The sequence below is a fragment of the Paenibacillus methanolicus genome, assembly GCF_008124765.1.
Taxonomy (GTDB): domain Bacteria; phylum Bacillota; class Bacilli; order Paenibacillales; family Paenibacillaceae; genus Paenibacillus_Z; species Paenibacillus_Z methanolicus.
The window spans coordinates 402,699-460,369 of record NZ_VNHS01000005.1 but is presented as its reverse complement, the minus strand read 5'-3'; the positions used below and the strand labels follow the sequence as shown (position 1 = coordinate 460,369).

At 61.0% G+C, this 57,671-nt stretch carries 46 protein-coding genes (2 of these 46 cut by a window edge); 9 read left to right on the top strand and 37 right to left on the bottom strand.

Translation table 11 applies throughout. From position 1 onward, the window contains the following. The 6 genes from BCM02_RS15950 to BCM02_RS15925 form a co-directional block, all read right to left on the bottom strand. On the bottom strand, window positions 1-1,382 hold the 5' portion of the coding sequence (locus tag BCM02_RS15950) for a response regulator (protein ID WP_148930086.1). It extends 220 nt beyond the left edge of the window; 1,382 of the gene's 1,602 nt are visible here — the first part of the coding sequence; its start codon is at window positions 1,380-1,382; the stop codon falls past the left edge of the window. Beyond that, window positions 1,360-3,111, bottom strand: a complete 1,752-nt coding sequence (locus BCM02_RS15945) for a sensor histidine kinase (protein WP_148930085.1) — start codon at window positions 3,109-3,111, stop codon at window positions 1,360-1,362. The genes BCM02_RS15950 and BCM02_RS15945 overlap by 23 nt, the downstream gene beginning before the upstream one ends. A 194-nt stretch (window positions 3,112-3,305) precedes the next feature. Then, window positions 3,306-4,700, bottom strand: coding sequence for an ABC transporter substrate-binding protein (locus BCM02_RS15940; protein ID WP_148930084.1), 1,395 nt, complete (start codon window positions 4,698-4,700; stop codon window positions 3,306-3,308). 167 nt (window positions 4,701-4,867) lie between these two features. Continuing rightward, window positions 4,868-5,698, bottom strand: a complete 831-nt coding sequence (locus tag BCM02_RS15935) for a carbohydrate ABC transporter permease (RefSeq protein ID WP_148930083.1) — start codon at window positions 5,696-5,698, stop codon at window positions 4,868-4,870. Between the two features lie 22 nt (window positions 5,699-5,720). Next, window positions 5,721-6,653, bottom strand: a complete 933-nt coding sequence (locus tag BCM02_RS15930; protein ID WP_148930082.1) for a carbohydrate ABC transporter permease — start codon at window positions 6,651-6,653, stop codon at window positions 5,721-5,723. Window positions 6,654-6,774: 121 nt separating this feature from the next. After that, window positions 6,775-7,455, bottom strand: a complete 681-nt coding sequence (locus tag BCM02_RS15925) for a hypothetical protein (protein ID WP_148930081.1) — start codon at window positions 7,453-7,455, stop codon at window positions 6,775-6,777. 106 nt (window positions 7,456-7,561) lie between these two features. On the opposite strand from BCM02_RS15925, the gene BCM02_RS15920 reads away from it, so the two are divergent. The 3 genes from BCM02_RS15920 to thyA all read left to right on the top strand — a co-directional run bounded on the left by BCM02_RS15920 (window position 7,562) and on the right by thyA (window position 10,367). After that, entirely contained in the window at window positions 7,562-8,386 is an 825-nt protein-coding gene (locus tag BCM02_RS15920; protein WP_148930080.1) for a MerR family transcriptional regulator, read from the top strand. A 16-nt stretch (window positions 8,387-8,402) separates the two neighbouring features. Continuing rightward, window positions 8,403-9,425 (top strand): serine hydrolase domain-containing protein, encoded by a 1,023-nt coding sequence (locus BCM02_RS15915; protein WP_148930079.1) that lies wholly within the window; start codon window positions 8,403-8,405, stop codon window positions 9,423-9,425. Window positions 9,426-9,506: 81 nt separating this feature from the next. Next, complete coding sequence (gene thyA, locus BCM02_RS15910) at window positions 9,507-10,367, top strand: thymidylate synthase (RefSeq protein ID WP_148930163.1); 861 nt, start codon at window positions 9,507-9,509, stop codon at window positions 10,365-10,367. 79 nt (window positions 10,368-10,446) lie between these two features. Here the strand turns inward: thyA and BCM02_RS15905 are convergent, their stop codons facing one another. Beyond that, entirely contained in the window at window positions 10,447-10,980 is a 534-nt protein-coding gene (locus BCM02_RS15905) for a hypothetical protein (protein WP_148930078.1), read from the bottom strand. Window positions 10,981-11,148: 168 nt separating this feature from the next. Continuing rightward, window positions 11,149-15,462: a glycosyl hydrolase gene (locus BCM02_RS15900; RefSeq protein ID WP_148930077.1), complete on the bottom strand. Its 4,314-nt coding sequence runs from the start codon at window positions 15,460-15,462 to the stop codon at window positions 11,149-11,151. A 337-nt stretch (window positions 15,463-15,799) separates the two neighbouring features. Here BCM02_RS15900 and BCM02_RS15895 point away from each other — a divergent pair, with 337 nt between their 5' ends. Continuing rightward, a complete protein-coding gene (locus tag BCM02_RS15895) occupies window positions 15,800-16,189 on the top strand; it encodes a hypothetical protein (protein WP_148930076.1) in 390 nt (129 codons plus the stop codon). Between the two features lie 72 nt (window positions 16,190-16,261). On the opposite strand, the gene BCM02_RS15890 is transcribed toward BCM02_RS15895, so the two are convergent. Continuing rightward, window positions 16,262-17,056: an anti-sigma factor gene (locus tag BCM02_RS15890; protein ID WP_148930075.1), complete on the bottom strand. Its 795-nt coding sequence runs from the start codon at window positions 17,054-17,056 to the stop codon at window positions 16,262-16,264. Continuing rightward, window positions 17,053-17,646 (bottom strand): RNA polymerase sigma factor, encoded by a 594-nt coding sequence (locus tag BCM02_RS15885; RefSeq protein ID WP_148930074.1) that lies wholly within the window; start codon window positions 17,644-17,646, stop codon window positions 17,053-17,055. The genes BCM02_RS15890 and BCM02_RS15885 overlap by 4 nt, the downstream gene beginning before the upstream one ends. A gap of 268 nt (window positions 17,647-17,914) precedes the next feature. Here BCM02_RS15885 and BCM02_RS15880 point away from each other — a divergent pair, with 268 nt between their 5' ends. Genes BCM02_RS15880 through BCM02_RS15870 form a run of 3 tightly spaced genes read left to right on the top strand, consistent with a single transcriptional unit; the run spans window position 17,915 to window position 21,185 of the window. Further along, window positions 17,915-19,084 carry a COG1470 family protein gene (locus BCM02_RS15880; protein WP_246183396.1) on the top strand — a complete coding sequence of 390 codons (1,170 nt, stop codon included), beginning with the start codon at window positions 17,915-17,917 and terminating at the stop codon, window positions 19,082-19,084. A gap of 2 nt (window positions 19,085-19,086) precedes the next feature. Beyond that, entirely contained in the window at window positions 19,087-20,142 is a 1,056-nt protein-coding gene (locus BCM02_RS15875; RefSeq protein WP_148930073.1) for an ABC transporter ATP-binding protein, read from the top strand. Beyond that, window positions 20,139-21,185, top strand: coding sequence for an ABC transporter permease (locus BCM02_RS15870; protein ID WP_148930072.1), 1,047 nt, complete (start codon window positions 20,139-20,141; stop codon window positions 21,183-21,185). The genes BCM02_RS15875 and BCM02_RS15870 overlap by 4 nt, the downstream gene beginning before the upstream one ends. 69 nt (window positions 21,186-21,254) lie before the next feature. On the opposite strand, the gene BCM02_RS15865 is transcribed toward BCM02_RS15870, so the two are convergent. Then, a complete protein-coding gene (locus BCM02_RS15865; protein ID WP_148930071.1) occupies window positions 21,255-21,518 on the bottom strand; it encodes an acyl carrier protein in 264 nt (87 codons plus the stop codon). Window positions 21,519-21,807: 289 nt separating this feature from the next. Here BCM02_RS15865 and BCM02_RS15860 point away from each other — a divergent pair, with 289 nt between their 5' ends. Together BCM02_RS15860 and BCM02_RS15855 are read left to right on the top strand one after the other, a co-directional pair. After that, window positions 21,808-22,482 (top strand): Crp/Fnr family transcriptional regulator, encoded by a 675-nt coding sequence (locus BCM02_RS15860; RefSeq protein ID WP_148930070.1) that lies wholly within the window; start codon window positions 21,808-21,810, stop codon window positions 22,480-22,482. An 80-nt stretch (window positions 22,483-22,562) separates the two neighbouring features. Continuing rightward, entirely contained in the window at window positions 22,563-22,967 is a 405-nt protein-coding gene (locus BCM02_RS15855; protein WP_148930069.1) for a carboxymuconolactone decarboxylase family protein, read from the top strand. Between the two features lie 116 nt (window positions 22,968-23,083). Here BCM02_RS15855 and BCM02_RS15850 read toward each other — a convergent pair whose 3' ends face one another. The 26 genes from BCM02_RS15850 to BCM02_RS15730 all read right to left on the bottom strand — a co-directional run. Next, a complete protein-coding gene (locus BCM02_RS15850; protein WP_148930068.1) occupies window positions 23,084-26,539 on the bottom strand; it encodes an endo-alpha-N-acetylgalactosaminidase family protein in 3,456 nt (1,151 codons plus the stop codon). A 251-nt stretch (window positions 26,540-26,790) separates the two neighbouring features. Next, entirely contained in the window at window positions 26,791-28,467 is a 1,677-nt protein-coding gene (locus BCM02_RS15845) for a response regulator transcription factor (protein WP_148930067.1), read from the bottom strand. 403 nt (window positions 28,468-28,870) lie between these two features. After that, on the bottom strand, window positions 28,871-29,770 hold the full coding sequence (locus BCM02_RS15840) for a carbohydrate ABC transporter permease (RefSeq protein WP_148930066.1): 900 nt from the start codon (window positions 29,768-29,770) through the stop codon (window positions 28,871-28,873). After that, a complete protein-coding gene (locus BCM02_RS15835; RefSeq protein ID WP_148930065.1) occupies window positions 29,767-30,657 on the bottom strand; it encodes a carbohydrate ABC transporter permease in 891 nt (296 codons plus the stop codon). The genes BCM02_RS15840 and BCM02_RS15835 overlap by 4 nt, the downstream gene beginning before the upstream one ends. Beyond that, entirely contained in the window at window positions 30,654-32,012 is a 1,359-nt protein-coding gene (locus BCM02_RS15830) for an ABC transporter substrate-binding protein (protein WP_187434241.1), read from the bottom strand. Before BCM02_RS15830 ends, BCM02_RS15835 begins: the two co-directional genes overlap by 4 nt. A gap of 75 nt (window positions 32,013-32,087) precedes the next feature. Beyond that, window positions 32,088-34,043 (bottom strand): sensor histidine kinase, encoded by a 1,956-nt coding sequence (locus BCM02_RS15825; protein WP_187434240.1) that lies wholly within the window; start codon window positions 34,041-34,043, stop codon window positions 32,088-32,090. A 674-nt stretch (window positions 34,044-34,717) separates the two neighbouring features. Next, entirely contained in the window at window positions 34,718-35,833 is a 1,116-nt protein-coding gene (locus tag BCM02_RS15820; protein ID WP_148930062.1) for a glycoside hydrolase family 88 protein, read from the bottom strand. 35 nt (window positions 35,834-35,868) lie between these two features. Beyond that, a complete protein-coding gene (locus tag BCM02_RS15815) occupies window positions 35,869-38,082 on the bottom strand; it encodes an alginate lyase family protein (protein ID WP_148930061.1) in 2,214 nt (737 codons plus the stop codon). 76 nt (window positions 38,083-38,158) lie between these two features. Continuing rightward, on the bottom strand, window positions 38,159-39,475 hold the full coding sequence (locus BCM02_RS15810) for an alpha-L-fucosidase (RefSeq protein ID WP_148930060.1): 1,317 nt from the start codon (window positions 39,473-39,475) through the stop codon (window positions 38,159-38,161). Window positions 39,476-39,688: 213 nt separating this feature from the next. Continuing rightward, complete coding sequence (locus BCM02_RS15805) at window positions 39,689-41,686, bottom strand: hypothetical protein (protein ID WP_148930059.1); 1,998 nt, start codon at window positions 41,684-41,686, stop codon at window positions 39,689-39,691. Window positions 41,687-41,774: 88 nt separating this feature from the next. Further along, entirely contained in the window at window positions 41,775-42,638 is an 864-nt protein-coding gene (locus BCM02_RS15800) for a hypothetical protein (RefSeq protein ID WP_148930058.1), read from the bottom strand. 214 nt (window positions 42,639-42,852) lie between these two features. Then, complete coding sequence (locus BCM02_RS15795) at window positions 42,853-44,319, bottom strand: arylsulfatase (protein ID WP_148930057.1); 1,467 nt, start codon at window positions 44,317-44,319, stop codon at window positions 42,853-42,855. Window positions 44,320-44,561: 242 nt separating this feature from the next. Then, a complete protein-coding gene (locus BCM02_RS15790) occupies window positions 44,562-44,879 on the bottom strand; it encodes a cupin domain-containing protein (RefSeq protein ID WP_148930056.1) in 318 nt (105 codons plus the stop codon). Window positions 44,880-44,952: 73 nt separating this feature from the next. Continuing rightward, a complete protein-coding gene (locus tag BCM02_RS15785; RefSeq protein WP_148930055.1) occupies window positions 44,953-47,088 on the bottom strand; it encodes a heparinase II/III domain-containing protein in 2,136 nt (711 codons plus the stop codon). 21 nt (window positions 47,089-47,109) lie between these two features. After that, complete coding sequence (locus BCM02_RS15780; RefSeq protein WP_187434239.1) at window positions 47,110-48,732, bottom strand: response regulator; 1,623 nt, start codon at window positions 48,730-48,732, stop codon at window positions 47,110-47,112. Next, a complete protein-coding gene (locus BCM02_RS15775) occupies window positions 48,729-50,489 on the bottom strand; it encodes a cache domain-containing sensor histidine kinase (RefSeq protein WP_148930053.1) in 1,761 nt (586 codons plus the stop codon). The genes BCM02_RS15780 and BCM02_RS15775 overlap by 4 nt, the downstream gene beginning before the upstream one ends. A gap of 60 nt (window positions 50,490-50,549) precedes the next feature. Further along, entirely contained in the window at window positions 50,550-51,380 is an 831-nt protein-coding gene (locus tag BCM02_RS15770; protein ID WP_187434238.1) for a carbohydrate ABC transporter permease, read from the bottom strand. 18 nt (window positions 51,381-51,398) lie between these two features. After that, a complete protein-coding gene (locus BCM02_RS15765) occupies window positions 51,399-52,295 on the bottom strand; it encodes a carbohydrate ABC transporter permease (RefSeq protein ID WP_148930052.1) in 897 nt (298 codons plus the stop codon). A gap of 34 nt (window positions 52,296-52,329) precedes the next feature. After that, entirely contained in the window at window positions 52,330-53,736 is a 1,407-nt protein-coding gene (locus BCM02_RS15760) for an ABC transporter substrate-binding protein (protein ID WP_148930051.1), read from the bottom strand. Between the two features lie 148 nt (window positions 53,737-53,884). Continuing rightward, window positions 53,885-55,210 (bottom strand): BNR-4 repeat-containing protein, encoded by a 1,326-nt coding sequence (locus tag BCM02_RS15755; protein WP_148930050.1) that lies wholly within the window; start codon window positions 55,208-55,210, stop codon window positions 53,885-53,887. Window positions 55,211-55,552: 342 nt separating this feature from the next. Then, entirely contained in the window at window positions 55,553-55,933 is a 381-nt protein-coding gene (locus tag BCM02_RS15750) for an iron chaperone (RefSeq protein ID WP_148930049.1), read from the bottom strand. Between the two features lie 37 nt (window positions 55,934-55,970). Continuing rightward, the gene (locus BCM02_RS36345; protein WP_281288193.1) at window positions 55,971-56,093 is read right to left on the bottom strand and encodes a hypothetical protein; all 123 of its coding nucleotides are present in this window, start codon (window positions 56,091-56,093) and stop codon (window positions 55,971-55,973) included. Between the two features lie 26 nt (window positions 56,094-56,119). After that, a complete protein-coding gene (locus BCM02_RS15745; protein WP_148930048.1) occupies window positions 56,120-56,398 on the bottom strand; it encodes a hypothetical protein in 279 nt (92 codons plus the stop codon). Between the two features lie 255 nt (window positions 56,399-56,653). Continuing rightward, window positions 56,654-57,073 carry a hypothetical protein gene (locus BCM02_RS15740; protein WP_148930047.1) on the bottom strand — a complete coding sequence of 140 codons (420 nt, stop codon included), beginning with the start codon at window positions 57,071-57,073 and terminating at the stop codon, window positions 56,654-56,656. 102 nt (window positions 57,074-57,175) lie between these two features. Continuing rightward, a complete protein-coding gene (locus BCM02_RS15735; RefSeq protein ID WP_148930046.1) occupies window positions 57,176-57,514 on the bottom strand; it encodes a DUF3450 domain-containing protein in 339 nt (112 codons plus the stop codon). Window positions 57,515-57,535: 21 nt separating this feature from the next. Further along, a protein-coding gene (locus BCM02_RS15730; RefSeq protein ID WP_148930045.1) for a hypothetical protein crosses the window boundary here: on the bottom strand, window positions 57,536-57,671 show its end. Its footprint extends 182 nt past the window's final position; only the last 136 of its 318 coding nucleotides appear in the window; its start codon lies off the right edge, out of view; the stop codon is at window positions 57,536-57,538.

Here is a 57,671-nt window from a genome sequence, read left to right as displayed (position 1 = left end):
GAGAAGTAGCTCGGGTTCATGTACAAATGGTTCGCCATCGTCACGAGCGACACGTTCTCGGACAAGTGCTCCATAATATAGCGGTCGATCTGCTTCGGCTTCGGATCGACCGCGTAGGCCCCCGTCTCCGTCGGCATCGCGTGCATGATGCCCGCAAGTCTCGTCTTCACGCTGTGCGCCGTTTCCACCAGGCGTATCGTATGTTGAAGCTCGGTAAGGAAGGCGGCGTTGTCCCTGTCATAACCGGCCTCCGCTTCGATGAGCCTTACCCACTGCGCGAGTATGGCGATGACCCGCGCGCGAGCCGCCCGGGCTTGCTCGGCCTTGGCCGCGAGTTCGTCCACGATGGCCAGCATGTCCGCCGCATCCCGGACGCGGAACGACTGAAGCAGCCGTTCCTTCTCCCGCTCCCCCTCGAACGCGGACGCCTGAGGCGCTAGACCTTCCGGCTGGCGATGGATCGCCGCGATGCCGCTCCGTTCGTAGTAGAGCCGGGTTCGGCTGAACTGCCGCAGCTCCCGAATCGCGCTCGCGAGACCGCCGAGTCCCTGCGTCTCTCCGCCGTGGCAAATCGTCAGCGCAATGCGCAAATAGTCCGCGGCCTTCGCGGCCAGCTCTTCCGCGAACCGGCGGAACAGCGCTTCCGTGTTGACCGCCAAATTCCGCTCGTAGTTGAGCAGCAGGACCAGCTCGCGGCCATCTTCCGCGAATACCGTCATGCCGCGGAGGTCGCGCGCCATCTCCTGCGCGATATTGTACAGCGCGTAATGGAGCAGCGGCGCGTCTTTCAGCCCATAGCTGCCCAGCATGGAATCGAAGTCGATATGAACCAGTCCCAGCATGAAATGCGACGCTCCCCAGTCAATGCCGAGCCTTCGGCCGGAAGCGAGCGTCACCTCCGAACGATCCCCGCCGGACACCTGCTTCCAGAACGCCTGCTTCAGCACGTCGCGGTTGCGCTCCACCTCGTCGCGGTAAGACAGCTGCGAGGCGCGCTCGTGCTGCGCCTGGATGAGCCGGATGCTCTTCTCGACGCTGTGCCGGAGCGCATCCGCCGTCAGCTCGTCCTTGATCAGGTAATCGTCCGCGTCGAGCTGCACCGCCTTGCGCGCATACTGGAAGTCTTCGTGGCAAGTAAGGAAAATAATCCGCACGTCCGGACGGATCGCCCTCAGCTCGGCCGCAAGTTCCAAACCATCCATGTGGGGCATTCCGATATCGGTTATGACCAGCTGCGGCGTCTCTTCCTTGAACCGCTCCAACGCCTTCGCGCCCGACTGCGCCGTTGCGGCGACCGTCACGCCCATCTCCTTCCAGGGCAGCAGCTTGTTCAAGTACTTGAGCATTGGCGCGTCGTCGTCAACCAGCATCGCTCTGTACATAACCGGCCTCCCCTCTCCCCGCGGGCATCTTGCCCGGTATCGTCATCGTGAACGCCATGCCGCCCCGCCCGCTCCGCTCGATCGCCATGCCGGATGCCGGTCCGTACGTCAGCTTGACGCGGCTCCATACGTTGGCCAGCCCGATGCGCTTATCCGTCGCCTGCGGCTCGTTCTCGTCCCGCAGCGTCCGCCGCAGCCGCTCCAGGTCGGTCTCGCTCATGCCCCGCCCGTTGTCGCTGACCGCGATGACGCAGTCGCCGCCTTCGCGTCTGGCGCTCAGCCAGATCGCCGCATCCTCGCGGCCGTCCTCGAACCCGTGCACGATCGCGTTCTCCACGAGCGGCTGCAGCATGAGGCGCGGCACCTCCAACTCCGCCACCGTCTCGTCCAGCTCGACATGCAGCGCGATCGGCATGTCGCTGCGCATCTGCATAATGTCCGCGTAATCCTGCAGCAGCTTGCACTCCTGCCGCAACGTGCACGGTTCGTTCACCCGCATATAGGCGCGCAGCAGGCTCATGAGCGCGTCGATCTGGCGGCTGTGCACGGGGTCCCCCTCGAGGACGAGATTGCATTTGATCGAATTAAGCGTATTAAGCAGAAAATGCGGGCGGATCTGCGAGAACAGCGCGTGCAGCTCGATCTCCCGCTTCTCCTCCTGCTCCTGCTCCACTTCGGCGATGAGGCGGTTGATCTGGTCGAGCATATGGTTGAACGCCGTCCCGAGCACCGCCACCTCGTCCTTGCCCCGCACGGGGAATCGAAGCATCCGGTTGCCCCCGCCGAACTGCTCGGCCGTCCGCCGGAGCTTGTGGAGCGGCCGGTGCAGCGTCCGCGCGATGAACACCGAAATGACGAGGAACGCCGCGACGCATGCCGACAGCGTAATCGCGTAGAACTTGTACACCTGGGAGATCTCAGCCGTGATCGACTTCGAATCGTACCGAAAGAGTAGCTTCCAGCCCGGCCGGCCGACCTTCGCCTGGACCTCCTTGGCATGCGCCAGACCGGACAGGTCCGCTCCTTTCGCATAGCCGTAAATCAGCCCGCCGTCCGCGGCCAGCAGGCGGAACGCGCCATCGCCGCCCTTGGCGAACGTCCGCTCGAAATATTCGCTCGGAATGCCGACGTACAGCGTGCCGAGTTTCGAGCCGTTATCCGGCGTCCGGATCGATTTCACGGCGAAATAGTACGACTCGGTCCGTTTGCCCGAAATTTGCAGCAATCCCTCCGCCTTCTCCCACCGCATCCGGTTGCCAGCCGCGGGCTCGGTCCGCTGCCGCAGCCACCGGTTCAGCGAAGGATAATCCAGCACGTTGTTCGCCGCGTAGATCACGAAGTCGCTGTTGTTGACGAAGAATACCTGCGCGTTCAGACCGGACGTCTTCGAGTACGCCAAATCCATGAACTCCGCGATTCGCCGATGCGTGAAATAATCCTTCGACGACGACAGATTGCGCACGTCCTTGAAGGCGATCAATTCCTCCAGCGTGTTGCTGTCGCTCGCGCCGAACAGGTTGGAGGCGTAGATCATATCCTCCACGTTCTTGTCCAGATCGGACGCCATGACGTTCACCATGTTCTGGTTCGACGCGTTCACCTTCTCCACGACGACGTCCTTGATCAAGTAATACGACGCGACCGAGACGAAAGCGAGCGGCAGCAGAATGAAGACGATGAGCGAAAGCTGGATTCGCCGGTAAAATGAAAATTTGAGCAGCCACTGCACCTTCCGATTCCTCCCTTGCCGCCCGCTATGCAAGGTGAAACGGCTATCGCCGTCTTATGCTGCGATAGCCGTTTCATTCCGGAGAAATACAAGATGATGGAGAGGCGCGCAGCTTATCCATGCTTGTATTTGGAAAAAGGCAACCTCGCGGTTACCTCTTGCCTGATCGCCCCGAACCTGTGACTAGCGGGCGGTTATTTTTTGTTCTTGGCGATAATCGCGTTCGCTTCGTCCGTCATCTGCTTCTGCGCTTCCTCGGCCGTCAGGTCGTCGAGCAGGAAGGCGCTCAGCCCGTTCTCGAGCACCGTCTTCAGCTCGCCGGAGTAGCTCGTCGAGTAGCTCGGCTCGTAGACGGTCTTAATGCGCGAATCGAACGCGGTCGCCCCGAGCGATTCCAGATCGACGAGGTTCGTCTTGTCGCCGACGAGCGCGGTCATGACTTTGTTCTTGTCCGCGGCCTTGGAACCCGGGAAGTCGACGACGACGTCGGTCTGCGTCGCCATGTATTTGATGAACGCGTACGCTTCCGCCTTGTGCTCGGACGATTCGCCGACGCTCAGGTAATGTCCGCCGATGTAGCTCGTGCCGACCGGCACGTCATTCGAGGAAGCCGGCAGCGGCGCGAACACCGTCTGGAAGTCGTGCGGGAAATTCGTCGTGTCTAGAATTTTGTTCACGATGAACGTCGCGATCGGGATCATCGCCGCCTTGCCGTTCAGGAACTCGGTGTCGTAGCGCAGCTTCGCGCCTACCGTATCGGACAGCGACTTCGCCGACTGGTCTTCCTTCTCCATCGCGCGGCGAAGGTTGAAGAAATCCGCGAACGACTTGTCGCCGAATGCCGGCGTCTGGTCCTTCGTCAAGTACGGATGCGGCAGCTCGGAGTAGGCGACCGGGTTCGCGTATTCGCCCCACGTATGGAAGAACGCCCCGTATTGCTTGGCATCGCCTTCGCCCGTGGTCATCTTCTTCGCGTAATCGCGGAAGTCGTCCCATGTCCACCCCCACGTCGGCACCGGCAGCCCCGCCGCATCGAGCGCCTTCTTGTTGATCGCGACGAGCCACGGCGAGGAAATATCCTGCAAACCGTAAACTTTGCCGTCGTACTTCGGCGTCATATAGAACGCGTCGTCGACGTTGATGCTATCGGCCTTGAGAAGTTCGTCCAACGGCGCCAGCACGCCGCGCGCGGCACGCTCGCTGACGAAGTCGACGTGGGAGAACGCCATGACGTCGAGCGGATCGCCCGAAGCGGCCATCAGGTCGAGCTTCTTGTAGAAGTCGGTCGTGGAGCCGGTCGTCACGAGCGGCACGGACTCGACGTCGATCGTCGGATTCGCCTGCTCGAAGTTCGCGATGATCGTCGCCAGCTTCTCCTGGTTGGCGCCGTTGTCCCAATTGTAGTATTTGATGGTGACTTTCTCGCCGCTCGCGCCGCTGTCTTTCGCGTCTTCCGCGGCGTTCGTTTCCTTCGTGCCCCCGTTATTCGGCGTATTCGCGCCGGACTCCTTGTTATCGGCGTTGCTGCCGCAGCCGGCAAGCGCCATGGCGACTAATGCAGAGGTTAATGCGAGCTTCGTTGCTTTCATTCTCTGTTCCCCCTCAAGGATAGTGTACTCGGTTACTTCTGTAATTGTAAGCGTTTTATTCTAAACGCGGCGTGCACTCTCTTGCGTTCCTTGTGCAGTTCCTTGCGCTGTTCCGCTCGCGGATGATGCCCGGCCCGATGCGCCGATGGTCTGCGCCTGCGACGGCGTTACCCTTTGACCCCGCCGCCCGCGATGCCGTCGATGACCTGCCGCTGCAGCAGGATGAACAAGATGAGCAGCGGGATGATCGCCGATACCGCCGCCATCATGACGACCGCGTAACTGGTCGAATAGATGTCGTTGAACGACTGCATGCCAAGCGTAATCGTGAACAGCTTCGGATCCATCAGGAAGATGAGCGGCCCCTGGTAATCGTTCCACGTCCATAGGAACTTGAGGATGCCCACGGTCGCGATGATCGGCTTCGCCATCGGCAGGACGATCTGCCAGTAAATGCGGAAGATGCCCGCGCCGTCCATTTTGCCCGCTTCGATATATTCTTGGTGAATGCCCATCATGAACTGCCGCATGAGGAACGTCAACGGAATCGTGAAGGCGCCCATCAGGATAAGCGACGCATGGGTGTCATACAAGTGCAGCCACCGGATCATGATGAACCGCGGGACGAGCGTCGCCTCGTTCGGGATGAGGAAGAACGAGAGGAGCAGGATGAACGCGCCGTTCTTGAACGGGAAATTCAGCTTCGCGAACGAGAAGCCCGCCATCGAGGAGAACAGCAGCGTCAGCAGCGTCGAAATGACCGCGAGCTTGAGGGAATTGAAGTAGTGCAAGTTGAAGGGAACGTCGCCCATCCACACCGTTTTGAAATTCTCGATGAAGTTCCACTCCCGCGGAATCCACCGGATCGGGAAGGCCATGACGTCCTTCTCGAACTTGGAGGCCGCGGAGACCATCCAGATGAGCGGGGAGATGAACAAGATCGAGAAGACGGCCATAATCGCCGTGACGATCGTTTTCCCCGTTGTGCCTTGTCGCATATTGAATCGCCAACCTTCCGGGCTAAAATTGTTTCTTCTGCGCCTTCCACGTAACCGCCGTGACGACCGCGATGATCAGGAACAGCATCCACGACAGCGCCGACGCGTAGCCCATCCGGAAGTTCTGGAAGCCCTCTTCGAAAATGTAATACACGAGCACGTTCGTCGAGTTGTTCGGTCCGCCTTCGGTGAGGAACGCGACGAGGTCGAACACCTTGAACGACGCGACGATCGCCGTAATGCTGAGGAAGAACGTCGTCGGTCCGAGCATCGGCAGCGTAATGCGGTAGAACCGCTGCAGCCACGACGCCCCGTCGATCTCGGCCGCCTCGTACAGATCCTCGGGAATCGTCGTAAGTCCTGCCAGGTAAATGACGATGTTGTACCCGATCCCCTGCCAGACGGCGACGATGATAATCGCCCAGAGCGCGAAATCCGTGCTCCCCAGCCATCGCGGCGGATCGGCGATCCCGAGGCTCATGAGCAAGTTGTTCACCGGTCCGCTCGACGGATGGAACAGCGCCGAGAACACCGTCGCCACCGCCACCGTCGTCGCGATGTACGGAATGAAGAATACGACCTTGAAGTAGTCCCGCAGGTACACCTTCGAGTGAATGAGCACCGCGAAAACGAAGCCGATGAACATGCTGACCGGCACGGTGATGATCGTGTAGACCAGATTGTTCTTCAGCGAGAGGTAGAACGTCTTATCCTGGAAGAGCGCGACGTAGTTGTCCAATCCGACGAAGCGGATCGCCTTCAGTCCCCCGACCAGATTCCACTCCGTGAAGCTCAAGTAGAGCGAGAAAAATAACGGGAACACGCCCAGCAGCACGATGCCCAGAAACTCCGGCGCCGCGAACGCAATGCCGATCGCCGCCTCTTTGCGCCGGTTCGTCCAGAACGGCCGCCTGCGCGTCTCGCCTGCCCCCAGGTCTCTCGATACAGATGCCATTGCCACTCACCTCATCTTCTTTTGACCTCATTATAGGCAAACGGCAAAAACTCCCGTACGGACGATTTGTACGGGAGTGTGCACTATTTTTACTTTTTGGGATGAGGGTGGGCGCTATTGCTTACCTAACCCAGACCCGCAGCGGTCCGATTGCCGTCCAGCCCGCCTGCCGCGCGGCATCCAACGTCTCGCCATGCTCGTAGCCGACGAGCGGCAGTTCGGGAAAAAGCGCAGACGACGCACGGGCAATCGATTGCCAGAGGGTATCATGGGCGAGCGGCGGCGGCGCAAACACATTGGAAATGCCTACTGCGCCTGCGCCGACGTTCGCGATAAAGCCAGACACTTCGCCGTCGGACTCCCGCAGGAATACCTTCACATCATGTCGCTGCAGCAGCTCGGGCTTCATCAGATGCGGCATGTCGGCGGCGGCGGCCCATCGGGCGAGCTCGCGCTCGTTGGCGACGATGGTCCATGCCGGCTCATCGACAGACGCTCGGAGGTCCGCGGATGGTTCATGCATAATCCACTCCGCCTCGAACAACAGCCGGAACCCGAGCTTCGCCATGTCCAGCTTGGCATAGCTGTCTTTCAATCCGTTGATGTCCCGGGTCGTCAGCCATCGCCGTACGTCTTCGGTCGTTGCGTCGGCCGTCGCCGTAATAAGGTCCGGGTAAAATGGCGGGGCTGGCGCGAGCGTCCCCCATAACTGCTCTTCTGGGTTATGGGCAACTCCATACAGATCGCATACGGCGGCGCACCAGGCGATGTTATTTTGCACGGCGATATCGGTTCGCGTCATCTATCGTTCCTCCTCATCTAAAATTAGCTGTTGACTTTCCCCTTGGGGGAAGGCGCAAAGTAGAAGCAGACATTCGAATGCAAAACGATGAAAGCGAGGTGCCCGGTTGCTGTCGATCGGCGAATTCTCGAAGCTGTGCGAAGTATCGACCAAGACGCTTCGCTATTATGACGAAATCGGACTGATTACGCCGGATGAAATTAACCCGGACAACGGGTATCGATACTACGCCGTCCGTCAGTTGAAGACGATGCTCATGATCAGTCGTCTCAAATCCTACCATTTCTCGCTAGAGGAAATCAAAGCGATTCTGAAAGCAGAACCCGATGATGCCGATGAGCGGCTAGGCGCGGCTCTGCACCGCAAAAGGCAAGACATGCAGGTCCGGCTCGGCGCGCTCGAGCGAACGCTCCGCCAAATGAACGCCGATCTGGCGAATCTTGCGCGCGGCATTCCGCTGCTGGCGTACGTCGACCGCATCGACGTACAGCTTGCGACCGTGCCGCCAATGACGATTGCGTCGACGCGGCTGATGATTCGCGGCGAGGATTACGACGCCGGATACGGCGCGTTTTTCGCCCGGCTCTATGAACGAATCGCCGCCGAGGGACTCACGTTAGCCGGCACGCCGATGACGATCTACCACAGTTCGGAATATAACCCGTCCGGCAATGATACCGAGTTCGCCATTCCGGTCGAGGAGGCTGGCGACGGAACGCGGGAGCTGCCCGGAAGGTTATGCGCGCGGGCCGTCCTGAAAGGCGCTTATCCGGAATTACAAAGCGTGTACGCCCGGTTGCGGGAATGGATCGAGGAGGAAGGATACGTCGTTGCGGACGCGCCTTACGAGGTATACCTGACCGATCCGAAACAGGTGAACGACGCGGCGGAGAGCGTCACCGAGGTTTATTTTCCGATTCGAAAGAACTAAAAGGAGGCATGCAATCGTGCAACGTATCGACCGTACCTCTTCAAGCTGGCCAACCGCCGATTCGGAAGCCGCCGGGATGGACGCGCGCTCGCTGGCGGGGCTGGAAGCCGTCATCGCATCCGAGTATGCGAACATTAACGCCGTCGTCGTGGCCAGGAAAGGAGCCCTGGCGTATGAACGGTATTGGCGCGGCGCCGCTCCCGAACATGCGCACCATGTCGCATCCGTGACGAAAAGCGTCTTGTCCGCGCTGATCGGCCTGGCCATCGAGCATGGGCATATCCGCGATGTCGACCAGAAGGTGCTCGAGTTTTTTCCGGAACACAGGCCGGCGGCCGATAACGGGGTGATCGCGGATATTACCATTCGTCATCTGCTTGCGATGACCGCCCCCTATCCGTTCGAAGCTTGGCGCGAGCCGCTGGACCAACTGTGCATGCAGCCGGACTGGGCGGCGTATACGCTGGGTAAGCTGGGACGGGGCGGGAACATCGGCGACTTCAAATATTCCACGTCGGGGGCGCATCTGCTGTCGGTCATCCTCACCCGGAGCATCGGACGTAGCGCGCGCGAATGGGCCAATGAACGTTTGTTCCGGCCGACCGGCATGCGCGAAATTCCGGCTTATGGCATGACCGGCTACGGGTTCGACGAGCTGTTTGGACATGCCGTGCGCGGATGGGTAGAGGATCCAAGCGGCAGCTCGACCGGCGGCTGGGGACTTACGCTTACGCCTCGGGATATGGCGCGGTTCGGGCTGCTTTATTTGAACCAGGGACGGTGGGGCGATACGCAAATTCTCTCGCCGGCGTGGATCGATGCGTCCACGGCCTTGAACGCGCATGGCTACGGCTATCTGTGGTGGGTGCGCGAAGAGGACGGCAAGCGCGGCTTCATGGCGCTCGGGGATGGCGGCAACGCGATTTGCTGCCTGCCGGATTACGGTCTCGTCGTCGCGATCACGTCCGATTTCATGCCGCAGCCGCGGGACCGGTGGACGCTGATTAAGGAGCATATTTTGCCGGCCGTCGCGGACTGAACGCGGCTTGAAGAGTTTCTCCTTGCCCTCGCCTCGCCGCGTGGTATAATGACGAAAGTTATTTTTTACGAGGTGAGTACACTGGGTCAATTCGATTTGATTTATAAAGACATCGTCACCGATATTATGGCCAATGGCATCTGGGACAAGGATCAGAAGGTCCGCGCCAAATGGGCGGATGGCACGCCGGCTTACACGAAGAGCGTCATCTCCAAGCAAATCGTGCTCGACAACGCCGAGGTTCCGATTCTGACGACCAAGCGAGTCGCGTGGAAAACGGCCATCCACGAGCTGATCTGGTTCTACATCAAGCGCACGTCCGACGTCTCGTATTTGCGCGAGAACAACGTGAAGATTTGGGAAGAATGGACGCGCGAAGATGGCACGATCGGGCGGGCTTACGGGTATCAGCTGGGCAAATCGTTCCCCGAGGACGGCTCGCCGGACGGCAAACGTCAGTCTGACCGTATCACGAACCAGGTGGAGAAGCTAATTGACGGACTCAAGAACAACCCGGCGTCGCGCCGCCATATCATATCGCTGTATAACATCGACGACAATCACGACATGGCGCTCTATCCGTGCGTCTGGCACAATCAGTGGCTCGTCAAAGCGAACAAGCTGCACCTCATCGTCGGCATCCGAAGCAACGACGTCGGCCTCGGGCATCCGTTCAACGTGTTCCAATATTACGTGCTGCAGCGGATGATCGCGCAAGTGACCGGCTACGAGCTCGGCACGCTCACGTTCAATATCAACGACTGCCACATCTACGAACGCCACCTCGAGCCGCTCGCGAAGCAGATTGAGCTTGAGCCTTTCGAAGCGCCGACGTTGTGGATCAATCCCGAGGTGAAGAATTTTGATGACTTCACGATTGAGGATTTCAAGCTGCTGGATTACAAGCATCATGAGAAAGTTCCGATGGAAGTCGCGATTTAAGCGTTGCGGCTGGCAGCGGACAAACGAAAGGACGGTATGCGAGGATGCATGCCGTCCTTTGTTTCGTCTTTGGGCTGGACTAGTCTTCCGCTGGCAAGTCCTCTTTGAAATAAAGGCGATAGCCTTCCGGCGCTTGCTCCTTCAGCTCGTTGTACAACCGACGACGGAAATCCAGATACCCTCTACGGAACGATTCGTATGTCATCGGCACGCGCTGCCAGTCTTCAATGGGCTCTAAGGAATCACGATCATAGTCGCGGAAAACAGACAAAAAGAGCATCTCCCCTTCGCGTTCGAAGAGATAAACCGCGCCGCCCTGCTCCCCAGTAGACATCTTATAAGAAGTACAGCCCGCTTCAAGTCGCGTAAATAACAGCTTCAGCGTGTAGAGCCAGTCATCGATCATCATTTCTTCGGGGGCGGAGGCATTGCCGATAATCCACATCTTGCGATCATGGACATGGATCTCGAATTGCCCGCGAAGGGGAATCGTATCGGTCATTCGCAGCTCGGAAATCGGCAGCCGCACGACTCGAGGTTCAATCCCTTGATCGACTCTCTTGATCATGTCGAGAATGGAGTAGGTCCATAAATCTCCATAGATAATACGCATACGTAAGCTCCTTTATCGTCTATCCTCAGATGCAAATGGCAGGACTGCGTTGTCAATCTATACAGCCTAAGCTCTTCCATCCTAGCTTATTTTCGGATGCCATAAAAGACCTCAGGAAAAGAAAGACGGCAAGCCCAAATAGGCTGCCGTCTCTACATTTATCTCAATTTACTCCGCTAGCGCCACTTCGTCCACGTACAACGTCGCCGGTCCGGTTCCTCCGGCTGGCTCGATTTTGATGCCGATCGCGTTCACCGCTTCTCGGCCTGCGATGTTCGCAAGCGAGAGGGTCAGCGTCGTAAATCCGTCCGCGCCGAGGTCCTGAGACGCCCCGCTGTCGTACCATTTCCAATCCGATCCGACCTTGATGTAGAGACGCGCCTTGGCCGAACCGCTGGACAGCTTCACCTTCGCGCTGATCGCGGAGACGCCGGACAGGTCGACTGCTTCGACCTTCGTCAGCTCGAAGTTGCCGCTTAAGTTGAACGTCGAGGCGAGCGCGTGCGTGCCTTCCGCCGCCGCGTCTACCGATGATACTACCGCCGTGGCGCTCGCGTTGTTCTGGCTGACCGCCCAACCCTGCGTGCCGGACTCGAAGCCGTAGAGCGTGCCCGCCGGCGCCGGCATGCTGCCCGCTCCGATGCCGCCGTTCGGCACGCCGCCGGTGCCGTCGTTGATGACCCGAATATCGTCGAAGTAGAGCGACCCGCTCGTCATCGGCACGCCGTCCACCGCATTGACGTAGATCGAGAAGTCGCGTACTTCTTTCAGATTCGTCTTCGTGATCACCTTGCCCGCGTTCGCCGTATCCCACGGCGCCGGCTTGAACGCGCTGAACGGCAGCGTCACCCAGCCCGCTTCGGTCGAAGCAAGCGATGGATAAGCTTCGAACGAGATGCCGCTAATGTTGATCTGAATGACGAGTTTCTGATTCGACCCATCCGGCTTCAGATAGAACTTCAGCTTGTTGAAGGCCGACCAGTCGACGCCGCCGAGCGATTTCGTAATGCCCGCGTATTTGTTGCCGGCCAGCGTGTAATCGTATTTCATCGCATAGCTGCCTTCGACTTTGTTAGATGCGGTCAATGAGACGCTCGTCGCGTCGCCTCCCGCATGTTTGAAGCTGCCGGCCAGCTGCGCGTCGCTGCCCGAATACGATTCGAAATCGTCGACGAGCGCCGGGTCGCGCGGAGCTTCGACATAGGTGCTGTACAGCCGGATGTTGTCCACGAGAATCGCCGCATTGCCGGACAAGCCGCTGCCGATGAGCGAGATCGCCAGACTGGTAGCCGCCGCCGATTTGGCCGCGTCGTTCACGTCGATGACCGGTTGATAATGCCAGTAAGATTGGCCGCCGATCGTCACTTTCTCCAGATCGGCCAGCTTCTGCTGCGTCGTCGACATGCCGTACTTCGTATCCCAGTCCGGCGGCAGCATGACGACGCCGCGCAAGGTCGCGTCTCCGCTCTGCTGCTCCGTCACCGGCACGTAGATATCCATCGCCACGCGCTTCGCGTTCGCCAATCCGACCGTCTGAGCAGCCGCCGGAATCTCGAGCTTCAATTCCTGCCACGTGTCCGTCGCATCGAGACCGGTCACGTTCATCGCCAGCATGCCGTTGCCTTCCTCCGCCTTGTGCGTCAAGGCAAGGCCAATCCCGTCATGCGTTCCGACATTGGAGTAGGTGCCGTTGTTCTGGATCGCCGCGATATCCGTCGCTTCATTGAACGCATTTGCATGAAGCTGAATTTGCGGCACCTTCACGAATACGGTCGACTTCGACTCCAGCGCGACGGTCGTGCCGTTGTACGCCTTCACCGTAATTTCCGCCGTCTTGCCGTTGAGCGCGCCGCTCGGCGACCAGTCCGCGGCATAGAAGCCATCGCCATCCAGCGTCATCGGCACCTCCGTCCCGCCCGCTCCGATCGTATAGACGACTTTCGTCGGCGTCGCGTTCAGCACGCGCGCGCGGATCGTCGCCGTATTTGTTGCCACCGTGCCGTCATGCGACGGAGAAGCGATGTGCATGAACGGCCGCTCAGCCCTGGCTTCGACCGTTCGCGAGTAGATTGCGTCGCCTTTGATGTCCCCGGCGAACGCGGAGTACGTATCGGCATAATACGACTGGAAGTCCGGCAGCAGCTCATGATCGCCGAGATCCTTCGCGTTCTTATAAGGGACAAACAAATTGCCGTTCGTGCCGAAGTTCGCCCACGTCTGCATATAGGCGATCCGCTTCGCGTCCGGATCGGCCTTGATCGCGTTCAGCAGGCGAGTGAACCACGCCTTGTCGCCGTTGCCGCTTACCTTCATGCCCTGCGGGCTGTAGCCGAATTCGGAGAACGTCGCGATTTTGCCCTTCTTGTCCGCCAGCTTCGAGATCATGGCCAGATCGCCGACCAGTCCGCTCACGAACGACTCGGAACCCGGGGAGGCTTGATTGTCGTACTGGTCCATGCCCAGGACGTCCACGTAATCGTCGCCCGGATAGGTCGTCAAGTAGGATGCTTCGCTGCCGCCGAAGGAGCCGTTCGGGGAGTAGACGTACAGGAAGTTGTGCACGTCCTTCTTGTCCCGGAGGTACTCGACCGTATAGCGGAAAATCTCGACGTATTCGCTCGTGGACGTCGTCTTCGCGCCCCACCAGAACCAGCCGCCGTTCTGCTCGTGAAACGGACGGAACAGCAGCGGGATCGATTTGCCATTATCGTCCTTCAGCAGATGCGCGAACGCCGCGATATTATCCAAGTAAGCATTGTACGCCGCGTGCTTCGCGCCGCCCGGCAGGATGTTCGCCACGACGCTGCCCGCCGTATCGTTGAACATGCCGCCCGTCACGAAATTCGGCATATGCGCGCTAAGCGTCAAGATGCCGCCCAGCTCGTGCGCTTCCTTCATCGAATCAGCCAGATTCTCGCGGCTCTTCGCTTCGTTGCCCGCCACGCCCGGCTTCTCCTTGCCGTCGAGACTGAGCGTATCCCAGCCGAACACGGCCGGGAAGTCGCCGACGGCGTTCTTCACGTCGGACTGCGGCCCGGCGGCGCCATCGACGAACGAGAGCCCTTCGTCCGTCACGTGCTGCTGGCCGAACAGGACTTCTTGCCCCCGACGCTCGTTCAAATACGCGAACAACGATTTGGTCTCAGCCGTCGCTTCGTAGTCGACGAAGTCGGTACCGGTCGCAGGCGTCTCGCCGCCGGGATCGACGGTACCGCCTCCGCCATTCCCCGGGTTACCCGACCCGCCGCCCGAGCCTCCGGAGCCCGAACCGCCGGTTGTACCCCCGCCAGTTGATCCTGCGGGCTTCGCCGTTTTGCCGTCGATCACGAACTTGCCTTGTTCGAGCGGCTTGCCGCCGAGCTGTACGCCCGTTGCCCCGATGTCCGCGGAACCGATCGTTCCCTTCGATTCGATCTTGGTGCCGTTCGCGCCGCTTCCGATCGTCAGGTCGCCGATCTCTGATTTGTCGCCCACGCTAAGTTCAGCCGGTGCATTGACGTCTACGCTATCGGCCTTCGACTCGCCGTTCAATTCCAGCTTGGCGGCGCTATCCAGCGCTACGCGGCCGATCTGCGTCTTGCCTTCCGCCAGCACGCGAACCTTGCCATCCGGACGGTTCACCGATACTTCGCCAAGTACGGCATCGATCAGCGTTACGGTATGTTCGCCGCCGCCCTGGATGAACGTCTTGCCTTTCACGGTCACATGATCGAGCATTACATTGCCGCTTCCGATGCCTGGGGTCAAATACAGATTACCGTTGATCGTCGTATTTTTCAGAACGATATTCGCCTCGCTTACGACAACGTTGCCGTCGATCGTGCCTGCGGTTACCGTTCCCGCGCCGTGATAATAGCCTGCCACGAGCCGATCCACGAACACGATCGCTTCCGCGCGGGTGATCGGCGATCCGGGGCGGAAGGTGCCATCGCTGTACCCTTTAATCATGTCGGAGAGCGCCGATACCGCGTCTTTCGCATAGGCATGAATGGCTGCTCCGTCCGCGAACGTGATGTTAGCGTTTGCATTTTGCTTCAAGCCGAACAATCTCGCCAGCAGCGTAACCGCATCTTCGCGCGTGACCGGCGCAAGCGCTCTCGCCGTACCGTCCGGGAAACCGGTGTAATATCCGGCTTGTTTGGCAATCGCCAGCTCATTCGCATACCAGTCGTTCGCGCCGACATCCGTGAAATTCGACGCGGCTTTGGCGGTAAGACCGAATACCCGGTTGAGAATCGCGACATATTCCGCCCGCGTAATCGCCTTGTTCGGCATGAGCACGCCGTTGGCATCGCCCGTCAACACGCCGTTCTCTGCCCATCGCTCCAAACTGTTCTTCGCCCATCCGGCCGCCTCGACGTTCGCCGCCGAGTCCGCCGTCAAGCCCGGTACGCTCCCTGCCGCGCCGTACACCGGCATGCCGCTGGATAACGCGACCGCGCCGCTTAAGGCCGCCGTCAGCCATCTCTTCTTTCGCTTCATCGTTCGTTCCTCCCGTAGAATCGTTTGGTCTGCCAAACTTTTGCATGCATACGCAAATATAGATAGACATCTGAGTCTCGTGATTTGTTAGCCTAACAATATTTGTGTATGCGTTTACAAATTAGTATAAGCACTACTAACTAGTTCCTCAATGTCTTCAATTGTCATTTATAGGCTTGAATTTAACTAAGCGGTTAAATCCCCTTGTATATTTGTTATGTTTTGTTAGGTTGCTAGAAGTTTGAGTCACCACCGACAATTCGCTCCGCGGATGCAACTTCGACGTTCCAGGTAACGTTTGAGAAAGAAGAGGACCAATTCAAGAGGAGGTCACGTCATGACGCATCGCAAGAATGTCGCGCTGCTCGTAGCCGTCGCCGTAGTTATCGTCGGTCTTGTTGGATATTTGCTGCTGCATGCGTTTACCCGGGAGATCGATGAGACGGTCGTCTATGGCGTGAGCAGCGATGCCATTGAATTCGATTGTACGGACGAGATGAACAAATGGAACTCCGGCGACCGGAACGATATGGCAATTGGATGCACGGCAAGAATTAGCGAAGATACGACCTTAGAAGACTTAGCCGGAAACAAGTTGTCCATGGACGATTTTTCGCATGACGATCGCATACGCATTGTGCTAGCGAGACCCTACAACATTCGGGAGGGACTCGGCTCGGTTGAAGCGAAGAAAGTGATCCTGATGTCTCGAAGCGACAGAGACTGAATATTTGCCGTTAACTAAAACGGGAGCCCGGCTCAATGCCGAAGCTCCCGTTTTATAGTTTATTCCCGCCGGTCACTTCGCCGGCAGCCGGAACACCAAGGCATCCGGCGCCGACGGCTTGACGCTGCCCCCCGACGGCTCCACGGTCAATACGATGTGACGCGCCTGGTCGAGCGAGCGCCCGCGTACGTAGAGATGCGCCAGATTCGCCTCTTCGTGCCGGAGAACGCCGAGGTTCTCCCGTCCGCCATCGTTCTCCGCCCATGCTCGGACGTCCAGATCGTCGCTCGGCAGCAAGCCTTCGAGCAGCACGAACACCTCGCGGGAAACGCCGTTGAACCACACGTAGCCGTCGCCAAGCTCGTCGCCCGCGGCATGCACCAAGCTTGACGTCTGCGGGTTGTTCACCAGCACCATCGCGCGCGGCTCATGTTCGGCCACGTATTCGGCGCGGCGCTCCTCCGGCTCGTGCGCCATCCGGAGGAGGCTTGCCAGACTGACGAACAAGACGGCCGCCGCCGCCCCGACGGACAAGGCCTTCCTGTGGCCGTGCGCCGCGTCCGCGATCCGCTTGCGCGCCGCCGCCCGACGCACGCGCCGCGCCAGCCGGAGCCGAACGGCATCGGACGGCATCGGCGCGGTTATCCGCTCGCCTTCGCCGGCCATCCCCCCAGCAGCGCCAGGCGCTTCCTCGTCCAGCAGCTTCGTCCACTCGTCCGCCTTCGCGCGGCAAGCGGCACAGGCTGCCAAATGCCGGCGCATGATGTGCGCTTCGGCAGCCGTCTTCCGGTTCATCAGCAGGTCGACGATGTCTTCTTCCGCGTACAGCCCGGTGCAAGTTTGTCGATTTCTATCGTTCGCGCTCATCGTCTCGCCTCCTTCGCCGACGCCCTCGGCTCGCTAGTTCCGCCGCGCTTCTCCAACTGCTTGCGCAGATGATTCAGCCCGTATCTCACCCAAGACTTCACCGTGCCCAGCGGCACGTTCCACTGCGCCGACATCTCCCGCTGCGTGCTCTCGCCGAAATAACTGCCGACGACCGCCGTCCGCTGCCGATCCGGCAGCGTCCGCAGCGCCTCCAGCAGCTCCTCCTTCTGCAGCCGCGTCAGCACGACGTCCTCCGTCGGCTCGGCTTCCCCAGCCCTCTCCAGCTCCTCGGCCTCCGCCTGGACGAGCCGCTGCCTGCGCCTCATCCGGTCCAAACTCCGGCTGCGGGCCATGACGGCCAGCCACGCGGCGATCGATCCCCTTGCCGGATCGTAGGCGCGGCCGCGCCGCAGCGCTTCCAGGAAGACGTCGTGGCAGACGTCCTCGGCCTCCATCCGGTCGCCCGTCACGCGCAGCGCAATCTTCATCACGAGCGGGGCGAACCGTTCATAGAACGTCTCGAACGCGCAAGCCGAGCCGTCGCACATGGCCAGCAGCACCTCGCGCATGTCATCGGTTGGACGGTCCATGCTCCTTCTTCTACCTCCTTGGTTCATTGTCCGCAACTTGCTTCTCTTTTTCGTTTTACCAAAAAATCCGGCGGGAGAAAATATTTTTTTCGCAAGGTGAAACGGTTATCGCCGTCTATTAGCGGCGCGTTACATTCCGGATAAATACAAGTTGGATGAATACATGTGAAACTTATAAATTCTTGTATATCGAGTAAATCCGCCGGCCGATCTCGCGCGTACCCCTTATGAATGCCAAAGGGCGAACTATTCTCAAGGAGGGATTCGCATGCGATACGCATGCACGAAGCCAACAATGTCAAAAGCGCTGATGGTTCTATTATGCCTGGGGTGCGCACTCTCGGCCGCCATGCCGCATCAGGCGCAAGCCGCGGGGACGGTGGAGCTGTACACGCCATATCTGCAGCTGTCCGCGCCGCCGGGCGACGCGATCAGCTACTCGATCGAAGCGATCAACCGCGGCGAGTCGACGGCCGTCGCCGACGTCGCGTTCGACGCCAAGGGCAACAAGTGGGACTATGAACTGACCGCAGGCGGACGCGCCGTCGACCGCCTGGCCGTCAAGGGCGGCGAATCGCAGACGCTGAGCCTCATGCTCCGCGTGCCGCTCGAGATCAACAAAGGCGTCTACCGGTTCGAGGTCAAAGCGGGCGGCGGCACGCTGCCGCTTGCCGTCGTCGTCTCCGAGCAAGGCACGTTCCGCACGGAACTTGAGACCGAACAGCCGAATATGCAGGGCCACAGCGATTCGACGTTCTCTTACACCGCGACGATCCGCAACCGCACGGCCGAGAAGCAGACTTATGCCTTGAACGCGCAAGCCGAGCCGGGCTGGGACGTCTCGTTCGCCGACGGCGGCGGCACAAACGTGACGTCGGTCGAGGTCGAAGCGGGCGGCGAGAAATCGATCAGCATAAGCGTGAAGCCGCCGGAGACGGTCCAGGCCGGCACGTACAAAATCCCGGTCGCGGCCACGAACAATGCCAGCTCCGCCGAAACGACGTTCGAGGCGGTCGTCACCGGCACGTACGCCTTGTCGCTTAGCACGCCGAACGACTTGCTTAGCACGGACGTCACGGCCGGGTCGGAGCGCAAGCTGGACTTGACGTTGGACAACACCGGCTCCGCGGAGCTTGCGAACGTCAGCCTGTCCGCCGATTCGCCGACCGGCTGGGAGGTCACGTTCGAGCCGTCCGCGGTCGAATCCATTAAGCCGGGCGAGACGGCGCGCGTGCAGGCGACGATCAAAGCGGACAAGAAGGCGCTCGCCGGGGATTACGTGGTGAACGTCACCGCGTCGGCGCCCGAGAAATCCGCCAGCGCCCAATTCCGCGTCGCGGTCGAGACGTCCGTGCTCTGGGGCTGGATCGGCATCCTGATCATCGTTCTGGTCGGGGCGGGCATTTATTACTTGTTCCGGAAATACGGGAGGCGGTAAGCATGGAGGCGACTCCTTGGACGGCGTCCGCCGGGGCGGAGCCGATCATCGAGCTGAAAGGGCTGAAGAAGAGGTACGGCGAGCAGATGGCCGTCAACGGGCTGGATCTGCACATCGCCAAGGGAGAAATCTTCGGCCTGCTCGGCCCGAACGGGGCGGGCAAAACGACGACCATACTCATGATGCTCGGCTTGACCGAACCGACGGGCGGCAGCGTGCGCGTCTGCGGACTTGATCCGGCGCGCAATCCGCTGACGGTCAAGCGTCGCGTCGGCTATATGCCCGACGACGTCGGCTTCTACGAAGACCGCACCGCGCTGGATAACTTGATGTTTACGGCCCGGCTGAATCGGATTCCTTCCGCGCAAGCGCGCCAGCTCGCCGACCGGCTGCTCGAGCGGGTCGGGCTGGCGGAAGCCCGCGACAAGAAGGTCGGCGCGTTCTCCCGGGGGATGCGCCAGCGCCTCGGCATCGCCGACGTGCTGATCAAGCAGCCGGACATCGTCATCCTCGACGAACCGACGCTCGGCATCGACCCCGAAGGGGTGCGGGAGCTGCTGCGCCTGATCCGGGAGCTTAGCCGGCAAGACGGCCTGACCGTGCTGCTGTCCTCGCATCATTTGCACCAGGTGCAGCAAATTTGCGACCGCGTCGGCCTGTTCGTGCGCGGGGAGCTGATCGCCCAAGGCGATGTCCCATCGCTGGCCCGTCAGCTCGATCAAGACGGCACCGTCACCGTGGAGCTGGCGGTCGGCGGCTGGAACGATCGTTTGGCCGAGACGCTCGCTTCGCTGCCCGGCGTGAAGGAAGTCCGCGCGGAGAATGCGTCCGAGATAGACTCCGAGACGGGAGCTGCGGATGCCGCGCAGATTGCCGCGCCTACTACCGAAGATGCGGTCGATACGACGCTCGTCGCGTTGGTCTGCGACCGCGACGTCGCTTCGGAGGCATCCGCCGCGATCGTGCAGGGCGGCGGACGGCTGCTCGCCATGAAGCGCAAGCAGTACGGGCTCGACGATATTTACCACCGCTATTTCGAAGGAGGAACTCGCGCATGAAGGACACGGCAATCGGCGCCGCGCGCTGGAGGTCCTGGATAACCGGACTGCGGCGGGGCGGCAAGGAAGCGTCGCTCTCGGCGGCGCCGGGTACCCCTTCCCCGTTCTGGGTCATCGTGCAGAAGGAGTTCGGCGACCATATGCGCAGCTGGCGGTTCGGCATCCTGATCGGCATTATCGCGCTGGCATGCATCGGCTCGATCTATGCGGCGGTCACCGCGCTCCAATCCGGCGTCGAGGCGCAGGCGACGGATACGGAATATCTGTTTCTGCAAATGTTCACCGCCTCCGACGGCAGCCTGCCGACGTTCGCGACGTTCGTCACCTTCCTTGGGCCTCTCATGGGCATCGCGCTAGGCTTCGACGCGGTGAACGCCGAACGGAACAAAGGGACGCTCGGCCGCCTGCTCTCGCAGCCCGTCTATCGGGATGACTTCATTCTGGCGAAATTCACGGCCTCGCTGCTGCTCATCGCGGTCGCCCTGTACGCGCTCGGCTTCCTCGTCATGGGGCTTGGGCTGCTGACGATCGGCTACCCGCCGACACCGGAGGAATTCATCCGCGTCGCGCTGTTCCTGTTCGTGGCCGTCGTCTACGTCGGCTTCTGGCTGAACCTGTCCATCCTGTTCTCGATCCGGTTCCGTCAGGCCGCGACTTCCGCGCTGTCGGGCATCGCGCTGTGGCTGTTCTTCTCGATCTTCTACGGCATGATCGTCGGCCTGATCGAGAAGGCGACGGCGCCGGCCGAGACGTCGGCGCTCTCGATTCTCATCCGCCACGCCGAACAGATGCTGCTGCTGAACCGGCTGTCGCCGTCGTTCCTGTTCACGGAGCTGACGACGACGCTGCTCACGCCGGGCGTGCGTTCCCTGGGTCCGCTCACGACCGCCCAGGTCGTAGGCGCGATCGCAAGCCCGCTCCCGCTCGGCCAAAGCATCTTGCTCTGCTGGCCGCAGCTGGTCGGTCTGCTCGCGGCGACGATGATCTGCTTCGGGATTTCCTACGCGCTGTTCATGCGCCAGGAAATCCGCTCGCGTGCTTGACGCGCGCACGTCAAACAGGGCTGCCACGGATTGGCAGCCCTTGTTCTGTTCGTAAAACGAATGCACCGCTCACGCTTGTCGCGCGCCGACCGCCTGGGCTTGAATATAATCCACCAAGTCGTCCAGCGACTGGAACCGGCCGACGCTGAGCAGGTCCTCGGGGAACTCGATGTCGAAGGCGTCTTCCACCGCGACGAGAAACTGCAGGAACGTGAACGAATTCAGCTCCCGGTTGACGAAGATGATCGTATGGCTCGTCTCGTAGTCGAGCTCTTGTTTCAGCACGTCGCGGACAATGCGCAATATTTCCGTTTTGATCTGGTCGATGGACATAAATGACCTCCCGTTATATGGCTTTGCTCATCACTCCGTACCTCTTCGGGCACGGTATCCCCTCCTTACCTCCTGCCGATTCTTTTCCAATTTGAAGCGTTATTGCTTCAACCTGCCAAATCGTCGTTCAACTCTAACAATAGGAGAAAATCCGGCCGTTGAAAAGGGGGAAACTTCGCCTACGCGCGGTCCGCGGACGCAAACCACGAGCTCCCCTCGACCGTAATCGCTTTAATGTTGCGAACGGCCATGGTAGGATGTAGAAAACTTCGCGCAAGGAGGTATTCCCATGCCACAGCAATCTCTCGACCTCCCCCGCATTCAACGGCTCTTCCCGTGCTTCGGCACGGTGCCCGACGACGACTGGCGGGAAGCCGAAGTCGCCCAATTGAGCCCGGACACGACGGTCGCGATTCGCGAAGGCCATATTTTCCGGCACGCGGTGTTCGTCCTGAGCGGGTGGGTGCGCGTCTATAAAATCAGTCCGTCGGGCCGCGAAATTACGCTGTACCGCTTAACCGGCGGGCAATGCTGCGTCCTCATGCTGGCCAGCATCCTCGGCGACCTGGAATACGAAGCGTCGATCGCGATCGAATCCGATACGGAGGCGCTCCTCTTGCCGGTGGACACATTCCGAAGCTGGACCGCGGTTTGCGCGCCGGTTCGCCGGTACGTCTACGGTCAGTTCGTCGAGCGGATGTCGAACGTGACGCGCCTGCTCGAGCAGATCGCGTTCGAGCCGGTGCCCTGCCGGTTGGCCGGGCTGCTGCTCGCGAACGCGGCGGACCGCAAATGCCTGCCCGTCACGCACGAAGCGTTGGCGATCGAGCTTGGCACCGCGCGCGAAGTCGTCAGCCGGACGTTAAAGGAGTTCGCCGCCCGAGGCGCGGTGGCCCTGGGGCGTGGCAGCATCACGATAATCGACCGCGAGGAACTGAGCTTCATTCGAGATCGTCAAACGTGACTTTGTCACGGAAGCGGCGCGGCGTTCTCTCCTACAATGGCTTTAGCAGCATCCAACCAAGCCAATAGGAGAGAATCATCATGTCTCATTATTACGACCGCTCGAATTTAAGCCGCATTCCCGACATGGTCAAGCTGGCGCAGCCCGCGGCAGAGGCTTACCTCGCCTTCGAGCAGGAAGCGTATGCGGAGTCCGAGATCCTGCCTGTTCGGACGAAAGAGCTCATCGCCGTGGCCGTCGCGCATGTCACCGGCTGTCCGTACTGCATCGATGTCCATGTGAGGAAATTCAAGTCGCTCGGCGGCACGCGGGAGGAAATCGTGCAGGCGCTCATGGTCGCGGCTTCCACGCGTGCGGGCGCCGTGCTCAGCCACGGCACGCATGCGCTTATGGCTTACGAGGAGAGCGAGCGTGATGCGGAGGCGGCCGACCTTACGGACAAGGCTTCGGCTACGGCCGCAGAAGGGCCGGAATGTTTCTGCTAACGATGCCCCATGCTTACGCGATACCAGCAGCGCCAAAAGGCTCTTCCTTCATCACGAAGGAAGAGCCTTTTGGCTAGAATCGACGGCTTCGGTTACGCTCGTATCGCAAGCCGCGATTATTTCAAGAAATCTCCCGTCCACACCCCGTCCACCAGCGTGCCGTTCGCGCCGGTCAGCGTCAGGTCGTAGCTCTGATCGAACGACGAGATGACGTGCGTATCGCGGTGCAGCGCGCCGTCGATCTTGAATTCCGCCGTCAGCGTGATCGCCGTGATCGGGCGCGTGTCCGTCTTCTCGATGGTGACCACCGCGGCACCCGCCGTACGGCCGGTTTCCTTCAGGAAATCGCCAGTCCAGACGCCGCCGGTCTGCGTGCCGTTACGCGCGCTGAGCGACATCGCGACCGACTGGTCGAACGCGCCGACGAGCGCGTCGTCGCGGTGCGGCGCGTTCTCCACCATGAACTCCGCTTTGATCGTCAGGTCGGTAATCGCCCGGCTGTCCGTCTTCGTAATCTTGATACGCGGGGTCGTATTGCCTCCGCCGCTGCCGCCGACCGTCACGACCAGATCGTCGAGCACGAAATCGCCCGCGCTGCCGTTCGCCTTCTGGATGCCGACCCACGTGTTGCCGCCGGCCGAGCCGGTGATCGCTTGCGTGTACGTCGTCGGCGCCGTCGCCGCGGCGAACGGGGTTGCCGACACGACGGCCGTCCCTTCGCCCACGACGAACGCGTAGGCGCCCTCCGTTTGGTTCTCGTACTGGAAGCTGACCGTGTAATTCGTCCCCGGCGCGAAACGCAGCGTCTGCGGAATCGTCTGCAGCAGCAGTCCTTGCGCTTCGGAATGCGCCTTCACCGACCAATTGCCGGCGATGACGTCGTCGATCGCTTTGCCGTTCCAGCCTTTCTGCGTGTACGGCGCGTGCAGCTCGGACAGGTGGGTGCGCGGATCGTTCACGCCGCCTGCCGGGCCTTTAATGAACGGATACAGGCCGCTCGGCACATCCTCGAAATTTTGGACGAAATAAGCGTTGTTCGGATTCGGCGTGCGCGTCGTCGCCCCGATCCGCGCGTCGTCGAACGTCACCGCCGCGCTGCCGCCGTCGGTCCGCAGCGCGATCGTCGCCGAATTCGCGCCGCTCGGCACGTCGAACGTCACGTACATCCGCTGCATCGTCGTATCCCGCTTCGCATCCGCCGAGATGTAGTTGCTCCACAACGAGCTGTCCGCGTAGCTGCTTGTCGTCGTCCCGCCGCTCGTCGCGTCGAGGTACGCCTTCCGTCCGCTTGCCGTCGACACGTAGACCGACGCGTAATAGGTGCCAGGCGCAAGTCCGGTCACGTTCTGGCTGATCGTCGTCGCGCCCGCGGCCGTGCCGACCTTCAGCTCGTAATCGCCGCGCGCGCTGCGGACGACGGAAGCCCCGCTTCCTGCCACCGTCCACGTATTCGTCAGATTCCCTTGGTTAAAGCCCGGATCCTTCAGCTTGCTGCCTTCGCCGTAGTTCGCCGCCGGCACCGCCCCGGAAGCAGTCTTCGTCACCACGTAGGCGGTATTGGCTGTCGCGTTGATCGTAATGGTCCCGCCGCTTACCGGCAGATCGCCTACCAGCACGCGGCCCTGATCGCTCAGACGGTACAACTTCGCGGCGCTCGCGCCCGACCAGCTTGCCGGAAGCGTCCACGTCGTGCCGCCGCCGATGCCGTTCCAATGGTACAGCTTATCCTCCGTGACCGGACTCCATGGAAGCAAGTACTTGTTGCCCTCCAGCACTTTCACGCCGTTCTTCGTTATGACCCGCGTACCTGTGGCATCGCTGACCGTGACACCTTGCTCGAGCTGAATCGTGTTCGTCGTCCACTTCAGAATCGGGAAATGCTGCACGTATTTCGTCGGAAGATTCGTTCCGAACGTCATCTTCACCGTATCGTCGAAGCCGGTGCGGCCCTGCCAGCCTTCGTAATCGTCCATCTCCGTACCGCCGAGCAGCGGATGGCGCGCGATCCACGTGTCCTTCTGATGGTTGCGTATGAATCGCGCGATCTGGCTGCTGTAGCCTTTGATATCCTGGCCGCCGTAGTTGTAGTCGACCGCCCAATGGTTCCAGACGGCGTTGTATTCATGATCGTCCGGGAACTCCGTCGCGAGCGTCCAGCCTTGGCTATTGATCTCGCCGCCGATTCGACGCGCGTCCCAGCCTTTCGTGTACCAGACGTCCAGGTAGATGAAATCCAAATTCGGCGCCTGCGCCTTGAGCGATTGCAGCCGGGCGAGCCGGTTGCCCGACGACGCGTCGTTGCGCTTGTTGTTGTAATACGAAGCGTCCAGCCAATCCCAGCCCGGCGAAGCCGGATTGACGAGCTGCTCGTTGAACGCCTTCGCCTCCGGGTACGATTCGGTCGCGTTGATGTGCACGCCGAACGCCGCGTTGTACGCATGGCCGCTATTGACGAGCGTATTCAGCTCGGCCGCGCCGCCTTGGCGCTTGCCGATGTCGCCGTAGTCCGGATGGCCGGAGTCGTGTCCTTCCGAGCCGTAACCCTTCAGCAGGACGAACTGGCCGAGGCCGTCGGTCGCCAGATTCATTCGCTTCGTCTCGTCGAGCGTCTTAGTGAAAGGGTTCGTCGCCTGGCTGCCGAAGTTCATCGGCACCCGCTGGACGACCCAGCTTTTCACCTTATCGGCGCCTTGCGGGTTGTTCATGATCGAACGGAACGCCACCGCGCCGTCCTGCCAGTCGACGACCGAATCTCCGTTGGCGTCGGCCGCAATGGCCACCTTTGCTTGCGGCAGCTCGGCGTCCGGCGCGGTCATGCCATTGGCGCGGTAAATCCACTCCCCGCTCCACAGCCCCGTCCGGTAGAAACCGGTGCGCGAGACGGTCTGCTTCTTCACGCGCCCCGCCTCCGAGCTCTCCGATACCGCGTTCGTCCACAGACCGCCGGCCAGCTGATTCGTATTAACGAAGCCGTAGAGGTAATTCTGCGCGCTGGCGTTCGTCGCCGGCGTGCCGGTTACGTTCGCGAACGTATCGCCGGAACCGGTGACGGCGGTGTTCATGACGCTGCCCGCGAACGCCGCGCCGGTCTGCGTGCTGCGGACGGACAGGAGGTTCTGATTCGGGATTTCGAACGTGTTCACCTTGGTCGCGCCGCTCTCCGTAATGCCCGTTACCTTGAATTCGAGCATGCTGCCGACAACCTTGAGCGTCGCGTTGACCGTCACGCCGATCGAGGCGATGTTCATCGCGTATTGCGCCGTGGCGCCGTCCGGCTTGGCGAACGTCACCGCCGGCGTATACGCCGTGCCGTTGATCTTCACCTGCGTCAGCGTCTCGTCTTGGCCGTACAGCTTCGCGCCCGAGCCGGCCATCGTATAGTCGATGACGCGCGGGAACTGGTCGTCGACCGTGACCGTCATCTGCGCGGAAGCGATCGTCTGGCTGGCGGCATGCGCCATAGGCGCGGTCGACCAACCGCCGCCGGAAGGAACGGCCGAAGCGAGCAGCATCGACCAAAGCAAGACGACGAGCAAAGCCGTGCGGGAATGCGTTGCGCCGCGTAAAAACATGAATTCCTCAACTCCTCTTCGCTTGTGGGATTAAAAAAGACGCCGAAACAAGCGGCATCGGCCGCGAACAAGAACGAGAACAGGTTGCATGGCGGCTAGGACGCTCGCCGCGCTCCGAGGGTTGCGCAAGCGATGTCCGACAGCCGGATTCGGGATGCATATACCTTGCCTTTCGATCGGTTTGTTCGCGGCGCTGCCGCTTGTGGCGTCGCCTGTAAAACGTGCTAATGCTTCTCCTTCTACATGATGCGTCAGGACTGCCGGACGCCCGCGCGCTCATGCTCGTCGCGGTAAGCGCTCGGACTCACGCCCGTCACTTTCTTGAACAGCCGGCTGAAGTGCTCCGGATTCAGGTAGCCCACCCGCTCGGACGCGTCGGCGATCTTGACGCCCTGCGCCAGCAGCCGCTTCGCTTCCCCGATCCGCAAATTCGTCAAGTACGGCACGAAATTGCAGCCGACCTCCTTGGCGAATTGCTTGCTCAGGTAGCTCTCGCTCACGCCCGCCATCCGGCTGGCGAGCGCCTGATTGACGTCCTCGCGGAAATGTTCGTCCAACAGGCGCTTCGCCATCGCCACCGGCGGGCTGTACCGCTTCGCCGGCTCCGTCTCGCTGCCGCCGTGGAGCATGCCGTGGATTTGAAGCAACAGCTCTCGGACCGCGTTCAGCGCGCCGTCCAGCGTGTCTTGACGATGGACCGCCTCCTCCGGATGGCGGCCGCCGCCTTGCAGCGCTTCCCAGCGCAAGCCGCGCTTATAGAGCAGCGAACTGGATGCCCACAACAAATCGGTCATCCACTGCCGGAGCTCCTCCTTCGTCCATGTCGCGAGCGAAGGGCGTAGCCTCGCGATCTCCTCCCACGCGAGGCGCAGCGGACCGGCATCGGGCGCTTCAAGCGCCTGAGCGAGCGCGCCTCTTACCATTGCGAGCGGCGAAGGATCGGCTTGCCCGCGTGCCGCCAGCCGATCCGCGTGCGTGTCGTAGTAGAACACGTTGCCGAAGCCGTGGAAGTAAGAGAGGGCCGCGAGCGATCGCGCTTCGGAATAGAGCGCCCGCCATTGCGCGCCGCCCTGAGCGGTGCGGCTGACGCCGACGGAGACGGAGGCGTTCATGTATTGGCGCAGCCGCGTCTGGGCGGTCGAGAGCGCGGCGGTCAGCTTCGCATGGATGACCGATGCGCTCCGGTCTTCCGGGAAGGAAGCCAGGACCGCCCACCAACCCGGTTCGACCTCGCAGATCTCGTGCGGGATTTCGCCTGCCGCCAGCAACGACTGCACCGTCTGGCGAAGGAAGCCGGCCTGCTCCTCGTCGCACGCGCCGCCCGGCAGCTGGATGACGGCCGCCTTGACGTTGACCGTCCACGGCAGCAGCGCTTCCGCTTGGCGAGCGCCTGGCGCGGGATCGGACGATGGGTGGCCGGCTGCCGAAGCCTCTTCATCCAGCATAAGCAACTTCCGCAGCCGCGCCTCCTTCTCTCGCCGGTCCATGGCCGTAGTGTCGACCAGCGACGCTTCCGGCTCCGCTTGCATCACTCTGGTATTCGCGAGATGCGCCTTTGCTTTCGTTAATACCGGCAGAATATGCGCCTCGTCCATGTCGGCCTTCACGATGTAGTCGAGCGCGCCGAGCAGAAACGCCTCCCGGACGTACGCATATTCGCTGTACGCGCTCAACACGACCGCGGCGGGACGCGAGGGAAGGCCGTCCGCGGTTTCGATCGCCTGCAGCAGACGGATGCCGTTCATGCGCGGCATGTTGATGTCGAGGAGCAGCAAGTCGATCGGCTCGGATTTGCGCAGCTTCGCGAGCGCGTCTTCGCCGTCGGCTGCCTCGGCCGCAATCCGGAAGCCGAGCCGCTCCCAATCGATCATCCGGTGCAGCGCCAGCCGCACGAGCGGCTCGTCGTCGACGATCATGACGTTATGCATCGTCCTTCCTCCTCTCCGGACAGTGCTGTCAGGTTAAGAGGGCTTCGCCCCTTGACCCCGGTTTTGTTGCCGCCTCCCCCTTCCCCCCTCTTCCAATGCTGTCAGGTTAAGAGGGCTCCGCCCTTTTGAACCAACCTTTGTTGCTCCCTCCTCCCACCTCCTCCGCCGAGGAGGCTCCAAAGGACTTCGCCCTCTGGACTCCCTCGTTCGTGCTTGCACGTTTTTTCGCGGTCGGCGGATTGCTTCGAGCGGGCACGCTTTTGTCCTAGCGGACAAAGCTTCAGTGGGTGTTGAGGTCCCTCCTAAGACACGAGCCTGTCAACTATAGGCCTCAGGTGGCTTCAATGGACGTCTTTCCTTAACCTGACAGCATTGCCGCAGCACGTTCGTTTGACCCGCACGCCTATCCTTTGACCGCGCCGTCCATCAGTCCTTTGAAGATGAGCCGCTGGAACACCAGGTAGAACAACGCGCTCGGCAGCAGCACCAGCATAATGCCGGCACACAGCGCGGACAGGTCGGACGAGCGTTCGCCGACGAACGCCATGAGCGCGGTAGGGAGCGTCGCGAGCTCCCGCTTCGGCATGTAGAGCGTCTGCACGTAGATGTCGTTCATGATCGTCACGCTCTTCAGGATGCCGAGCGTCGCCGTCGCGGGCAGCAGCAGCGGGAAAATTATCGAGCGGAATACCCGCGCGTACGACGCGCCGTCGAGCATTGCGCTTTCGTCCAGCTGGGTCGAAATTTTCTGCAAAAATTGCGTGTAAATGTAGATCTGCATAATATCCGTCCCGATGTAGATGAGCAGCGGACCGGACAGCGTGTTGTACAGGTTCAGGCCGTGGATGAGCTGGAACCGCGCGATCTCCGTCGTGTAGGACGGGATGATCATCGCCAGCATGAACAGCAGCAGCACGGCCTTGCGCAGCTTGAAGTCGAACCGGTTCAGCACGTACGCGGTCATCGTGCCGAGCAGCGCGTTGCCGATCAAGCTGCCGAACACGAGAATGGCGGTGTTGCGCAGTCCGAGCAGCATGTTGCCTTCGGTGAAGGCGGTGACGTAATTGTCCCAGTTGAACCAGTTGCTCGGCATCGAGAACGGCGACGTCGCCGCCAGCTCCTCCGCATCCTTGAACGAACCGAACAACACGAGCAGGATCGGAACGAAGACGAGCACGCACATGACGCCGAAGAACAGATAATAGCCGCCGTCCGCGAGCCTCCGCTTCGCCTGCGCCGTCGATCGGGCAGGAGCGGCAGGCGGCCGGATCGGATGGGCTTGCCCCGCTTGCAGTTGACTCATGCGCGTTCACTCCTGTCTTTCACGATCCAATTTTGCAGCGACGAGAAGAGAACGATGAGCACGAGCAAGCTGACGGCCATCGCGGAGGCGAGCCCGTAGTTGTTGTAGGTGAACGCCGTCTGCAGCGAGAACAGCCCGAAGGTGCTGCTCGCGGTGCCCGGTCCGCCGCCGGTCATCACATACGGAATGTCGTACTGCAAGAGCGCGCCGGATACGTTCATGAACAGGATGATTTCCATGACCGTGCGAATGCCCGGGATCGTGACGTAGCGCAGCTTTTGCCAGAAATTCGCCCCGTCCAGCTCGGCCGCCTCGTACAAGTCGTTCGGAATCGATTGCAGCCCCGCCAGCATGAGGATGATGTGCACGCCCGCGAACCGCCACAGCGACACGGCGATGAGCGAATAATTGACGACGTCCAGATCGCTCAACCATCCGGTAATGAGCGACTCCAATCCGATTGCCTTCAGCAGCTCGTTGAGCGGACCGTTGATCGGGTTGTAGATGTAGCTGAACATGTAGGCGACCGCGATCCCGTTGATGATGTACGGCATGAGCACCGTGAATCGGAAGAACCCGCTCCCGCGCAGCGTGCGGTTCAGCAGCACCGCCGTCAGCAGCTCCACGGGAATGAACAGCGTATGGACGACGAAATAGAGCCCGTTGTTGCGGATCGCCTGCCACGCTTCCGGGAAGTCGAACAGAAGCTTCTCGTAGTTATCCAAGCCGATGTAGCGCATCGCGGGACTGTACCCATCCCAGTTCGTGAAGCTGTAGTGAAACAGCTGGATCGTCGGGTAGATCAAAAAGTAGAGCAGCAGCGCGACCGGCACGGCCAGAAAGGAGAAGATCACCAACCTTCTGCTGCTCGCCAGACTCGGCTTCATGGGTTCGCTTCGACGGCCTTCGCCCACTTGTTGTTCAAGTCGGACTCGACCTTGTCGATCCCCTTGCCCGCGAAAATCTCCTGGGCGGCCAGCTTCGGATCATACTGCGCGGCGCTGCTTACTTTGGCGTACCCGGCATCCGTGCCATCGTAGACGAACGGCTCGTACGGATTCGCCTGCGTCCATTTGTTGAAGAACGGCAGGTCGCTCTCGATTCCGTTGACCGTGGAGAACTGCTGCACCTTGGTGATGTATTCCTGATACACGTCCGGGCTGAACATCCAGTCCAGGAACGCCTTCGCCTCTTCGACGGACTCGGACTTCTTGTTGATGCCCACGTTCATGTCCGACATCGTCAGCGAAGTTAACTTCTCGCTCGTCGTATTGCGGAACGGCAGCGGGAATACCGCGAGATCTTCATCGTTCTTCACTTTCTCCATGTAGGAGGCGTAATACCATTGGCCAAGCGCGATCATCGCCGCCTTCTTCGCCTCGAACTGCTGGGTGGACTGGTCGAACGAGATCGAGAGCGCGTCCGGTCCCGCGTACTTCTTGTCCGCGATCTCCTTCACCATCTTCGCGATCGTATCGAACGTGCTGCCGGCCGCGAACGGCGCTTTATCCTTCGCGATTTTGGCCAAGTAGCCCGTGTCGCCGGAGAGGACATGCGGTCCGAACTCCGTCAGCGGGTAGAACGTCCAGTTGTCTTTGCCGCCGATCGAGAGCGGGGTGTATTTGCCGCTGGCTTGGATCTTGTCCATGAGCGCCATGAACTCCGGCATCGTCTGCGGCACCGTCAAGCCCAGCTCTTCGAAAATGCTCGGATGATAGTACACGAACTCCGCGAACGAGACGAGCGGCACGCCGAGCGTCTTGCCGTCGATCTTGGTCGGGTACTTGTTGTTCTTCGCGGCTTCCAGTTCATCGAGCGGGAGCAGAGCGTCCTTGTAAATTTGAAAATGATTCTGCTTCAGGAAGAACAAATCCGGCAGATCGCCCGCCGCCAGCCGCACCTTCAAATATTGGCCGCTGTTGTCCGGCACCTTCTCCACTTCGATCGTCACGTTCGGCTTGATCGCCGTATACGCTTTCACTTTCTCCGTCCAAAATTCAAGGTCCGTCTTCGAATCCCACATCGCCAATTTCAGCTTGACCGGCTCCGCGTTCTCCGTCTCTTTATCCGTCGCCGCGTTCGCGTCGCCGCCCGCGCTTCCTTCCGACGCGCCGCTTCCGGCGTTCGCGCCCGAATTGCCGTTGTTCCCGCCGCTGCAGCCGCTCAGCGCGACCGCGATGACGAGCATGAGCGCGAATAGCGCGAGCAGGCTCCGCCGCTTCCGTCCGTTGTTCTTTCTCATTCGCATGACCCTCCGTTTGATGTGGTATTAGGCAGCTCTAACCTGATTCCATCATAAGCAAAAGCGGGGGCCGCCTTAATGATCGTTTTTGATGTCGGCATGATCTTTTTTGACCGGGGCCTGAAAGGCGGCCGATACAGCGGACCGGGCAGCCGGATGCGCGTCGAACGACTGCCGCGGCGGACCGGATGGCGATACGGACGATGCCGACGGCGCGGGCGATGCGGCCATTGCTCCATGCTCGTGCCCGGCGGACTGTTCCGCCTCGTCGCCGTGCGCAAGCACGGGCACCCGCAGGCGGAACGCGGTTCCCTCCGCCAGCGGCTCGATGCGCAGGCCGTAGCTCGCCCCGTAGTGAAGCTGGATGCGTTGATGGACGTTGTGGATGCCCATGCCGCTGAATGCGCCGGTTTGGCTCTGCCGCTCGAACGCGCCGATCTGCTCGGCGGTCATCCCGCTGCCGTTGTCCGAGATCGCGATGGCGAGCGCGCGATCTTCGGCTTGCGCGGCGATGTGGATGATGCCGCCGTCGTTCCGGCCGGCGAGTCCGTGCACGATGCAATTTTCGAGAATCGGCTGGAGCAGCAGCTTCAGCACGTACAGGCGCTTCGTCTCCTCCTCGACGTCCCACCGCACCTCGAATTTACTGCCGAACCGCGTCTCCATAATGTAGATGTATTGGCAGAGGTTCTCGATTTCGTCCGCGATGGAGGTTAGGCTGCCACCCCGGTTGAACGAGGAAGAGAGAAGGCGGATGAGCGCATGCGTCATGCCGTGAATATTGTCCGCCTTGCTGATGAGCGCCATGAGCCGGATCGCGTTCAGCGTGTTGATCAGAAAATGCGGGTTGATCTGCGCCTGCAACGCCGCGAACTCCGCCTTGTGCTTCGCCTGCTCCTCCTCCTCGCGCTCGCGGATGAGCCGTTTGATCTGGTCCATCATATGGTTGAACGTCTGTCCGATCGTGACCATCTCGCGGCTGCCGGCCGCCTCGATCTTCGCGTTGAGATTGCCCTGCACGACGCGGGACATTTTGATGACGAGCAGCTGGATCGGCTTCGTGATGCGGTGGGCGAAATAGAAGGCAATGATCAGGAACAGCAGGATGATCAGGACGGTCGCGCCCATCGCGAATCGGAAGATTTTCTCGTAATTGGCCGTCACCTCGCGGTAGGGGATCTCATATACGACGCGCCAATCGGAACTGCCGATGGAGGCATACGCGTATAACGTCCCCGTCCGATCGGGACGATCGACATAGGTGCCTTCCCGGCCGGCGAACATCCGGGCGGTCAGCTCGCGCGGCCGCTTCGCCCCGTCCGTCATGCTGCTGGAGGCGATCATCGAACCGTCGCGGCCGACGATGGCCATCGGAGAGGAGCGGCTGTACGGATTTTGGCGGAGCAGGCTCTCGAAGGCGTCGCGGCTGAACAGCACGTACAGCATTTCCACCTCGTGCATGCCCTGCAGCAAGCTCGGCGAGATGGCCGCGGCGATGCTGCGGTTATCGGTGAGGCCGTACAGCACGTCCGACTGCATGCCGAGAAAATGAACGCGGTCCGGATCGTCGCGCGTCTTGCGGTACCAGCTCGCGTTCCGAAGAGAAGCCTCGGGAATTTTCAAGTCTTTCAAATAGGAGTAGGTGCCGCCGCCCTTGAACACGAATTGGATCGCCTGCACGTGGCCGGCCATCGACAGCCCGTATTTGTCGAGCGTCTTGAGCAGCTCGCTCGTCACCTGCTGGCGGCTGTCGTCGCTCGCGCGGTGGATGGTCGTCGCCCGGCCGAGCACCTCCTGGTCCATGCCGACCGCGGCCGCGAACGTCACCGCCTTGGCGATTTCCTGCTCGGCCGTGTACGCGATGGCGCGCACCGTCTGCTGCGTCCGCTCCGTCGTCTGTTGAAGCAAATCCTGTTTGTACGCCTGCAGCAGCACGGCGCTGATGAAGCCGATCGGCACGACGACGGCGACGAACAAGAGCAAGTAGAGGAAGGTTGAGATTTTCCAAGGCTGACGGCTGAATGGGGACATCGGCATGATCCTCTCGTTGGGGGGTGGGGGAAGCGGCTTCGGCGAGGGATGGGCTCGCCGGCAGGGATTTCGATAAAGCTGGTAATGGTAGCCATAGTCTACCATTACCGTGGGGAACCGGTATAGTAGCGATCGGCTGTCGGGCTTAATTGTGGCGTGAGTACCACTATTGCGCGGCTGCGATCGGTTATCGCGTTCAATAGTCGCGTGGGCACCACAATTGCACGGCTGCGATCGGTTATCGCGTTCAATAGTCGCGTGGGCACCACTATTGCACGGCTTCGATTGGCTATCTGGCTCAATAGTCGCGTAGACACCACTACTGCGCGGCCTCGATCGGCTATCGGGCCCCATAGTCGTGTGAGCACCACTACTGCGCAGCCTCGATCGGCTATCGGGCCCCATAGTCGTGTGAGCACCACTATTGCGCGGCTGCGATCGGTTATCGCGTTCAATAGTCGCGTGGGCACCACAATTGTGCCGCGTTTCAGCGAGCGACTCCATCGCACAAAATGTCCTATGCCTCAGCCCCGCGGCTCCGGACATTTTGTGCGATCGGCCGCTCCGGACCTTCCGCCCGCGCGTCGCCTCGACCTCCCGCGAAATTGCCAAAAAGGCAGGCTGCCTTAGCATCCTGCCCTTCTTCCTCGCCGCCGGCACTACGCCGCCCCCGTCTACCAATACCCCTTGATGCCCCGCTCCATCCGCACGAGCGCCTCCAGGTAGTAGTAATCGCCCCAAATCATATAGTCGTCCGGCGCCCGGTCGCCACGGACGTGGTAGGAGCCATGCCGGAGCAGCCCTTCCGCGCCCGGGATCGACCGCGTCGAATAGTTCTCGACGAGCGACGCCATCATCGCCTGGAGCGCGTCCGCCAGCTCGGCGCGGTCCGGATCTTCGGCCGGCAGCAGCTCGAGCAGCTCGAGAATGCCGCATGCCGTAATCGCGGAGGCGGAGCTATCGCGCGGCGTGCCTGCTTCGACCGCCACGTCGAAATCCCAATACGCGACATGATCCTCCGGCAGATGCGCGATGAAATACTTGGCCAGCCGCTTAGAAGCGTCTAAGTATGCGGCATCGCCCGTATACCGGTAGCTAAGCGCGAAACCGTACACGCCCCACGACTGGCCGCGCGTCCACGTCGAGCCGTCTTGGTAGCCTTGATGCGTGCCGCCGCGAATAGCCCCGCCCGTTTCCTGGTCGAAATAGAACGTATGGTAGCTCGAGCCGTCGCCGCGCACGAGGAACCGCAAGCTCTTCCGCACATGCTTCAAGGCGATATCGTAGTAAGTCCGATCCCCGGTCTGCTCGTGCGCCCAGTAGAGGAGCGGCACATTCATCAGGCAGTCGATGATGATCCGCCCGCCGTTCTCCGGGTCGCCTTCCTTGCCCCACGCCTGCAGCGCGCCGTAATTCGGCCGGTAGCGGAGCAGCAGTTTGTCCGCCGCGGCAAGCGCCAGCTGACGCGCTTCCTCGCTCCCCGTGACCCGCCACTGGGCGACCGCCGAGAGCGAGTACAGGAAGCCGATGTCATGATGGTCGAGCACGATATGATGGTCCAGCCGGTGCCGGTAATTCGCCAGCTGTTCCTCGGCCGCGGCCTTGAGGAACGGGTCTCCGCCGTATTCATATCCCAGCCACATCATGCCGGTGTAGAACCCTTCGATCCAGTCGTCGTTGCCGCCCCACTCGTACTTCTGTCCTTCCGTAATATGGGGGAAGAGTCCCGGATGATTGCGAATATTGCCGCGCAGCGTGTCCAACGCCGCTTCAATCGCTTCCTGCCACATGCCGTTCACCTCGTGTATGAAATAGTGTTGCTCGCCTACTTAATAACCGTTACCTGCTCGGTTCCGCCTGCCCGCTTGATCCAGACGATCTCGCCGAACACCTGCGTCCCGTCGACCACGTACGAATCAATGTGGCGTCCCGGCTTGCGGTGACAGATGAGCAGGATGTGTTCCTCCGCGCCGCCGCCCTTGTCGACGCTCATCTCACCCGTTACCGTATGATCCGCAGCCGCGGCCGGCAGAACGATGCGAACCGCCTCGGCGGCCGAATCCGGAACCCGATCCCCCGCGTACGTCATCACGTCCACCGGTTCGACGATCGGCGCTTCCGCCGATCCCGGCGGCATCGGATAGATCACCTGAAGCATGGAGCTGAAGCCGCGGCCAGCCAACTTGTACGTCGCCGCCGTATTGACTTCCAGCCGGTTGTATTCCCGCGAAATCCGGCTCTCCCGCAGCGCGCAGGACAGACGCGCCGGATGGACCGGCATGATGCGCACCCCCGCCTCATCAGCGGAAGCGGCCGTCCCGCACGTCAGACTCCCCGACTCTACCTCCACGTCATCCCCGGGCAGGAAGTGAAAATGCTGCTCGAACTCGTGCTCGCCCGCGCACGCGAAACTGTCGCTCAGCAGCCAGAATCCCGGCTTGATGAACACGATCCGGCGAAGCGGCGTAACCGGATCGGCCAAGTACGCATACCCGTCATGGCTGCCCTCGACGTAATCGAAGTCCGGCTCCGAAATCCAATGCGCGCCCATCGGCTGAGCCACCCGGCCGCTCGCCCACGTGTCGACGTATTCGGTGAAGTCGATCCCGTCCACTGTCGTCGTATTGTGGGCGGCGCACCGCTTGAGCGCGCGGCGCCACTCGGTATGATCGCCGTAGTTGTAGCGCCCGGAATCGGTCAGCAGATCGCGCCCATAGGCATGGACATCCACATGAAGCATGTCCGCATGCCCGTGTCCGCCGCCTAGAAAACCGCAGTGGAAGTACAAATACGACGCCTGCTCGGACCAATCGGAGCGCATAACGTAGTTGCCCGACGCCGCGAACGGCTTGGACGCTTCCGACGGGGCGCGCGAAGCCAAGCGGCCGTACGCTCGGATGCCTTCCATGCCGAACGTCCACGCGTTCTCGAAGTCCAAGCGGTCCAACCCGCCGAAGCGCAGCGTCTCGTCCTCGAACAGCAGCGCGCCAGCGGCGAGCAGATCCCTCAGGTCGTTATCGTCGCTGTCGCCCTGCAGCGGCTGATGATGGTTCGGCTTGGCGATGTGCAGATCGGCATGCAGCATCCGCCGCGCCGTCTCCTCGATCTCGGGGTCAGCCGAGATGCCGTTGTTGCGGGCGAGAATCAGATAATCCATATACCCGTGCAGCACCTCGTTGTGGTACATCGGCGACTGCTCCCAATGAAGTCCGTCCTTCATTACCTGCAGCCGCGTCGACTTGAGCCGCTCCGCGCTCATCGCGCGCCAGCTCGCCGATAACTTCCACTCCGGCATGAAGACCGACAACCCGAACAGCCCGTGATTCTCCAGCACGCCCCAGTTGCTGATCCGCTTCCACCCTTCGCACGGCGCGGAGGCGATATATTCGCCGTGCTCATGCAGCGAGTCCAGCATAGCGCCGAGCAGCTGCGGCGTAAAATGCGGACTGCGCTTCACGTACTGGAAGGCCTTGATCCAATTCTCGCAGCGCAGCCCTGCCTCGATCGTTCGCCAGGCAAGCCCTGGTTCGGCGAGCGTGGCCGGCACCGGATTGCGCGCGATCCAATGCGCCATCTGACGACACAGCGCTTCGGCATACCTCTCGTCCCGCGTCAGCGCGTAAGCTTGCCCGAGCGCGATCCAGTACCGATGACGATTCAGCATATACGTCCACTCCGGATCTTGGGCGGGGATATGTTGCCAGTCGATATCGCCGTCCGCGAACGTGACCGGCTCGTTCGTCCGCTCCATATCCCATGGGAACCGGAACACGAACGTATGCCGGACGACCTCGTCCGCCGTCTCCATGACGAGCGCAAGCTCGTGCCCATCCGATTCCTTCACATAGGCGATGAGCTCCTCCAGCTCCTCGTCGCGAAAATAAAGCCGGGGCGCGGCGCGGTTCGCCATATGCGCATGCAGCGCGGTCAACGCGCCTGCGTCGTCTCCGGCATCCAGCGCGGCTCTCACGACGCCAAGCTCCGCCCGGTCCAAATCCAGATTTCGCGCCCAAATCGTCCGTTCTCTAAGCTCCGCCATGTCGGCAGTTCCACCTTCCGTATGTGTCTTGCGTTGTTCCGTCTTCCTCAAGCAAGCCCGGTTCGCTAGCCTGCCTTTATTCCGCAAGCTCCAGTTCCAGCACCGTATCGCGCGCATCCGGCAGCTCGTAGGTCGCATGTATCGGCTGGGCGAAGTTGACGAACGCGTCGTTCGGGAACAGTTCGGCATTCCACGGCCGCGCCAAGTGAAGCTCCGAGCCGTCGGCCAGCAGGCGCGCCTGCTTGATTCGCCCTTCCAGCCCTTGCAGCAGGACGGCCCCGATGCTGGGCTCGAACAGGTGCGCGTACAGCTTATTCCCCCTGCGCGTGTAGCGGCCCCACTCGGGCTTCTCGAGATCCGCGCCGCCGCAGCCGTGAATGCTGTCGCCGTTGCGCGCTACCCATTCGCCGACCTCCCGGAGAATGGCGAGCGACTCGTCGGGAATCCGTCCCTTCGCGTCCGGACCGACGTTCAGCAGCATGTTGCCGTTCTTGCTGACGCATTCGACCAGCTTGCGGATGACCGTCGTCGCCGATTTGTACGCTTTGTCCGCCGGCGCGTAGCCCCAGTTGTTGTTCAGCGTGATGCAAGCTTCCCACGGAATCGGCTGACCGCCGTTGCTCGTAATGCCCGCCGGCGGCACGATTTGTTCCGGCGAAGCAAAGTCTCCCGCGTAGGCGAGCGGTTCATCGGTATAGATGCTGCTCTGGCGTTCGCCATTCACTTCCAGCCGGTTGTCGATCAGCATTTCCGGCTGCAGCTCGCCGATCATGTTCATCAGCTCCGTCGCGCGCCATTTCTCGCCTGACAGCTCGTCGTAGGAGAAGTCGAACCACATGATGTCCAGCTTGCCGTAACCGGTAAGCAGCTCCCTGATTTGGCCGTGCATGTAATCGAGATAGCGGTCGAATTGCTGCGGGTCTCGCGCGTAAGCCGGGTCATCGCGCATCGGATGGTGCTTATCGCCATACGCGGGATAGTCCGGATGATGCCAGTCGAGCAGCGAGTAATACAAGCCGACCTTGAGGCCTTCCGCGCGGAACGCCTCGACGAACTCGCGCACGAGATCGCGCCCTGCCGGCGTATTCGTCGCCTTGTAGTCCGTGAGCGCGCTGTCGAACAGACAGAATCCGTCATGATGCTTCGCGGTCAGCACCGCGTATTTCATCCCCGCCTGCTTCGCCGCCTTGGCCCATGCGGCCGGCTCGTAGCCCGTCGGATCGAATTGGTCAAAGTAGGGCTGGTACGCTTCTACCGGCATGCGCTCGAAGCTGCGCACCCATTCGCCCCGCGCGGGTATCGCGTATAACCCCCAATGGATAAACATCCCGAATCTCGCCTCGCGAAACCATGCCGTGCGCGCATGGCGCTCTTCCAGTATCGATGGTTGCATCGCTTCCAACCTCCCTCGTTTTCTTCATTATAGGGAGTGCCTTTCCTTATGCGGAATAACCAAAACGAACTTCCGCGTGCACATTCTTTACCTTTTGTCTTTGCGCGCGGGCGGAGACGTGCGCGATGACCGTTCGCCTTGCCGGAACAAAGGGGCTCTGCCTGGAGGAACAAAAAACGTCCAGCGGACCAATGGCCCGCTGGACGCTACCGTTCAAGAATTACTCGGTTCGCCGTTTACTTGCACGGCATGCGTATTCGTCTCGTACAGTCCTTGCGCGTTGCGCGCGCGGATCAGCACCTGATACGTTTTGTTCGGATCGAGACCGCCGACGGACGTTTGATAGGGATATCTAGCCGAGCGATCGCCTGCGCCGGCATAGTCGGATGGGACATCCGGACGAACGGTCTCGACGTAAGCCGCGACGCTCTGCTGTTTCAAATCGCGCGTCATGTCGAAGGGGGTTCCTTCTTTGACGTACAAGGTATACCGGATCGGGCGCGCTTGGGAATGCGCGAGGTCCCATTGAACGACCAGCTTGCCGCCTTCGAAGAACGCCGCCTGCGCTCCCTCCCGCGCCGCTTCGAACGGCTGGCCGAACGGAGGCGTCTTCGTGCTTCCCCACACCGGCTTTTGGGCTTTCGCCGGCATGTAGTCCTTCACGAACGTATTGACATCTATCAAGAGACGCGTCGATAGATAGTGCACCATGCCGAGCCGAACCGCCGCTTCGTCAATATCGTCGGTCAGCATGCGCGGAGCGGAAGCCGTCGGCGGACGTCGAAGCGCCTGTCGGAGCTGAGCGCCCGCGGGACCTTCCGCATAACCGAGGCTTAACGCGCGGAAGCCGTCGGGCCGATCCGCTTCGGCCAGCAGTTTCTGGGCCGCGTTATATTTGTTGTCCGCGAAGAACGTGGCGTTGAAATATTCGCTATCGCTGTTGTTCAATCGGAAGCTCTCGAACATGACGAAATCGACGTAAGGCCGAAGCGTGTGCGCGTAGGACCCTAAATCCGGATTGTAGAAGAATAGCCCGCGATTGGCCGCCAACAGCGCCGAAGGGTATTGCCGCGATAACTTCTCGACGAACGCCCGCGTACCCGGCGCGGTCCATTCGAATTCGCTTTGATTCCAGCTGGAAGCATCCGTGTACGAGTTGGGGGCCGCGGTGTCCAGCGTATCGAGGAATAAGCCGTCCAGTCCGTATGCCCCGCCGTAGTCCGTCCCCAATAGCTCGCGTATGCCCGACACCTTGTCCTGCTTGAGCGTCATATTCGATAGCGCCGCGTACCAAAGCGGGTGACCGATATTAACGAACGCGCCGTTGAAGTTCGCGTTGAAATCCGGCACGCCTCTGGCGCCTTTGCCGTTCGTCGCGAAATTGTCGTTCAAATAAAACGGAGCGAACCCGCCGCCCGTCAGCTTGCCGTCGGAGTCGATCGGTCCCGTGAGCGGACCGCCGTTCGGATAAGGCGCGCCCAGACGCGGATCGACCGCCGGACCCGTGCCGTCGAGCACGAAACGCTTATCCTTCTTCATCTGAGCGGGGGTTAAGCCGATCGTGCGCGAATCCTCTCCGGCCGAAAGGTAGCCGAGCACGAGCACGTCGTCATCCGCGCGGCGCGGGTCTTTGCCTGCTCTTAGTCTGGCGACCTGTCGGGGCGTAATCCCCGCGCGCGTGTCCAGAATGACGAGCTTATATTGGTCCTTGACCCGATTCACCAGCGCATCCGTCCAAGCGCCGTAATAGATAAGGTAATTATCGATCCGGCCGCGTACATTCGGCTTCGAATCCGGTCTATACCCGCGTAATTCAAACGTCTCCGTCTTGCCTTTGGCGTCCGTCGCGACAAGCTGAAGATCCGCGCGTTCGCCCGCTTTTAGCTTGTCGGCAATCCGGTTCCAAGTTACCTGGTAGGTCGCCAAGCCCGCTGAGACGGCTTTAATGACGGTCTTGTCCAGCGTGCCGGCTTGGTAAGCGGCTTGGCCGGCGGGCTTCACGCGAAGCGTTACCCGGTACGTGCCTGCCTTGGCCGCGCGATAGTCGAAGCGGAGCTTGATCTTATCTTGCTGGACGCTAGGAAGCGGATAGAGAAATAGACCAGCGTCCGCCGCGGCATCGGCCTGCCCGGCAGTTCCCGCCGCAGAGAACGGAGCCAGCGCAATCGCGCAGGCGAGAAGCAAGGTTGAAAGTCGTCTAGGTGTTCGCATTCCAATCGGATATCCTTTCCGTGTTGACATTCTAAGCTAACTACACCCTACCTTTTTTACCACAGTTTAGTATAAGAGCGCTAGTCATTCATGGACCGACAATCAAATCCCGCAGCTTATTCGCCTGCTCCGCCGGGATCGCGTAGCCTTGGTCCGTATTCTCCAAGTCGACCAGCATCCCGTTCATGCCGCGATCGGTTCCCAGCGTAATGTGGTAGCGCTTCGTCGTCTGGTTCCGGTAGATCAAGTTCAGGTCGTATTGCGCGATGCTATTGATTTGGCCGGCCAGCTGTTCCGCGCTCTGAATCGCCTGGATGAACATATGAACAACCTCCGGCGCGTCGGATTGCCAATCTGCGCAACCGGGATTCGGCAAGCCTTCGTGGCATAACAGCTCGACGAGCGCAATCTCGCCCTCCCGCAAGTCCTGGTCCTTCGGCGCTGCCGGCGGACCATACTTTCGGTTCCAGCTGGCGACCCATTCCTCGTAGGTCAGACCCGTCACTTCCTCCAGCGTTCGGCCGTCGACGGAATAAGGCGCGCCGATCCGCATTTCGCTGCCCTCGTTAACCGGGAACGACGTACCGCCGATGACCTTGCCTTCGGACATGAGCACGACCAATTGAATATTCGAGCGGTACTTGTCCACGAGCGGATGATCGTTCACGGTGAACCCGTATTCCTTCACTTCCTTCCCGATAAAAGCATCCGGCGGCACTAGCTGCACGCCCCACGTCTGCATGTTCATCGCGGACTCCAATCCGCTCCCGTGCAGCTTCTCCCGGGTCAGCACGTACTGGTTCAGCAAACCTTCCCGGGATACGACCGCGTAACGATGGCCTTCTATATATGTCTCCGCCGTCTTCTCATCGCCCGCGACGCCGTCCGCGCAGCCCGCAATGAACAGCACCAGCGCCCCGATCATGATGCGAATCGTCCGATTTCGAATCATTCCGCTCCCCCTCGCCATTTGCTTCGCAACGTTTCATCGCCTAGCTAATTCGCTCGAAGATCCCCACCTTCTCGTTCCTAAACTCTAGCACTAGACTTATTTTACCAAAATTTACTTTGAAGCAATCATATTTTTTGATTTTCCAATCTCCAGGAGGATCGCAAGGCACACAAAAACGCGCGGCATGGTTCCAATGCCGCACGTCGTATTCCCGTTATAGGATGTGGCTCAGGCAAGTTCGGGACATCCGCCCGACGACAAGACCGCCAGCCTCCACATAGCCTTCCTCCCGTCCGTCGAGCTCGCGGACGAGCCGCTCGCGCCATGCCGCGACGCTCGCCGCATACGCGGCCTCTCCGGCCGCGTTCCGCAGCTCCTGCGGGTCATTCTCCAGGTCGAACAGCTGCTCTTCGCCGGTCTGGCTGAACCAAATGTACTTCTGGCGGCCGTCGGTCAAATAATGCTGCGACTGCGCGCCATAGGCATGCTCGCCGTGAATGTACGGGCGCCAGCTGCCGGCTTGCGCCAGCTCTTCGGCCCGAAGCAGGCTCGCGCCGTCGACGCCGGACGGAATGTCCGCTCCCGCGCAAGCGAGCAGCGTCGGCATAATATCCCTCAATTCCGCGACCGCCTCGACGGCCGTGCCTTGCCGAAGCCCCAGCTTGCCTCCCGGATCGGCCAGAATGAGCGGCACTTTCGCGCTGCCTTCGTACGGGAGCGCCTTGCGGAATAGATGATGATCGCCCAGCAGCTCTCCGTGGTCCGAGGTGAACAGGATGACCGTGTTATCCAGCACGCCGTATTCCTCCAGCGCGTTCATGAGCCGCCCCAGCTGATCGTCGATATGATTGATCAGCGCGTAGTAGGCGGCCATCGCACGGCGCAGGCGCGTTCTCGGGACGATGCCCGCCCCGGTGACGGGATTAAGCCCGCTGCGTTCCGGGTCCTCCTGCGACGCCCATTCGCCGACGACGGGATCGGGGAAGTCCGCCCCGACGTAGCGGTCCCAATACGCCTGAGGCGGATCGAACGGCGGATGCGGCCGGACGAACGAGCTCCACAGGAAGAACGGCTTGCGCGGGTCGCGCCGTCTTAGGAAGTCGATCGACTGCGTGACGACCCAATTCGTCGGGTGAAGCGACTCCGGCAGATGCCACGGCCGCGCGACGGTCGAGGCGTTGCAATCGAGGCCGAGATCGGTCAGATCGGCGCCCGCCCCCGCCCGCTCGCGCAGCCAAGGCAAATAATCGTCGCAGCTGTCGTGCGATTCCGTGACCGCGTTCGCGTGCTTGAACCGATTGTGATGCAGGTAGCCGTCATGCAGCACGACGTTGTGAAAGCCGAGCAAATTGCGCGCCGGCTCGACGTGCATTTTGCCCACGCATTGCGTATGGTAGCCGGCCTTGGCCAGCTCTCCCGGCAGCGTATGCTCGTAATTCCACGGCACCTTGTCCTGGTAGCCGACGCGGCCGTGCGATCGCGGGCTCATGCCGGTGAAGATCGCCGCCCGCGCCGGCACGCACGACGGCGTCGAGGTATACGCGTTCCGGAACAGCACGCCTCTGCGCGCCAGCTGATCCAGATTCGGCGTCTCGACGACCGGATGTCCCAGCAGGCTCAGGCAGTCGCCTCGCATCTGGTCCACGGTGATGAGCAGTAAGTTCGGGCGCGATTCGCGCATCGCTCACAACATCCTTTCAAGCCGAATATTTCGCGCCGCGGCGCGTGATGACTCGCGGCGGCGAAGACTCCGCGCCCGCTTGAGACGAGGGCGCTCGCTTTCATTATCGGCCGCGGATCGTCGCGGCGCCATATCCAAGTGGAGCGTTTGTTAAGCCATTTGTAGCCCGCGCGACAAGATCGCGCGAACGCGGCGCCTTGTTCGGCTTACCTGCCGCGCCCGTCTTGCCGAGCACGCCCGCGCTACCGCTTCACCAAATCCTCGCGGACCGGCGTGAACGCATCGATCAGCACGCTCGGCGCAAGCGCCTTCACGCCGTGGAGCGCGTTGCTCGGAATCGCGATCGATTCCCCTGCCGCGAGCACCGTCGTCTCGCCGTTGATTGTAAAGGCCAACCGTCCCTGCGCCAAATAAGACAGCTGTTCGTGCTCGTGACTATGCAAATAGCCTTCGGCGCCCGCCTCGAAACGGACCTCCATCATCATGAGCGTTTGGCCGGGCGGGAATATTCGACGCATGACGCCCGGCTCCGCATTCTCCCACCGGTTGATGTTGCTCATACTCGCGCGACCTCCTTTTTATTTGTGAACTATCGCCGGAATCGAATCCGGCGGTTGAAAAGCTTTGCCCGCGTTAATCCCTTTCTTCTTCCAAACGCATGCTTGCTTCCATATCACTTAACCGGACGATGAACCGCCGCTCTTCGCCGTCCGCCGCGAATTGCACGATCAACCGCCCCGGCGTATCCGCCTCCGCAACTCGCACCGCGGACGTCTGCGCCCAGGCGTTCGTTTCCGAATAACGGAACAGGTTGACGAATGTCGCCTCCCCCGCGATGTTCACCCGCTGCACGAGCGATTGACGACGCGTATCGGGCGGATTGCCCGGCGTCCGGGCGCAGATGCGCCGAACTTCACGCGAGCACCAGCTGCCCTGCAGCCAATGCCCGCTCGCAAGCTCCCAGCGCAGCTCGGTCTGCCCCTCGTCCCCGAGCAGCAGCGGCGATTCGAAGAGCGTCGAATCCAGCTCGCAGAAGACGCCCGCGAAAGACGCGTCGCCCGCGCCGGCCGGCCGCGAAAGCTCCCCGTCGATATGGTACAACAAGTCGATCGTGCGTTGATCGGGCACGCGGACCCGGACGATGTCCAGGAACGCGTCTCCGAGCAGCGCGTTCACGCGGACGACGGACGCATCCCGGTACGCCTCCGCGTCCCAAGGACACAGCTCCGGCGGGAGTATAATGTCCGGCTTCATCCGGTAACCCGGCTCGGTCCAATCGACGGCGGAGGCGACCCATTCGCCCCATGTCTCCCGTCCCCAGCCGAGTCTGCGGCCGTCCGCTGGCGGCTGGTCTTTCCCGTCCAGCGCAACCGTCTGATGGGAATACGTATGCTTCAGCCAACCGTAATGAATCGGCACGCCGTAGGCGGTCGTGCCGGGATCGGCCAGGAGCGACTCCGTTCCCCGCCGCAGAGATAGCCCGAGCCGGTCCATGTGATCGTGCTCGCCGCTGAACGGGCTGTGTTTGACGATCAGCTGCCACGACCGCGCGTTGACCAGCTTGGTCAGACCGCTGCCTGCCGACGAACGCGAAGCGCGCATCCGCTCGCGCATCGATCTGCCGGGCGGCATTCCGCCCGCTCGTTCTCCGTCCTTCGAAACCGTCAAGTCGGCGCCGCACAGCAGGCTGTAGACGGAGCTTCGCGGCACGGGAACGTACGGACCGCCCGCCTCCTCGCCGTCCCCGATTCCGTAAGCAAGCCGCAGATAGTCCGCATAGACCGGCTCGCCGTACCAGTCGTGCGCAATCTCGTAATACGGCGCGAAGCTGCCGATCGCGGCGATCGAGCTGGCGTCGTTGAGCGACGGGAAGACCCCGTCCGGCCCGATGTAATCCAGCGGGGAATCGAACATCCGCTTGATCGACGGATGCATCCGGATATCCCAAGGCGTCCCTTCGACGGCAAGACCGTATTGCAGCACCGGATGCAGCGCGTAGTAGTGGTAGTGAAACGCCCCTTCGTACCAGAGACCATCCTCCAGCACGCCGCGCGTCAGCTGGTCGAACAGCCCGTATTCGCCCTGCAGCCCGCAGGCCGTCAGCCGCTCGTCGTCCAACGCGAACCCGAGCATGCCGATCGCGGCCGTAATGAGCATCGCGTGGTTGTGGAGCTGGCGCTCCTTATGCGCGGCGAGAAACTCGGCGCACGGACGAAGAACCCCTTCGGCGATTCGCTGCCGATCGTCCGCCGCCAGCCGGTCGCGCAGCCACAAATACGCTTGGCAGACGTCGAGAATCCAATGCGCTTCGTCCAGCGTCTGCTGGAACAGCTTCCCCGGTCCGTTATACGGAATGCCGCCGTGCGGCTCGAAGCCGATATAGACGGCGGCGTACGCGAGGAGCAGCTCCCGCGCCTTGGCGAGCAGCCTCTCCTCGCCAAGCGCGGTCCCTAGCAATGCCGCGCTCTTCAAGCCGGCCCCAAGCCGCCCGTGCGCAAGCGATATCCAGGCGCCGTCGTACGGCTCGCCGCGCCGGCTAATGCCGCATCGCAGACATACGTGTTCGTCGGGCCGATTCCAATCGAAGGTCAGCCGGGATGCGTCGTCCGGGCAATAATAATGGTGCGCCCAGCCGCCCCGCTCTCTTGGCGCGATCCGGTATTCCGAGCGAAGCAGCGCCTCCGCTTCCGCGCGGAGCGCGCCGGACGCCGCCTCGAACGCCGGCGAGCCGATCCGCTCGCGCACCTCGCGCAGCCGGTCTTTCATCATCGCCTACTTCCTCTCTCCGCGTTATTCCGGTTTCCCGGCCATCATGGACGCCCGGAATTCCGTCGGCGTCGCGCCGGTCAGCTTCTTGAACACCTCGCTGAAATACCGCCGGTCCCCGTAGCCCGTCGCATGCGTCACCTCTTGCACCTGGTAGCCGTCCAGCAGCATCTTCTTGGCCAGCTCCACCCGCTCCTGCGTCACGAACTGCATGTACGGCATACCCGTCGTTTTCTTGAACAGGTTGGCGAAATAACTCGGGCTGAGATGGACCTGCTTCGCGCCGTTCTGCACGGTCAGCTCCTCGCTCAGATGCTCGCGTATATAGCGGACCGATTGCTCGATGATCGTGGAAGCCTCGCCGGCTCGCATCCGCTCGATCAGCCGGCAGCATTCGCCGCTCAGCCTGGTGAGCCGCTCCTGCTCCTTGCGGATCGTTCTCGCGCCGGACATCGGCCGCTCCCGGACCTGCCGGACCAGCTCCGCCGCGTCGCCCTGCGGCACGATCTCCTGCAGCACCCGCGCCATCATAAAGGCAAGCTCGTCGTAGACGCTGATCATATAATCCGGTTCCGGCCGCTCGCTTGCCGCCGCATGCTCCGCGAACAGCCGATTCAACAGCAGCGACGCCTTCTCCGCGTTGCCGCAGCGTATGCTGTATAGCAGCTCCGTCTCCCCCTCGAGCGTGCCATGGGCGCGCCCCCGGTCTGCCGCTCCCGCATCCTCGTAGCCGAGCGCCCCATTGCCGCCCGTATAGAAATGGTACGACAGCGCGTCCAGCGCCTGCCGGTACGCGTCCGCCAGCTCTTCCACGCCCGCGGCGATCAGGCCGACGCCGATCGACACGGTGAAGCGCGAATGGGTGGCGATATTCCGGCAGCATTGCTCCGCGATCTCCATGGGAGAGATGCCTTCCGCCTCGTTGAAGACGGCGACGAACCTGTCCATCGTCTCGCGGAAGACGATGCCCGCCGCGTAGCCCGCGATCGTCTCCTCCACGATGTTCTGGAGCGTGAACCGCAGCAGCTCCGCCTCCTGCGCGGGCATCGCGAGACGGCGCTCCTCGAACGCGTCGATCTCGATCGCCATGACGATCAGGTTCGCCGGCGCGAGCGGGATATCCAGGAATCGCCACCGCTCCGCGACGGCCGCCTCGCTCCCCCGATGGTGCATTAGCGTCTGCATGAACTCCCGCCGAAGCGTCGGCAGGCTCGCCTGCACCCGCTGCTCCAGCTCCCGTCGCTTGTCCAGCTCGCCGCGCTCCGCTTCCAGCGCCGCTCTCGCCTTCAGGACGGCCTCCACGATCTCGCCGAGCGAGAACGGCTTGGCTATGAAATCGAACGCGCCTAACTTGAGCGCCTGCTGGGCGTATTCAAAATCGGTGAAGCCGGTGATGAATATGATTTTGCACCTCGGGAACCGGGCCTTCACCCGTTCCGTCAGCGCCATGCCGTCCAGCTTGGGCATGCGAATGTCGGTAATGACGATGTCCGGTACCGTCCGCTCGATCAGCCGCCATCCTTCTTCGCCGTCCGTCGCGGTGCCGGCCAGCGCAATACCGTGCTCCTCCCACCGGACGCTGCGGGATATGCCGTCAATTACGGCCGCGATATCGTCGATAACGCACAAGCTCCAAGGCAACGTCATCCTGCTTCCCTCCAGTCCCGGCGTGCCGGTATGATCATCGTGATGACGGTTCGAACGCCCGGTTCGCTCCGCACCCGCAGCTCGGCCTCGTCGCCGTATTCGAGACCGAGCCGCTTCCGGACATTGTGAAGCGCGTAGCCGCTCGGCTCCTGCCCTTCTTCCGGCGGCGCGGCGTCGAACCCTTCGCCGTTGTCCTCGACCTCGAGCGCGAGGCCGCCGTCCCCGTGAACGTCGATGCCGATTCGAATGAAGCCGCCGTCCTTCCGGTTCCGGAACCCGTGGAGAATCGAATTTTCCACGAGCGGCTGCAGCAGGATTTTCAGAATCGGCCGCTGCCGCTCCACCGCTTCGTCCACCTCGATCCGATAGTCGAACAACGACGCGTAGCATTGCCGTTGAATATCCAAATACTGCGTGACGTGCGCGATCTCGTTGGCCAGCGTCGTCTGCTCCCGGCCCTTGTTCAGGCCGAGCTGGAACAGCCGGGAGAGCGACAGCACCATATGCTGGACGTGCTCGTGCTCCTGAAGTTGGCTTTTCCAATAAATCGTGTTGAGCGTGTTGTATAGAAAATGCGGATCGATCTGCGCCTGCATCGCCTTCAGCTCCGACCGGCGCTTCTCCGTCTCCGCCTCCTTCACTTCCCGGAACAGGCGGTTGATCTCGTCCAGCATCCGGTTGAACCGGGAGCCGACCTGCGAAATCTCGTCCTGGTAAGGACTGTCGAAGCGAACGGTCAAGTCGCTCTGCTCCACTCGCCGGATGACCGCCTGCAGGCGCGTCAGCGGACGGAGGAGCAAGCGGGTCAAGAAACGCGCGATGAGGCCCGATACGAGCAGGCAGGCGAGCATGAAGCCGAGGATGACCCACTTGAGATTCCCCAGCCGCTCGAGGAGGCCGGACTTGGGCAGGACGCTGAAGAGTACCCAGTCCTTGGCCGAATCGAGCCTCCGGTAATTGACCGAATAGGTCTCGCCGCCGGATGAATAGTCGAAATTGCCCGCGTCCCGCAGCAGCGCCTCCCGAACCGCCTCATCCCGCGAGAAGCCCGGGAACTGGGCGCCATCCTCCGCGAATACCGGATCGCCGCCGGCCGTCAGCAGCATGAACCGCCCCTGATTCCAGCCGATATAGCGGTTGATGTATTTGCGCAGTTCGCTCACCTTCACGTTCGCCACCACATACCTATTTTTGGACACTTGGTTCATGGCCCCTTCGGTCACGAAGGAGATCATTTCGTCCGGATCGTTGTAGAACGGGTCTTGATGCCCGCCGACCCATAGCTCGACGTGCTCGGCGTTAAGCGTTTTCACCTGCTCGTAGAGCGGCGTTGCGTAGAACGATTGCCGGGGAATCGCGATTTGCGAATTCTCGTAATACTGCCCGTCCGGCGTCTCGACGAGGATGGAATCGATCAGCGGCTCCACCAGCCGAAGCTGGACGAACACGGATTGGAGCGCGGACAAATGGGTGTAGTAGTTCTGAAAATCCGACGACGCCTCAAGCCCCACCGCCCGCCGGTAATCCATGTTCATCATCATCGAGAACACGGACGTCTTAATGTTCCGAAGCTTCTCGTCCAACGCTTGAGACGTCTTGTTGAGCGTATCTTGGCTGAGCCGCAGCGCATTCTGCTCGGATACGCCGGAGGCGATATGGTACGCCAGCACCCCGGTCGCCAGAATGACGACCGAGACGATCAGGATAAAAGCCAGCCAGATGCGCTGCCGCAGAGACATTTTGTAGAATACGCCCATTTCGATCCCCGCCTCGCCGTAGGTTTTGCTCCTGATGGTAGCACGGGCCTTTCGATTCGATCAACCTTTTAATGCGCCGACGTTCATTTGAACGAAAGACTTGTTGGCCAGCACGTAGATGAGCAGCATCGGAATCATCGAGATGCATGCCCCGGCCAGCATGAGATGGCTTTGGACCGCGCCGCCGAAGCCGTAGCGGATGTTCGCCAGCCCAACCGTGAGCGGCTGCAGATCCGGCTGCGACATCGTAAAGACGAGCGGGAGAATATAGTTGTTCCAGGCGCCCCGGAAGGCGAACAAAGCGACGACGCCGAGCGCCGGCGTGCAGAGCGGCAGGATAATGCGCGAGAAAATATAGAACGATCCGGCGCCGTCGATCATCGCCGCCTCGTCGAGATCTCTCGAGATGCCGCGGATAAAGGCATACAAGATAAAGAAGGTCGTGCCGCCCGCGCCGGTCATCATGATGATCAAGCCGAAGACCGATTTGTGCAGGCCAAGCTCCACCATCAGCTGATACGCCGGCTTCAGCGTCAGCACGCCCATATGGATGAACATCATGGCCGAATAGACGGCGAGCATCAGCTTGCGGCCGGGGAACGTCTTGCGCGCGGCCGCATAAGCGGCCAAGGCGCAGACGGCGAGCGTCGTCAGCGTCGCGCCGACGCTGTAGATCACGCTATTCCACACGTATACGGAGAATTTCGCTTCCTTCCACGTATACCCGTAATTGTCGAATTGCCAGGCTTGCGGGAGGATCGCGGTACCGGCAGTCAGCTCCTGGTTCGTCTTCAAGGAGCCGAGTACGGCCAGCCCGATCGGCAGCAGCAGCAGCGCCGCCGCCGTCAGGAGAAACGCCCACATCAGCAGGCGTCCGGTCATTCGCTTCATGCGGCTTGCTCCTCTCGGTCAGGAATGAACGTCGTTCAGCTTGCGGGATAGGTACAGATAAATGCCGGTGATCGCGCCGACGATGAGCGCCAGCAGCATCGCCACGGCCGAGCCGTAGCCGATATCCTGCGCCATCGATTCGCCGGTCGAGACCGGGAACAGCAGCTTGTACAAGTACAGGTGCATGACCTCCGTCGCGCCCGAAGGACCGCCGCCCGTCAGCACCATAATCGCTTCGTAGCTCTCCAGCGCGCTCATGATCGCCAGCATCATGATGATGTTGAGCACGGGCCCGAGCATCGGAATCGTGATCGACCAGAAGCGGCGCGCGCCGGTCGCCCCGTCTAATTCGGCGCTCTCGTACACGTCCTTCGGAATCCCCTGCAGGCCGGCCAAGAACAGCAGCATATAGTTGCCGATGCCGCCCCAAGCGGCGATCAGGATGCAGGTAAGCATCGCGTATTCGGTGCCCAGCCACTCCAGCGTCGGCAGGCCGGCCAGCTTCAGCAGCTGGTTGAGCAATCCGTTGTACGTGTTGAATATGATGTAGAATACGACGGCCATCACCGCGGTGCTGAAGATCGTCGGCATGAAATAAATGCCGCGCAGCAGATTACGGCCTTTCAATTTGCCGTTCAAGATGACGGCGAGAAGGAGGGCAACCGGCAGCGTCAGCAGCATTTTGCCCCCCGCGAATACGAACGTGTTCCAGATCGCGTCCCACAAGTATTCGTCACGGAACAGGCGTCTGAAATTGTAAAGCCCGACGAACGTCGCTTCGCCGTACCCCTTGTAGTCGTAGAACATGTAGCGCAAAGCCCAGAGGATCGGATAAATGCCGAGCGCGACCGTCAAGATCACGCTCGGGGAGATGTACAGATAGGCTTCCGCATGATGCTTCCATTTTCGATTCATGGCAGCCTCCATTCGCTTGATGAGCCGGCTCGGCTTATTTGCGCAGCGCCGCCGGATCGAAGCTCGGGTCCGGCGTCACGGTGACGGCGCCGCCGGCGACCGCTTTGTCCAGCGCCGCGTTGTAACTCGCGTTCAATTCGCCGATCGTTTCGTCCAGGTTACCGCCGCCCAGAATGTAGCGCGTGAACTGCTCTTGCCACGTTTTGCCCTCCGGCACGATGCCCTGCGGCTCGACTGGCCAAGCGGCGTCGTATTCGGTCGGCAGGAAGTTCTGAATGCCCGGCGTGCTCGGCTCCTTGGCGCCTTCGAGAATGTGAGGCAGCACGGAGATGCCGAGGCCGCTCTCGTGGTAGCCGCGCATAATCTCGTCCTGGTACATGTAGCTCATGAAGGTCCATGCCGCTTCCTTGTGCTTGGACTCGCTGCTCATGGACAGCCAGGCGCTCGCGGCCGGATCGATCGCGCCCTTCGCCTCGCCGCCGTCGATCGTCGGCACGAGGGTCGCGTCCCAGCGGATTTTCGGCGGGAATTGCGTGTTGTAGACGCCCGCTTCGGTCGAGTACGAGATGTACATGCCGATCTTGCCCTCCGCGAACTGCGCCCGCATCGGGTCCATGTCGAGCGACTCGGAGCCCGGCAGTACGCTGCCGTCCGCGCTCATCTGGCGGAACGCTTCGATAATCGGCTTCCAGCCGGAGAAATCGTACTTCGCGGTCTTGAAATCGAAGCCGGAACGGTGGAAGCCGTTCATCTCGGCGATCTTGGCCGCGGACCGGTCGAGCGCGCTGGACGGGCTCTTGTACGGAAGCGACCAGCCGTAGATGCCGTCCGGCTTGCCGATCTCGGTGATTTTCTTGGCGGCGGCAACCATCTCGTCGAGCGATTTGGGCGGCTGTAGACCCGCCTTCTCGAACATGTCCACGTTGTAGACGAGCCGTATCGTATTGCCGACGTTCGGCAGCGAGATGACGTTGTCCTCGAACTTGTTGCTGCCTTCTCTCAGAAAGCTGCCGAATTTCGATTTCAGCTCGTCGGTCAAGTACCCGTTGAGCGGCTCGAAATAACCTTTGGCGTAAAATTCGGCCGGGCGCTGCGTGGCGAACACGTCGGGCGCCTGATCGCTCGTGAAGGCGAGGTCGAGCGACTGCGGATAGTTCTCCGCCATCATCGTCATTTCCACTTCGATGTTGGCTTCGTTCGTCTCGTTGAACTGCTGGATCTTCTGCTTGATATATTCGGCGTCGTGGCGCTGGTAGGTCCAATAGACGAGCTTCGTCTTTTCCTTCTCGCCTTGGTTCTGCGCCGCGTTCGCATTGGCCGGCTTCTCGGACGTATTGGCATTGCCGTCGCCTCCATTGCCGGCATTGCCGCAGCCCGCCGCGGTCAAGACAAGCGATAACCCTGCCAGCACGGCAAGCGATTGTCGGAATCCTCTCTTCATCGTGCAACCATCCCCTCGATCTAATCTGTGCGGTACATCCTTAGCATAGCTCGATTCGCGCCAAATGGGAGCGTAGGAAAACAACTTGCCCGGTAGGGTAATCCGACTGTCGTCGGTCCCTGCCGGGCAAGCGTAGTCGATGCTATCGTTACTGTTTAATCGCGAACACGTTCCATTTGCCCGTATAATCCGTCTGCCGCTCGGCGACGTTGATCGTCGCGCCGACGACGCGGATCCCCTGCCGCTGCTCGATATAATTCGCATAGACGATCGAGTCCGCGTTGCCCGGTCCGAACGGCACGGCGAGCGTATACAGCGACGTCCAGCTCGCGCCGAGGTCGGTCGTCTTCTTGCTAACGAGCGAATCGCCGTCCGCGCTCGCGTACAACACCTCGAATTCGTTCGTGCCCGCGCCGGCCTTCACGACATCCGTGAAGCCGCCCGCCGCGGCATCCGCCGTCCGTACGGTCCAAGCGCCGGAGGCGAAGGCGGCCAGACGGATCGCGGACGTCCCGTCCGCATTCTGCTGCCCGTAAGCGACGACGACCTTGCCGTCTTTGGTCACCGAAGGCGCCGAATTCGAGATCGGATGCCGGGCACCGTAATTGGCGCTCGCGGTGTCCGGCTCCGCGCTCACGACGAGGCATGCGGCGAGGTCCGGCTCGTTCACGACGCTGCCCATGCTTTGTCCGCCGGCGTTATGCATCTGTCCGGTCGCCGTATCCAGATAAGCGAGATACAGATGGCGCGACGCCTGGTTATGACCGCCCGCTCCGCCGGCCATCGACCAGGTCACGTAGATTTTGCCGTCCTTCTCGGCCACGCCGTACGCGTACACCTCGCTGAATTTGTCCGCGGTCTTGCCGCTGTCGATGGCCGTGACCGGCGCGGACCAAGTCGCGCCGTTGTCGGTCGACTTGGTGTACCGGTAGGTGCGATACGGATGCGTCAGGTCGTCGTTGCGCGAGTAGAACAGGTAGACCGATTGCCCGGATACGATCGGCATCGGATACGTATTTTTGTCGGTACTGATCTGCGTCCGCGTCCACGTTCCGCTCAGGGAATGGGCCGTCGGCGCCTTGATGAGATAAGCCGACACGGCGTGATCGAGCGCGAAGATGCCCAGTTTCCCGTCCGGCAGCAGCACCATCGTCGGATAATCGTGATAAGCGAACTGGGAGGAATCGTTCCAGTCGTACACCTTCACCGCGGCTTCCCAGCTTTGCGACGCATGATTGTAAGCTTTGACATACACATCCATCTCCGGGCCGCTGTACGCGATGAACGTCTTGTTCGCCACGCCGTCGTACAGCCCGATGCCGAACGTCCGGCGCGAATGGTACGACGCGTTGCTCTCGATCGCGGCGATCGACTCGCCGGCGGCGGACGCTTTGGGAGCATACGGTCCTGCATAACCGACAAGCATGAACGCGACAAGCAGCAGCCGAAATCCGTGAACAGACAACCTTCTCATCAAGATCCCTCCAGTTCCGATTTGGTGAACGGGATACGTTCACGCCCCCACCTTATCCTGCCCGGCGCGAGTTCGAACAGGGGGTAAAACGACTGCGCGAGGGATGCATTCCGACTATTGCGCCGAATCTCATTCCCATTGCTTCATTCCTCCGCATTTCGGACTTGGAATCGTCGAAATCGACGCCGCGCCGCACGTCCGACTGCCGGCGCATGGCTGCTCGGCACGAGTACGAACCCGAAGCGTGACGACCGCCAAAGCCGCAAATAAAAAAACCGCCGTTGCGGGCGGTTCTTGCGGTCATGCGTTATGTAGGATTGGAACGGGCTGCGGGATCGAGCATCACGACTTCTTCTTCGTCGCTTGCTCGATGTTCTCGGCTACCCGGAATCGAACGATAGCCCGCACGAGATCAAGCGGCAGCGGTTGATCCGGCGGGAACTGAACCGTTCCTTCATCGCCCTTGTATGCCGACAGCTCCTCTCGGAATGCCGCGATCCCGCTCGGCGTCGGATTGAACCCGATATGGTTGGCGAAGGCCGCGAAATGAACCAGATCGCCGTGCAGCTCGAACGTCGGCATCTGGTCGCTCATCTTCTCCGTCGCATCCGGCGCGGCTTCCTTGATCACGTTCCGAAGCGCCTGCAGCCGCTCCCGGATATCGGGCGCAACCCCGGCGATATACGCGTCGATCGTGCCGGGCGCATGCTTGATTTCTTCCATTCGCTCACTCCTTGTCCCGTACCTAGGCCTTGCCCGATCAATGAAGATCTCGATCGGTCCCCTTGGTCTCCAATAACCGCTGGAGCGAAATATGAATCGCCCTGAGATACGCAATAATGAAAATAAATCCGATCACGATGACGATGCCGAGAAATTCCATCCCTTTCCCCTCCCGCTTTCGGTGCTTCATGGACCCCAAAACAGCGTGCCGAAAAACATATACAGCCCAAACGTGAAAAAAGCGAGGATATTCAAGCAAATGAGGAGGAGATCCTTGGCGGCGTCCGATCTCTTGTTCGCGATACTTGCGGCTACGATTCCAACCGGAGGCAGGATGAACGTCGCCAAGATGCCGAACCCGTCGTAAGGCTGCCGATAGGAAACCAAAAGTCCGTCAACGGTGAAAGCGGCAATCGCCGCCAGCGCCATGCCACTCGCGATGATCCGCAGCGTGATCAAGCTCATAATACGGACTCCTTCCCGCAACGATCGAATACACGCCCCCCAACCCGAACTTATCATGCGTGCCAATAACTGCATAATGCGTCTTACCGCTATGCATACTAGAGCTGGCAAATGTTGCAGAAAAGTTCGTTTTTCATCCCAAGGAGGCTTCATGATGGTAACCCGCATCTACATTTTATTTACCGCGCTGATGGCTTCGCTGCTCTAGCTAACGATTCACCCCATGACGGAACGACTGCCCCGATCGCGGTCGTTCTACTTCAGCATGCCCCTCAGCCGTTCTATAGCCTGATCGACTCGCTCGTCCTTGTGAATCCCTTCAGCGCCATAGAAAATAAACACGTTCCCCGCTTCATAGCGGTTGTGATCTTCAACGCCGGCCGCCGCCGTATTGTCTTCAAACTCCAAGACGGCCTTGCTTACTTCCTTGGCTGATTTCAACATATACACGGTGACCAGCTGATCGCCGTTCACGGAGAAACCTTCAGGCGTCACGCCGCGGAGCGTCATGCGAAAGATACTGTTCGGCGCTAGTTCCGGGGATGGGATCAGCGGTATGCCTTGACGATCAAAACTCTCTTCGACCTGCTTCAACGTCAGCAAGCTCGGCTGCTCGCTGCACCCGGTTAGCAAGAAGCCAAGTCCAAGCAGCAGCATGAAGATCATCGTTCTCATGCGCTCCCTCCTTCACGTTCCAGACGGCCGAAGCGACCGGGTTGTTGCGGATATTTCCAAAAAGGCACATGCGGGCTTGCCCTTGCCAAGTGCCTTCATTCGTTACATCGATTGGGTCGTCCCGCATGCCGCGCACAAATTGGCCGTTGGCGTCCGGAGCGGCTTGCCGCAGCAGTTGCAGCGCACGCCGTACATCGAAATGCGGTGGTGCATGATCGCATTATGATGCACGTTCGAATAGCCGGTCAGCTGCTCATAGGCTTCCACAACCGGGCGAAACCGTTCGTTCATCGACGTCATTTGCGCCGGCAGCCCATGCTTCAGGCGAAATTCCTCCGTAGCCCTCATGCATTCGCCATATAACGCGTTCATACGCGCGTATTCCTCCTCGTCCAACATCGGCATGTCCTGTTCGCACCGCCAGCACCACATGAATTTCATTGTTCGCACCTGCTTTATTCGTCAATTGTAGATCTGGATGGACGTAAAATCATAATATCGGTGAAACACGCCGACTGCTCGAATGTCATACACCTTATTGCCTTCCTTGTAGATATCCCTGACCTGCGTAAAGAGCAGCCGGTTATGGAAACTTCGG

Excerpts from the sequence above, each read along its gene's own strand:
- BCM02_RS15805 (WP_148930059.1), bottom strand. The coding sequence starts at position 41,686 with ATGCGAACACCTAGACGACTTTCAACCTTGCTTCTCGCCTGCGCGATT.
- BCM02_RS15885 (WP_148930074.1), bottom strand. The coding sequence starts at position 17,646 with ATGGACCGTCCAACCGATGACATGCGCGAGGTGCTGCTGGCCATGTGC.
- BCM02_RS15895 (WP_148930076.1), top strand. The coding sequence starts at position 15,800 with ATGACGCATCGCAAGAATGTCGCGCTGCTCGTAGCCGTCGCCGTAGTT.
- BCM02_RS15780 (WP_187434239.1), bottom strand. The coding sequence starts at position 48,732 with ATGACGTTGCCTTGGAGCTTGTGCGTTATCGACGATATCGCGGCCGTA.
- BCM02_RS15830 (WP_187434241.1), bottom strand. The coding sequence starts at position 32,012 with ATGAGAAAGAACAACGGACGGAAGCGGCGGAGCCTGCTCGCGCTATTC.
- BCM02_RS15735 (WP_148930046.1), bottom strand. The coding sequence starts at position 57,514 with ATGAAATTCATGTGGTGCTGGCGGTGCGAACAGGACATGCCGATGTTG.
- BCM02_RS15935 (WP_148930083.1), bottom strand. The coding sequence starts at position 5,698 with ATGCGACAAGGCACAACGGGGAAAACGATCGTCACGGCGATTATGGCC.
- BCM02_RS15855 (WP_148930069.1), top strand. The coding sequence starts at position 22,563 with ATGTCTCATTATTACGACCGCTCGAATTTAAGCCGCATTCCCGACATG.
- BCM02_RS15865 (WP_148930071.1), bottom strand. The coding sequence starts at position 21,518 with ATGTCCATCGACCAGATCAAAACGGAAATATTGCGCATTGTCCGCGAC.
- BCM02_RS15785 (WP_148930055.1), bottom strand. The coding sequence starts at position 47,088 with ATGATGAAAGACCGGCTGCGCGAGGTGCGCGAGCGGATCGGCTCGCCG.
- BCM02_RS15890 (WP_148930075.1), bottom strand. The coding sequence starts at position 17,056 with ATGAGCGCGAACGATAGAAATCGACAAACTTGCACCGGGCTGTACGCG.
- BCM02_RS36345 (WP_281288193.1), bottom strand. The coding sequence starts at position 56,093 with ATGGAATTTCTCGGCATCGTCATCGTGATCGGATTTATTTTCATTATT.
- BCM02_RS15850 (WP_148930068.1), bottom strand. The coding sequence starts at position 26,539 with ATGTTTTTACGCGGCGCAACGCATTCCCGCACGGCTTTGCTCGTCGTC.
- BCM02_RS15900 (WP_148930077.1), bottom strand. The coding sequence starts at position 15,462 with ATGAAGCGAAAGAAGAGATGGCTGACGGCGGCCTTAAGCGGCGCGGTC.
- BCM02_RS15745 (WP_148930048.1), bottom strand. The coding sequence starts at position 56,398 with ATGAGCTTGATCACGCTGCGGATCATCGCGAGTGGCATGGCGCTGGCG.
- BCM02_RS15870 (WP_148930072.1), top strand. The coding sequence starts at position 20,139 with ATGAAGGACACGGCAATCGGCGCCGCGCGCTGGAGGTCCTGGATAACC.
- BCM02_RS15760 (WP_148930051.1), bottom strand. The coding sequence starts at position 53,736 with ATGAAGAGAGGATTCCGACAATCGCTTGCCGTGCTGGCAGGGTTATCG.
- BCM02_RS15825 (WP_187434240.1), bottom strand. The coding sequence starts at position 34,043 with ATGTCCCCATTCAGCCGTCAGCCTTGGAAAATCTCAACCTTCCTCTAC.
- BCM02_RS15860 (WP_148930070.1), top strand. The coding sequence starts at position 21,808 with ATGCCACAGCAATCTCTCGACCTCCCCCGCATTCAACGGCTCTTCCCG.
- BCM02_RS15770 (WP_187434238.1), bottom strand. The coding sequence starts at position 51,380 with ATGAAGCGAATGACCGGACGCCTGCTGATGTGGGCGTTTCTCCTGACG.
- BCM02_RS15750 (WP_148930049.1), bottom strand. The coding sequence starts at position 55,933 with ATGGAAGAAATCAAGCATGCGCCCGGCACGATCGACGCGTATATCGCC.
- BCM02_RS15880 (WP_246183396.1), top strand. The coding sequence starts at position 17,915 with ATGCGATACGCATGCACGAAGCCAACAATGTCAAAAGCGCTGATGGTT.
- BCM02_RS15810 (WP_148930060.1), bottom strand. The coding sequence starts at position 39,475 with ATGCAACCATCGATACTGGAAGAGCGCCATGCGCGCACGGCATGGTTT.
- BCM02_RS15815 (WP_148930061.1), bottom strand. The coding sequence starts at position 38,082 with ATGGCGGAGCTTAGAGAACGGACGATTTGGGCGCGAAATCTGGATTTG.
- BCM02_RS15940 (WP_148930084.1), bottom strand. The coding sequence starts at position 4,700 with ATGAAAGCAACGAAGCTCGCATTAACCTCTGCATTAGTCGCCATGGCG.
- BCM02_RS15840 (WP_148930066.1), bottom strand. The coding sequence starts at position 29,770 with ATGAGTCAACTGCAAGCGGGGCAAGCCCATCCGATCCGGCCGCCTGCC.
- BCM02_RS15875 (WP_148930073.1), top strand. The coding sequence starts at position 19,087 with ATGGAGGCGACTCCTTGGACGGCGTCCGCCGGGGCGGAGCCGATCATC.
- BCM02_RS15775 (WP_148930053.1), bottom strand. The coding sequence starts at position 50,489 with ATGGGCGTATTCTACAAAATGTCTCTGCGGCAGCGCATCTGGCTGGCT.
- BCM02_RS15905 (WP_148930078.1), bottom strand. The coding sequence starts at position 10,980 with ATGCGTATTATCTATGGAGATTTATGGACCTACTCCATTCTCGACATG.
- BCM02_RS15835 (WP_148930065.1), bottom strand. The coding sequence starts at position 30,657 with ATGAAGCCGAGTCTGGCGAGCAGCAGAAGGTTGGTGATCTTCTCCTTT.
- BCM02_RS15800 (WP_148930058.1), bottom strand. The coding sequence starts at position 42,638 with ATGATTCGAAATCGGACGATTCGCATCATGATCGGGGCGCTGGTGCTG.
- BCM02_RS15755 (WP_148930050.1), bottom strand. The coding sequence starts at position 55,210 with ATGAGAAGGTTGTCTGTTCACGGATTTCGGCTGCTGCTTGTCGCGTTC.
- BCM02_RS15930 (WP_148930082.1), bottom strand. The coding sequence starts at position 6,653 with ATGGCATCTGTATCGAGAGACCTGGGGGCAGGCGAGACGCGCAGGCGG.
- BCM02_RS15790 (WP_148930056.1), bottom strand. The coding sequence starts at position 44,879 with ATGAGCAACATCAACCGGTGGGAGAATGCGGAGCCGGGCGTCATGCGT.
- BCM02_RS15845 (WP_148930067.1), bottom strand. The coding sequence starts at position 28,467 with ATGCATAACGTCATGATCGTCGACGACGAGCCGCTCGTGCGGCTGGCG.
- BCM02_RS15925 (WP_148930081.1), bottom strand. The coding sequence starts at position 7,455 with ATGACGCGAACCGATATCGCCGTGCAAAATAACATCGCCTGGTGCGCC.
- BCM02_RS15765 (WP_148930052.1), bottom strand. The coding sequence starts at position 52,295 with ATGAATCGAAAATGGAAGCATCATGCGGAAGCCTATCTGTACATCTCC.
- BCM02_RS15795 (WP_148930057.1), bottom strand. The coding sequence starts at position 44,319 with ATGCGCGAATCGCGCCCGAACTTACTGCTCATCACCGTGGACCAGATG.
- BCM02_RS15820 (WP_148930062.1), bottom strand. The coding sequence starts at position 35,833 with ATGTGGCAGGAAGCGATTGAAGCGGCGTTGGACACGCTGCGCGGCAAT.
- BCM02_RS15740 (WP_148930047.1), bottom strand. The coding sequence starts at position 57,073 with ATGAGAACGATGATCTTCATGCTGCTGCTTGGACTTGGCTTCTTGCTA.